This is a genomic window from Spirosoma sp., assembly GCF_048594605.1.
Classification (GTDB): Bacteria; Bacteroidota; Bacteroidia; order Cytophagales; family Spirosomataceae; genus Spirosoma.
Map to the genome: position 1 here is coordinate 1 of NZ_JBMDWV010000134.1, position 40,453 is coordinate 40,453.

Genomic DNA, 40,453 nt, shown 5'->3' on the forward strand with positions numbered 1-40,453 from the left:
CACCACAATCTCGGTCAGATTCGACGCATCTTCTTCCAGCGATAACTCGATGAACGACTTTGTGCCAACTGGGACTTCAGTCGATTTGAAACCGATGAACGAAACGATCAGTACGGCATTCGGAGGAGTGCTAATTGTAAACTCACCGTTAGCGTTTGTTGTGCTACCACGGTCAGTGCCTTTGATCAGAACGTTTGCTCCCGGCAGACCAGAACCATCCGACCGGGAGGTTACACGACCTTTTAGTGTTTTGTCTTGCGCAAAGCCGACCACGCTAAGCAGCAGAAGGGCGGCCAGACAGCATCGCGTAAAAATTTCTCTCATTGTTAATTAATGGTTAAGAAAACGAGTAGATGGAGACTTTCGAGAAGCCAGGACAACGTAGTAGCGATAGATTCTACTGTATTGTTGAGCGCTCTAACGCTAAATTAGAGGTTTATTAAATTGATTTGAAAGAATATTCTATATTTATATAAATTATCAAAATAAATGTTGGTAAAATATAGATAAATCAATATTTGATATAGTTGTTTTTTGTAGTAATAAGTATAAAATTTTGTAATCTTGTAGTTAATGTTGACTATAAGCGGATAGTAGACGAGCTTCAATGCGAAAACCCTCTTAGCAGAAATAATTAGTTGATAGCCTTATAGTTATTCGTAAAACATGGGCAATAAAAAAGCCGCAGGTACCTATCTACCTGCGGCTTTTCTTATAATAGTAAGCTGTTTATAATTCCCGAATCTGGATGTTTCGGTACCAGACGCGCTCTTTCGGACTGTGGTTTTGCAAGGCTATTTTACCTTTCGCGTGAGGAGTAGCATAAGGCCAGTTCGCGAATTTGCTTTTGGCAACCATCGCTTTCCACTCGTCGGAACCGTATTGATAATCAACGACTTTTTTGCCGTTCAGGAAGTGTTCTACGTGGCTTTTATTGACCACGATACGTCCCTTGTTCCACTCACCGGGAGCTTTCGCAATCGAAAAATCCGAAGGTGGTATCATATCATAATTAGCGCCGGTCATTTGCGTGTCTTTCAGTTTGTACGGATTGCCCTGCGCATCGAGGTATCCTTTGTCGTCGATTACCTGATATTCTGGACCCGACATATACGTTGATTTAAGGTCTGGGCTTTCGATGATTTTGTAAACAACACCGCTGTTGCTGCCTTTCGGAATTTTGAATTCAAATTCCAGCTCGAAGTTTTCGTAGTCTTTATCAGTCACCAGGTCGCCACCCGTACCGTCGGGTGTCAGAGCGCCATCTTCGACGTACCAGCCAACAACGCCATCCTTATGATAGCTGTGCCATCCTTTTATGGTTTTTCCATCGAACAGCGATGTCCATTTTGGGGGAAATGTGAATGCCAACGTACCGAACAACAGGCAGGGAATAATCAGTTTTTTCATGGAGTTCAGAATTTTAGGCTAAAAATAGAAAAAACGTAACGCGGTTGAAACAGAAAAGCTACTGTTTCAACCGCGTTACGTAATGTCGTTCTGTTATTCGTCCAGTTAACTTGCCATTTCGCGGGCCGCTTCGGGATCGTTGTATTTCCGGTCGAGGCCTTCGGTTGACTTCTGGTCCGAGCGGTCGGGACCTGAGATCATATCCTGTGCTTTAACGCTACTTTCGTCCAGCGATGCGCGGGGCTGCTGTTCCATTTCCTGCGCTTCTTCAGGACGTTCGCCGGGCTGATTTTCAGCGGTATCTTTGGCGTTTACGTCATACGGACGGGCCGAATCACCCGTGTTGGGCTGAGCTTCCATACCTTCCTCTGAACCCGGCTCCGCTTTCGCGGCCTCATCCAGATTTTCGTACCGCGTTGGGGCTACGTCGCCATCGGGCTTTGGGCCATTTGTAGGAATAATTCCTGGTCCGCCTGATGTGAACGTAACGGTTTGGTTCTGGATATCCGGCACGGCTGGCTTAGGCGTTTCGGGCATGTCTGGAATTTCAGGCGTTTCGGGTTTCGGCGTACTCGGCAAGTCTGGAATCTCGGGACCGGGATTAGGGGGCGTTGGTGGCGTTTCAGGTATGCCCGGAACACCCGGAATCGGTTGGTTTGGATCGGGCGTACCGGGCGTTGGCGGAATCATGTCCCGGACTGGATGGTCCCCGACTGGATGGTCGGACGATGGATAACCGCTGCCAATGATATTCCAGCCACTAAACGTATTGGTTGGAGTTTTATCGGTTTGCTCATCTGATTCATCCTCAGAAGGCAGCCCCGTATTTACGGTAGAACCCGCATCCGGATTACCAGTGATGTCGCCTACGGCAATCGGGTCATTGGGCATGGCTTCCGGAGCAAACTCGTTACCTGCCCGCAAAGCCGATTCAGAATTTTCGTATTTCTTTTTAGGGTCGCCATCCAGAGCCCGCTCTTCGTCGCTACCCACGCGGATGCGGGGCATATCATCAGAAACATCGGATTCGGTATTGCCAGTAGAAACTAATTTGCCATCCACCAACTTCACCATGTTGGTTTCGGCCTGGTCGGCACCGAACATCGTTTCGGCATGTTCGCTGGAGACGTTGTCGGCCTGTCTGGCTCCATCGGAAAGATTTGCGTTGTTTTCCATGATCGTTGTACTTGTTTAAGGTATAAGGAAAACCACCGACAGACGAAAAGGTTTTTCCGACAGGATTTGCGGGATAAACGGGATTGAAGCGTAACAACAAACCCTGTTTATCCCACAAATCCTGTCTGGAGGAAATTCAAACTAAAGCATCGAACAGAATCTCGGCGGGGTGTTGCGCTTTTCGGCCTGTTCCATCTTTGATCTGATGGCGGCAACTCGTTCCGGCGGCCGAAATAATGGCGTCTTCGGCGTTACGTACCGCCGGAAACAATACCAATTCCCCAATCTGCATCGAGAGGTCGTAATGCTCTTCTTCGTAGCCAAACGAACCTGCCATGCCGCAGCACCCCGACGGAATAAGCTGTACGGTATAATGCGTTGGCAACGATAGGATTTTCTTGACCGGAATCATTGACGAGAGCGCTTTCTGATGACAATGTCCGTGGACTTTTACCAATTGCGCTTCTGTCGTGAATAAACTCCGGTCGATACGCCCGGCATCGGCTTCGCGGGCGAGCCACTCTTCAAACAGAAATACGTTTTTGGCGATACGTAGCGCATCAGCTTTTAGCTCGGCCGGAACCAGATCCGGGTATTCGTCGCGGAACGTCAGAATGGCCGACGGCTCCAGACCAACCAGCGGTGTGTCGTCGGTGACGAGGTCTTTCAGCAACGTAACGTTACGTATCGCGAGCTTCTTTGCCTCATCGACCAGCCCTTTCGATAGATACGTCCGGCCGCTTTCGACGTGTTTCGGCATCGTCACTACGTAGCCGAGCCGGTCCAGTAACTGAACTGCTTTCTGACCCACTGCTACGTCGTTGTAATTCGTAAACTCATCGCAGAACAGGAGAACGGACGGCGTGGACGAAGACGAAACTTGTGAACGATACGTCTTAAACCACTGTCTCAACGTAGTACCTGCCAACTCCGGCATACTACGTTTGGGGTGAAAGCCTACCGTTCGGTTCGCTAGCTGACGTAGTGCCGAAGAGCCATAAATACCGTTGTACGCCCAGGGAGCAATACTTGCCAGCGACATTAATTTAGTAAAGTTGCCAACCAGTTTTGCCCGTAATGGAACACCTTTTTCGCGGTAGCGTTGCTGGGTAAACTCGGCTTTCATTTTGGCCATATCGACGCTCGATGGGCATTCAGCTTTGCAGGCTTTGCAGGATAGACACAAGTCCAGTACGTCCTTAACAGCCTCATAGTCATGTTCAGACGGTGCTGACTGATTGCTGTAGAAATGACGTAGTATGTTGGCCCGTGCGCGTGTCGTGTCGCGTTCGCGCCGGGTAGCCATGTAGCTCGGGCACATCGTTCCGCCCGAAATCTCGGTTTTTCGACAGTCGCCCGAGCCGGAGCATTTTTCGGCCAGTTCGAGCAAACCACCGTCTTTCGAGAAATCAAAAACGGTTTTGGGTTGCGGAATCGCTACGTCGGCCTCCGAACGTAGTGACTCGTTCATCGGTGGCGTATCAACGACTTTGCCGGGATTGAATGTGTTGTGCGGGTCCCAAAGCGCTTTGACGTCCTTGCAAAGCTGGTAATTTTCAGGCCCGAGCATAAACGCGATGCATTCGCCCCGTAGCCGCCCGTCGCCATGTTCACCGGATAGCGCACCGCCGTATTTTTTGACCAGTTGCGCCGTATCCATCAGCAGATTCCGGAATTTGCTACGCCCCTCCGACGATTTCAGGTTGATCAGCGGCAGTACGTGAATTTCGCCCGCTCCGGCATGGGCGGAATATTCCAGTTTGAGGCCGTGGTTATCCCAGGCCATTTTGTCCAGTTCATCGATATAATCGGGCAGATCGTGTACGTCGACAGCCGTATCTTCAATCACATTCGCCGGTTTTTCGTCGCCGGGAATATTGTACATGATGCTCAGGCCCGCCTTACGTAGCGCCCAAGGTTTTTTCGTGTCTTCGTCAAACAGAATCGGATACGCGTACCCTAAGCCTTTTCTCTTCAACTCCTCAACAAACCCCTCCGCCCTTCGCCCAACGCCCTCTGCCGTCTCATCGAAAAACTCAACCATCAGAATCGCTTTCGGATCGCCCTCAACGAATGTCCGGTTTTTTAGCTGCTCGATGTTGGTTTTGGTCAGTTGCAGAATGTAATCATCCACCAGCTCTGAGGCCGAACAGTTGTGCGCCAACGCCACCAGATTGGCTTCGAGCGATTGCCGGATGGTCGAAAAATGCGCGCAAACCAGCGCTGTTTCTTTCGGCGGCAATGGCAGCAGATTCAGTTTCGCTTCCGTAATGAAACAAAGCGTTCCTTCCGAACCCGCAATGAGGTGTGCGAAGTTGAATGGCATAGGGTTTCCATCCGGTTCATCCCTCTGCCCCATGCCCTCTGCCCCACGCCAGTCAAAAAATCCCGCCAACGCATCCAGCGCATAGCCTGTGTTACGTCGCTTAACGGTAGGTTTGGGATAACCTTCGCGGATATTTTGCTGAATTTCAGGATTGGAGAGCCACTCACGGAATTGAACGTAGAGACGTTGTTCCAGTGGACTCACTACGTTCTCACCCCGGCATTTGGCCTCGAATTGCTCTTGTGTGAGTGGTCCGAACGTCACTTCGGCACCATCGCTCAGAATGGTTTTTACTTCCAGAAGATGATCGCGGGTCGTACCCCAGACGATGGAATGCAGTCCGCAGGAATTATTGCCGATCATACCGCCAATCATCGCCCGACTGGCCGTTGAGGTTTCAGGACCGAACAGCAAACCGTGTGGTTTCAGAAACGCGTTCAGGTCGTCGCGGATGACGCCCGGCTGAACGCGTACCCAATGTTCCTCAACGTTGATGTCCAGAATCTGCCCGAAGTATTTCGAAATATCAACGACTATGCCGCTGCCAACCACCTGACCGGCCAGCGACGTACCGGCGGCTCGTGGAATCAACCCTAATCCGTGTTGCTGCGCGAAACGTAACAGCCGCTTGATGTCGGCAACGGATTTGGGCAGCGCTACGGCGATAGGCATTTCCTGATAGACCGATGCATCCGTAGCATAAAGTATGCGCTGGGCGGTGTGTTCAGGCGATTCATCGAAATACAGATCTCCCTCGAACGAAGGCAGTAGATTGGCAAACGGCGGTTTTTGAGTCAGGCGAAACATAACTCAAAGATACGAAGAAACCGACGTTACTGGCGTGGAACCAGCTGGTAAGAGCGTCTGACGAAAAAGCCGATGAGCAAAAACAGCAGCACAAGCATAACCGGTATTGACCAGCCAATCAGCCGATCCTGGTTATAGAATTTCGCCCAGATGGATTGCCCCTGAATAACGACAAAGAACAGCGTCAGAAAGGGACGTACCGTAGCACTCATCAGATGAGTATTTCTTAGCTGTCTGGCTACGTTACCGGGTGTTCGCGGACCGGGAAAGTTCATGAAATCGGGATGAGCTTTGTCGGTAGCCCAGATGATTCCGAGAAGGAAAAAAACAATAAACGGGAGAACCAGCAACGAAGCGGGACTTCCCCACCGATCAGGTTTTCCGCCCAGCTTGTAGTGAATCGCTACCGAATCAGGCAGCCAGATGGCTCCGGCTGCAGAGATAAGAAGTAAAACAACGTACAGAAAAATGGTTAGCCGGTTGGCGTTACGTATGTAGCTGTCCATGATACGTAGCGGAATGAGTTTACTACGTAAAGATAAGAAATACAATGTCTTGAACGTAGCGAACGGAAGGCTATCGCTGATTAGACTTGTCGCTTACAACCTATCAAAACCAATCTAATCATCATAGTGCCCTCGGAGCGCGTGAACAATAATATCCGTATCGGTTACTTCATATAGCAATCGGTGTTCGTCAGTAATCCGGCGTGACCATAGCCCTGCTTTGTTGGCCTTGAGTGGTTCCGGTTTACCAATGCCCTCAAAAGGTGTTCGGCAACATTCTTCAAGGATTCGGAAAATACGTTTCAGTGTTTTTGGCTCAAAAGCCGCCCATTCTGACAGATGTTCAAGCGCTTCAGGCTGGATGCGCGTTGTTCTCATTTAGTAGCCACAAATTTCTTGACTTCAGCCGTAACGTCAATCGGTTCATTGCGCTCTAGCGCATCGGCAATACGTGCAATGTCGTCGTAAGGAAGCGCATAGTCGTGGTCGGCGGCTTCATTGCGGGCAATCACATCGGCGGCCGTTTCCTCGGGTTTAACGATAACCTGAATCCGGCGATTGCCGAAATAGGCTTTTATACTCTCGACAAGGTTAGTGCCAGCTTTATCCGCATCAATATGAAAAACAAGAGAATCCATAAGTCGCTTTTTTACCAAATATAACAGAATTACTCTACTATGGGTTTCTGTGACCTGACTCACTCCGATCCAGAAGACGCTTTAAACCGCCACCTACAAAACTGCCCACAAAGGTTAAAATCATGGAACCGTAGAGGCTGAAATTCTCCAGCTCACCATCGACATTATTTGTTGGATGGTCGAGAAAAAACGTATAGACGATCCAGATCGTAGTGGCCTGTACTATGGCCAGAAACCAGCCTTTGCGTGGTTCCAGAAATCCCAGTGCTGTGGCTAGTATCGTGGCTACCAAAAAAGGTAAATGAGCGGCAATCGCCACTTTAATGCAATACAGGAGCAGCGAACAACCAATCAGCGTTAGAACGACGTTGATCAGAAGTCGGCGATTAAAAAATGAATTCTTCATAAATAGAGAGGCCCGCCAAGTGTTCAGGCGGGCCTCAAAATTACGCTATTATCAAGTAGTGAATGTATTCAGAATAAATACGATGCGATCAAGACCTGTTCGTTAACGCGAATAGGCTATTGATTCACATTTACGCTGCCGCTGCTGGCCGAGAGCGTAACAGGAATTCCACCGCCGTTCAACGTGCCTTTGATACGGTCCTTGTCGGTGCTACCGCTAAAATTGTTGAGCGGAATTTTGATGCGGTTGCCGCTCAGGTTCAGCGTCAGCCCTTTGTCGAGCGGCATTTTTACGTTGATGCTTCCGGCACTGGTGCTCAGCCGAACGTACTGCCCGAGTTGTGTCAGACTCAGGTCGATACCACCGGCGCTGGTGCTGGCATCAATGCTACCCGCTACGTTGGCCAGCCGAATTGAGCCGCCCGACGTACCGGCTTTAATGTCGCCGGCAATATCTTCGCCGTGAACGCTGCCACCACTGGTTTGTGCGTCGACATTGCCCTTCAAATCCGCCAACCGGATTGAGCCGCCCGACGTGTGCAGCCGCATTTTACCCGACGACGATTTGGCTTCAATCGAACCACCCGACGTTTGCAGGTCAAGCTCTCCGGAAGCTCCAGCCTGGCAACGGTCAAGATGAATGCTACCACCCGACGTCTGTCCATTGATATTACCCTGAATGTCGCTCACGTGCAGACTGCCGCCACTCGTACGGAATTTTTGTTCGCCTGTCAGCGACGCCAGATGAATACTACCGCCCGACGTACGCAGATCAGTGGTCACTTTGCGAGGGGTGTAGAATTTGAAGGCAATGCTTAGCGAGCGTTTCCAATTGTCGCGGTCGTTGTTCCGGCGTTTGGCCGTAGCCACGATAGTACTGCCTTCCTGGGCGATGGAAATGTCGTAATCTTTGAGACGTTCTTCGATTTCTTCTTTGTCGAGATTACCGTTTCCGTTGTTGCCCCGTACGTACATCTCCACTTTGGCGTTCATGTCGGTACCACCTTCAATGCTCAGGCTACCGCCCGATGTTTCGGCCCGCACGGCATTGATGTTTCCCGAGAAGGTTTTGACCAGATACGGTTTGTTGTCGTCGTTCGGCTTGTTGGCAAAAGCTGTCAGCGAAAAGGTGGCTACGCCCAATAAAGTCAGGAAGAATTGATTCCGTTTCATGTGGTTCATTTGGTTTATGTTCTAAAGATGCAACCCGGGTTAGGAAGGTTGCATGTGGGTTGTTGTTTTCCATGATGAACGGTTCAAGTATTATGCCAATGATTATAAAGGTTTGAAGGTTAAGGCTTTAAGTTGGGAAGCTGGTGGAATGATTTGTCCGGTAATGGACGTAGCGCGTTCAGGGATGGACAGAAAAGCTCGCGGGAGCAATTAGCGGATAGTTATCTCGACCCGACGGTTTTTGCTACGTTCGCCTTCGGTTTTGTTATTAGCAATTGGACGGTTACCACCAAAACCCTCCGTCGTAATACGTTCATCGAGTATCCCCTGTCTTTTCAGGAACGTAGCAACGACCCGCGCGCGGTGCTCCGATAAAGTCAGGTTCAGCCGGGGATCGCCGACGTTATCCGTGTGACCGGTAATATGAACGTACCACTGCGGATTTGCTTTCATCGCCTGAACCAGTTTAGTCAATTCTGTCGATGCTTCGGACAGCAATACGTAACTGCTTTGCTCGAACTGAACGTTGTGTAAAATGAACGTAGTGCCGGAAGAAAGCGCCGGTTCTGGTTCGGCGCTACGTTCATGGATGGGCGTGAAGGTTGCCGCTAACGTATCGGTAACCGGCATTTTTTTCGGGAGCGCTGGCTTAATGATTGGTTTCGTTTTGGCGAGTTTCGGTTTTTGGGGGAGGGCAGGTTTAGGAGTCGCTGGAACAGTAGCAACTACCGGCAGTTTAGTAACGGGTATTTTGACTGGTTTTAACGCTACGTTACTTGGCGGAGCTTTCTGAAAAAAAAACTCATCTGTAATTGGCTCGCCACTATCTGCGAACGGATTCCAGGCGGATTGCTTTTTCAGGGGCTGTTTCCAGAATAGGATAATTTCTCCCCACTCGATGGCATTAAAGTAATCGACACGTAAGTCGTAATAGTGTCCTTCTTTCAGTACGACGCTGCCGGTATAGTGCTTGTATGAATTCAGTTGCCAGGAATCCAGTACCCTTTTGTTGCCAACCCAGACCCGGATACCGTCATTCACTTTAGCGAAAAATGTGTACTCTCCCGTAGCGGGAGCCAGCAGCTTACCCGTCCAGCGTATCGAATAATAGGAGCGAGAAAGCCCTTCCCCCGGACTACGTCTGTCCCAGTTGAAATTAATCGCCGGGTCAATTCGGGAGAAGGCTTTCTGTTCAAAATTCGTTCCGACGTAGTAATCGCCCCTCAGCCCAGACTGAGCCCATGCCTGTTGCGCAAGCAGGCAAAGCAAAACGCACCCATGAATCAGGACAGTTTTCATAACGGAGTTTTCAACGTAACGAGCAGGGTATAGGAGAAGCTTTAGGTCAGGAAGTGTTCAGCAACTCACCATTATTCAGTTTTGAGCGCTTTAGCCGGATTCATCAGGGCGGCTTTCATGGATTCGTAGCCAACGGTCAGGAGGGTGATCGCTACGGTAGTCAGCAACGTAACGGCAAATACCCACCAGCCAAACGAAATGTGATAGACGTAGCCGCGCAGCCAGCCATTCATCAGAAACCAGCCAACGGGGGCAGCCAATAAAAAGCCAATAACCAGCAGCCGACTGAATTCCCGGCCAAACAACCACATAAGCTCGTTTACACTCGCGCCGAGGATTTTCCGAACACCAATTTCCTTGGTTTTCGCTTCGGCAATAAACGCGACCAGTCCGTAGAGCCCCAGGCAACCGATCAGAATGGCGATCAGTGAAAAAACTTCCGCCAGACCCAGTAAAATTCGTTCAGTCAGGTAGAATTGATTTAGCAGATCATCCACAAAGTCGGCTTTGAAGACGTGCTCTGGAAAGAGTGCGTTCCAATTCGTTTCAACTGATTTTACGGTTGCCGTCAGGTTCGCCGGGTTAAGTTTCAGCGCGGCCATGTGGTTCTCAGAATAATAATTCAGTATGGTGGTTGGGGGAATCGCTTCGCGCAATTCACTAATGTGAAAATCATTGACTACACCAACAATCGTTTTGGTACCACCCCAAATGTTGAGTTGTTTGCCCAGTACATCGGTCGGAGCGCGAAGCCCCAGTTGCTTCACCATCGTTACGTTGACGAGGGCTTCACTATTGGTAGTGTCGTTGTTGAGAAAATTCCGACCGGCTACCAGTTTTATACCGAATAGCGATACGTAATTTTTGTCGCCAACTTTTACCGCAGTCGGAAATTTCTCGGTTTCTGTATGCGTATCATACCTGAAAGGAACCGGAATACGCCGGTGCGAAGCGGGCGGTTCGGCACAAAGAGCAACCTGCTCGACGCCTGCTATTTGTTGTAATTGATTGCGTACTACGTCCTGTTTCAACGAATTATTCGCTGGCACAGGAATCATCAGAATCGCTTCTTTCTGAAAACCCAGGTTGGTTTTTTGCATGTGCCGTACCTGAGCCATCATCACAATAACCCCAATAATGAACAACTGGGTAATGAAAAACTGAATGACTACCAATCCACGACGTACTGATACGCTGCCTACCTGTTTAGCGGTTAATTGACCATAGCCCGCCCGCAGAGCCGCTACGGGATTGAAGCGTGCCATCACCAGCGATGGATAAAACCCGGCTAGTAAAACGACGCCCGCAATCAATCCGACGAACCACAGCAAGGCATTAGGCTTGAATACATTGAGGATGGATAGATCTGCATGGAGCACAGCCAGCGCCTGATTCAGCAAAGGCAACGCCAGCTGCGCCAATAGCAGTGACAGAAAAACCGCAGCAAACGTAACAAGTGCCGTTTCTGTCATAAACTGGCGAATCAACTGTCCGCGCGAACTCCCAACAACTTTTCTGACACCCACTTCTTTCGACCGTTTCAGGGCATATGCAGTCGCCAGATAGATGAAGTTTATACAGGCCGCCATAACCAGAAACAGACCCACCACAATCAAGGCGTACAGAATCGGCCGTGGCGCCCGACCACCGTATTGCGGATTGTGGTTCAGATTGTCGAGGGTAAGGGCGTGAAAAGTAAGTTTTCTGGCTTCCTGAGTCGTTAAATATTTCTGCCGAATTGTGTTGAGGGAACTGACCAGCCGATCAACGGATACGCCCTGACGCAGGGTGGCAAAGCATAACGTTGAAACGCCCTCCCAATTTTGCATGGCCTGCTTTCCCTGATTACCCAGCAGCGCGGGAATGGTTGCATAGGAGATAAAAACATCGTAACGCAGTTTGGTATTCGAGGGTAAATCTTTCACCAGTCCCGTTACGGTTAAATCCGTCTGGTTATCAAAGCGTAACGTTTTGCCGACGGGATTATCCGAGCCGAAATACTTCTCGGCGTACCGCTCCGAAAGAACGACGGTGTTTGGAGCGACCAGCGCCGTTTTCGGATTGCCACTGATCCATTCGGTGTCGAACACATCAAAGAATTGCGGTTCGGTAAAGCACAGATTACGCGATTCCTCAAACTTCTTTGCATAGCCTCCTTTGCCATCCGGTACGCTCATGACTCGTCCGAACATATTCTCAAGCCGAACGACATGTTCAACAAAAGGAAAATTGCGACGTAGTATATCGCCCAGTGGCCGGGGCGTGGCATCAGTAGGAATTACGTTGTCCTGTCGGATATCGGTAACGATCCAGTACGTCCGGTCGGCCTTCGTATGGTAGCGGTCAAAACTGAACAAGTAGGTTACTAACAGAAAAATGACAAGACCGCAGGCCAAACCAACAGACAACCCGATAATACTGATCGCGCTTACCTTACGATTACGCCAGAGATTGCGCAGGGATATTTTAATGTGATTCCGAAACATAGCCTATTGATTTATTACACGTTTCTAGTCAGGAAATAGATTTCTTATTATGAAAAGCAAATATATAATTTTCTTATATATAGCGTATAGAATTATTACGGACAGTGTGAAAGAATCGTAGCCGTTAAAACCTGTTGATTGTTTTTGGAAACCTGTCTAAACTTTTCTCTCGGGACAAAAATTTGGTCTGGTTTTGTCATTCCGACCGTAGGGAGGAATCTCAAGCTCGTCTATTGGAAAATTGAGATTCCTCCCTACGGTCGGAATGACAAATACCCATCTGTATGACGTCTATTTTAGGAAGTTTAAACAGGTTTAGGGAGAAGAGAAAAAAATAACCGCAAAGAATGGAGCATTCGCTACGTTCTTTGCGGTGAAAGAGAAAGGAACTACAAGAAATTGGAGGGAGCTATCGGCTCATTAGCAACGTTCGTTGTTTGGCAAGGTCTTCTTTCTTGACAAACGTAATGGGGACAAAATCATCGGTTGGCGAACCGATGTAATAAAGTGTCCAGTCCTGATCGTAACCGGCGAGCATCTGTCGGATGCATTCCACCCGATCGAACGTTGGTACATGGCAATCGCCCCAATAGAACAGCTCTACGCGGTAATGCAATGCCTGTTTCTGACCATTGATGGTTACGTCGATTTCGATGTCCTGTTTTCCGGGCATCGAGGAAATGGGGATGGCGATGTATGACATAGTGGTTAACGGTTATAATTTGCGGAGATGGAGCTGAGATAGCAGTTGAGTCGTGGAATCTATTATTCTGATCGCAGGCTATCGGTTGGGTTAGTTAAAGCCGTTCGGTACGTTCGCCAGCCTATGGTTAGCCCGCCCAGCAGCAGCATAGTGCCAAAACAAAGGCTCAACATGCCGATACCCACCGTAATGTGATACGCAAACGTCATCAGAAAGAAACTCGTAGCCAGATAACCCAGTGGCGAGGCAATAGCACCAGCAATGAGCAACAGTTTCAAAAAATCCCACGACAGGAGCCAGATTAGCTGATCAACACGGGCGCCCATCACCTTTCGGATACCGACTTCTTTGGTACGTAGCTGCGTGGTGTACGTAACCATTCCCAGTAGACCCAGACAGGCAATCGAGAGGGCGAGGCCGAGCAAAAGGCCCATAAACGAAATATCGTCGCTGGCGCTATGACGGTCGTGAAGAAAATCGTCGTACCAAACGCCAGCAAAAGGTTCGTAGGGATTAAACTTTTCCCAGACACCAGCCATAGCGGCTTTTACTGCTTCGGGGTTTGTCGAGGCCACTTTCACCGTCAGATACCGGAAATCGGCAGGCTGATAACGTAGCACAAGTGGCTGAATTTTCCAGGCCAGCGTAGCAAACCGAAAGTCTTTCACTACGCCCGCTATCTGCACGTCGGTGCTGTCGTTCAGCCACAGGGTCTGGCCAACAGCCACACCTGGTTCGCCCAGATGAAAGGCTCGTACAGCTTCTTCGTTGATGAGCACCAGCCGTGACGCCGAATCAGACACCGACGCCGGAATATTGTGGCCTGCCAGCAAGGTTAGACCAACCGTCGGTAGCAAATTCGCATCCGCTGCAAATACATTCGCAGTGGCCGAATCGCTGCCGGTTTTTTGCCGATAAACCATCCGTAAATCAGCACCACGATCGCCAAACAGCGCTGCGGTAGCGGCTACGTTCTCTACACCCGCCAGCCGATTGAAGTCGGCGGCCAACCGATGGGCAGGTAGGCCATTCAGCGGAATTGTCAGAATGTTTTCGCGCTGAAAACCGTAATCGGTTGTTCCCATGTAATGCTGCTGCCGCTCCAGGCCAAACAGCACAATCATGGCAAATAGAGAGAGCGAAAATTGAGCGACGATCAGCGACTTCCGCAGTGTGACACCCCGAAATACGCGAACTCCGGTCTGGCTCCGAAGTACTTGAGCGGGTTCAAATCCCGATAAAATTCGGGCAGGTAGCAAACCAGCCAGAATCCCGGTGACAATACTGAACGTAACGAATACGGCCCACACGCGTATATCCTGTTCCCATTCTATACCCCCAATAAGCCACTGTTGCACAAACGGCATGGGTTTTACCAGTTGAAGCATGCCATAGGCCAGACTGAGCCCCAGCAACGACAGGATCACGGATTCTGCCATGAACTGACCCATGAGTTGCCAGCGCAGGGCACCTGATACTTTGCGAATACCAACCTCGCGGGCGCGGCTCAGCGAACGTGCCAGCGTTAGGTTGATGTAGTTGAAGACCGCCAGCAGCAGTGTCAGGAGTCCAACACTCATTTCGCCGATCATTTTACCGATTGTAGGTTCAGGCGTACCCATTTGTAGTTCCTCGCGGGCAGGTGCGAGTTGCGCCAGCGACTGGCTACGTAACGTGTAGCCTTTTTCATGAGCGAACCGAACATCTTTGGTGGCCCGTTCCGCCAGTGCCGACAACGCATTCCCCAGCGTTTCGGCGGTTGTACCCGGCTTCAGCACTACGTAGGTGTAGCCCTGGCTATACTGCTTCCAGTTGATTTGAGAACTACCCGATGCGGTTGCCATCGCTACCAGCATATCGAAACGCAGATGCGTTTTGGCAGGTGGTTCGGCCAGAAGGCCAACTACGGTTAAAGCCCCCAGTTTCGACTCCTCAATACGTTTGCCAATCGGATTGGCTGTGCCGAAAAAGCGTTCGGCGGTCTTCTGGGTCAGTACTACCGTGTGCGGGGCAATGGCGGGTTGGCCTTTGGTCAGACGAAAGCCGAAAAGCCGAAAAAAATCGGGATCAACCGTGCTTGATACAACCGGCAACTGTTTCCCGTTTGCCTTGGCTTCGCCGTAGGTTCGTATCACCCGCGTTGCCTGTTCCACGAATGAATATTGCGTTTTCAACGCGTTGGCTAACGGTAATGGCGACGTTGCAAAACGTTGAACATCGTTATCACGAGCTATCACGTCGGTCAGGATACGATACGTGCGGTTGGGGTATGGATGAAATGAATCATACTCGAAAGTGCCTTTTATACCAATTATGACCAGTGAGCATACCAGCATACCCGACGCCAGACCAAATACGTTGATAAACGAAAACAGCTTGTGTTTCCAGAGATTTCGTATAGCGGTTTTGAGGTAGCTGTTGAGCATGGATTAAGGGGCGCTGTATGGCAATATATACTCGGTATAGCTAACCCGCTCAAATATTATACCATTGCTTATAAATTATTGATATACAATTGATTACAGGGGAGAAAAGAACGCGCTACGTCCGAAACCGGACGTAGCGCGTTCACTTGCGGACAGACGAATCCGCTGGTAAAAAGATAAGCTTAGTTGGGCAACGTAACGGCGCGCTCGTCGAGAGTTTTCGCGATCTGATTCGCCAGAGTTGCCACGCGGGAAGCGGTCGAACGGTCGCATTCATTGGACAGAATCACGATGCCCATGTTGAGTTCGGGATAGTTGACACAGAGGCTGCTGAAACCGGGAATATTACCGTCCTGCCAGATGGCTCGGTAGCCCGCTACGTTCAGCATCTGCCAGTTCAGCCCCGCCGAATATCGATTTGAGTCGCCCCAGGTTGATCGGTGAGCCAGTCTAGCGGCTTCGGCCTGTTCCGCTACGTTCCACTGGACGTATTTCAGCATATCCGTTACGGTTGATTTCAGAGCCGCAGCCCCCTGAAGCTGATCCGGAATCGGCGGCATCTGAATACCATTACAGTTATAGCCTGGTGCAAACCGCGCCTGCTCCGAAGTCGACAGGGTAATTTTTGTCTGATTCATGTCTAGCGCCTGCGTTAGTTTCTGTTGTACCAAATCCTCGAACGGCGTTTTGTACACACGTTCCAGAATGTAACCAAGTAACTGAGCCCCCGCATTCGAGTACCGGAACGTATAGCCTGGCGCGTTATCGAGCCTAACGTTACGTAAGTCGGCGTAAAAATCCTGCTGAGTGTAGTTTTGCAAAAGCTCCGTAGCAATAGCCGACGATGGTATCGATGTATCGGAAAAAGCATCCGGCCGATCGGGTAGCATAAACGGCAGACCCGACCGATGATTGATCAGGTGAAAAAGGCGAATGGGTTGCCCCTGATACGTCAGGTTTGGGAAATCGCCAGGTAGATACTGCCGGATATCATCGCCCAGCTTTACCTTTTTTTCTAAGACGGCCTGTGCCAGCAAAGCGCCCGTAAACGTCTTGCTGATGGAAGCGATTGGATAAATGGTCTGGCCGGTTGGGAGTTGCTGGCTGTCCTTTTCAACTGTACCGTAGTTATACACGTACGTTTGCCCATCTTTAAAAATTCCGATTGAAAGCCCTACGGTTTGGGGCGCTGCCATGAATTGCTGAGCGGCCTGTTCAACCACGAAGTCAACCGGTTTTTGCAACGGATTATCCGTCGAGGCCTTTTCCGGAGGAAATGTAGTGATGGCGGACGTAGTGCGCTTCGGGTAAACAAGTTCCGTCGAAAACAAAACGGCAATGGAGGTTGAAAGAACGGAGATAAGCCAGGCTTTCATGGCGATTGAGCTGGTTTAGAGGAATTTTAAGTCAGATAACTAGAAGATGCCGTTTGACGTAAACAGGTTGCTTTCTTACGAATGCGGCTCATTACGTATCCGGTCGCTGCGCCTTTTGTTGTCAATGGCCAGCTGTCTCACCAACCTTTTTCAGGAAATCAATGGCGTTACTGTTTTGTGGATTCAGGGCTAAGGATCGCTTGTAGTTTTCGATGGCGAGCTTCCGGTTTCCCATGTGCTCATAGTGCTCGCCGAGGCTATCGTACGCATTCCAGGCATTGGGATACAGACTAACGTTCAGTTTGAAAATTTCGAGCGCGTCCTGTAATTTGTTCTGCCCGACAAGCGTATAGCCCCAGGTGTTTACATAATTTTCGTCCAGATGAAGCTCGGGGTGTTTCGTCCGAACGTCTTTCACTACGTTGATTGCCTGCGCATAACCCCGTTTCTTTAGTTCGTTATGAAGCGCTGTTAAGGCGGCCGGTTCGCCATAATACACCTCCAGAATCTTTTTCGACAGTTCGCCAAGCTGTCCTTGCGTTGACGGGCCTACGCCATTTGCCAGCAGGATGAGGCCAACGTTCTGATCGGGATACAGATCGCAGTAACTCGCGAAGCCAAACGTACCGCCCGAGTGTTCCAATTGCCGTTTGCTGTCGATAGTTTTATGCAGAAACCAGTTGAGGCCCAACGCCAGACTGTTTACATCGCCCCAGGTAAGCTGATGACTCAATGCCACCGCCTTATCAGTTTCGTTTAGCTGATACGCTGCGTATTTCAGCAGATCGGCGGCACTGTAACGAAGACCACCGGCTGCCTGCATGGCTTTCGCGGTAAAAGCGGGCATCGGTACGCTACGTTCATTATTACCGATGGCGAACTGATCGGATGGGGTGGCCGGGGCAAATCCGTTACGCATCTGAAGCGGCTGCTCAATTCGGGTTCTAACCAACTCGTCAAAAGGCATCTGGTAAACGTTCTCCAGAATATACGACAGCAGTTGAGCTGCTACGTTGGAGTGGCGCAGATTCTGCCCCGGAGCCGCTTTCAGCGTAACGGCGTGCAGATCGTTGAAAAAATCCGCTTTCGTATAGCGGCTCAACTCCTTCACTATCTGAAAAGCAACAGAATCGGGAGGAATCTGCTTAAACCGATCCGGCTGATCGGGAAAATTATCCGGTAGTTCAGACGACCAGTTGGTCAGATTGACCAGCCGGATGGGTTTTCCGTCGTAAGCCAGATTCGGGTAATCGCCGTCGAGGTATTTTCGGATATCATCGTCCAGTCGAACCCGATTTTCCAGAACAGCCTTTGCCAATAGTAGACTCCCGAACGTTTTGGTAATCGAGCCAATTTCGTAGATTGTATTCTGCGTAGGCATTACGTTTTTTCCTTTCTCTACAGTACCAAAGCTATAGAAAGCTGTTTTCCCGTTGCGGACGATGCCAATCGACAACCCGGCGTGCGCTTTTTCCTGAAGAAAGTTCGTGCCGAGTTGCTGAATAGCTGCTTCCGGATCTGGCGCGGAGGACCTTGTCTGCCCGAACGTAACGGCGGAAATCAGGACGGTAAAACAAGTGACGATGATACGTAGCATTGCGAAGTGTGCGTGAATTGTTTAAATGGCGAGCCTGTTTAAAATTTTCTCAGGGTGAAAAATTGGTCTGGTTTTGTCATTCCGACCAGAGGGAGGAATCTCAACTTCCCAATAGATGAGCTTGAGATTCCTCCCTTTGGTCGGAATGACAAATACTCATCTCTATGATGAAGGTTTTGGAAAGTTTAAGCAGGTTCGGTCTCTACTTTGCCTTGCGAACGTAGATATTGCCGTTCATATTTTTCATCATGATCTCGCGGCCGCCCCCATTCACTTTGCCCTGAACCCAATCGTCGATACTGACCCGATACATACCGTTCTGATTACTCTTGTTGACCTTCGACGGGCTTTTATCAACGTCCATATCAAAATCAGTGAAAATATCGCCCCGATCCGATTTGACTTTTAAATTCATTTTGGCCGATGCCGGAAACGTTACGTCGACATTGCCGTTGAGGGTTGAAAAGGCCATTGGTGTATCGGCGCTTACACTTTTGAACGTAGCAATGACGCCCCCGTTCACCGTATTGGCAACCGCCGAACCCGCAACGTTGCTCAACTCAATCGACCCGTTTACGTTGTTTACTTCAAGCTCGCCTGATACGTTACTGACGGTGATCTGCCCATGATTGACCGTACCAATACGTAGCGAAAATTGCTGCGGTACTTTAATGGTCAGATTGACGGGCTGATTCATCGAATTCGATTCAATATTGACTGTATTGCTCTTTTCGCGGGCGGTAACGTCCATTGGCGTACCCGTGTTGATTCGTTTCATGCCGTTCGTGCTCTTGTCTTCGCCTTCTTTTCGCTGGCGTGGATTGGCCGTCGTAACGATGTCGATAATAACATCTTTGCCGCTGTAGCCCGTTACGTTAATAGAACCATTGATCAGATTGGCACGTAACGTACCGGGTCTTCCCGGATCGCTGAGCGGTACCACTAACTGCTCTTTTACTTCATTCTGCGCAAATAAAGAGCTGACTATGAGTAAGTTTATTAACAGAAATCCAATGGAGAATTTATTCGTTTTCATCAGGATTGTTTTTTAATGTAAATGTTTCCGTTGAAGGTTTCAAACTTGAATGTCTTGCCGCCTTTTCCGATTCGGATAGCCGTGTTTTTGTTGATTTTGTACGTCGTACCGCTGTCTGTTTTCTGTTCCGTTTTGGTAGCCTTCACCGGCAATGCTTCGGCGTTTGGAAAGTCCGTGTAAAAGCTCCCCTGAAACGTCTTGAACTGCATATCCGCCGACAGATTGTTTGGATACGTTACGTTGATGTTGCCGTTGAGGGTGTAGTACGACGAGTTTTCGGGCGGGTTCGCTACGTAATCGACATCAACATTTCCGTTGATGGTATGCGCGTCTGTCGTCCCTTTTACGTTGTTCAGCGCTATGGCTCCGTTGATGTTCCGTACTTTCAGATTTCCTGCTACGTTCGTCACCGTTACGTTACCGTGGTTAATCGTCGATACTGCCAGATTCATCTGATTCGGTACTTTCACAACATAGTCGAGGTTAAAATCATAGTTAATGCGCTCATTCCGTTCGCGGTTGCGGTTCCGGTTTGGCCGCGAATCAAACGGTTCGGCGATGTAAGCGAGAATACTGTCGCCTTTCTGTTCGAGTTGCATCTGGAATTCTTTCTTGCCCGTTTCGAGATCCTGGTTGTTTTTAGCGGTAATCAATTTGTCGATTTCTAGCACAACCTTGTCGCCCGCGTACCCTTCGACCTTAATAGAGCCGTTGATATTGTAAATGGCCAGCACGCTACGTTGGGCGTTTGATACGGTAAATTCTTTGCGAACATGCTCTTTAAATTCCTGAGCAGTTGCCGGCGTTTGGGCACAGGAAAGTACCAGCCCCGCCAGTACGGGGATTAGAATAGGGTTCATAAGATTGGTTTGATTTTTAGGGTTTATGTATTCACGGGCTTCAGGATAACTCGCGGATACTTTGTTCGATTTTGCCTTTGACCAGGTGGTTCAGGTTATCATCGCGCAGCAATTGCCGCAGGGGTTTGATGGAGCGTTTTTCCTGCAATTTCACCATCACGTCGGCCAGTGCCGACTGCACCAACGGCGATTCCTGCTGCGTAATCGACTGAACCAACCCTTCCCGGACATTCGGATTATCAGCCAGTTTTGCCAGCGCTTCCAGCGTAACAAGCCGGACATTTACGTTTGCATCGTTGTTGAGGGTTGTCAATAGGGCGTCAACCACCTTATCGTCGACCTGATTGATTTCGTCGGTATAACTCACCGCGCGAAGCCGTTCGGAAGCCGCCGGATTTTCCAGCAACGAGAGCATCATCATCTGGCGCATTTCCTGCATCTGCGTCGACAACGTATCAATTTGCTGCTGATACGCTACCGTAGGTGTACGGGACGGTTGAAACCAATAACCAGCCGCTACGCCAACAGCCAATAAGGCAAAACTGTAAGCTACTTGAAAAGCGTATTTAGGCGCCCAGAGCTGCCGAAGTTTTGCCAGTAGGGTATCGACTGCGCTTTCCTGCTCGGCGGTAACGGTATCTTTATACGTATCAAGCATAGCCTGAAATCGAACCCGCGCTGTGTCGTTCGGCTCAGGCACTGGTACATTTCCCATGAGCTGCCAAAGCTGCCGTGTCGAATTCGCTTCCGATTCGCAGGTCGGACACGTTTTCAGATGGGCTTCCAGCACGCTACGTTCGGCGTCGGGCAACTGGTTGCTGAGCCAGTCGGTTATCCGTTCGTTTGCCTGTTCACAGTTTATAGGTTGTGTTGCCATTCTCAATCGTCAAAAAAATCTTTTTCAACTCGTTCATTGCGCGGTGGACCCGTACTTTTATCGCTCCCTCAGTTGTGTTGAGCACCCGCGCAATTTCTTCATATTTCAATTCCTGAAAGCGGCTCAGTACCAGCACTTCACGATTGTCAGGGCTCAGTTTGCTCATCGCTTTGTGCAACGTATCCAGATCCTGTTCTTTCTGAAATCGTTCGTCGGCGGCTGGGCCTCCACCAATTTTTTCGGCTACGTCGGCCAGATCATACTGCTGCGCCGACCGCTTGTTCTGCTTACTGTAATCGACCACTACGTTCCGGGCCAGATGGTACATCCAGCTTCTGAACTCGCCGTCGCCGGTAAACGTGTGCCGATACTTCAGCATCCGATAGAACACCGTTTGCAGCATATCTTCGCTGGCCTCGCGCTGGTTGGTCATATGGAACAGGAAGCCAAACAGAGGCCGATGATACCGCTCGAAGAGCAATCCCATCGTATCCATGTTGCCTGCCTTTACCTGCAGCATGAGCGCGTTATCTGTTAGGGCGTTCAACCGTTGTTACGTCGGGTTTGGTGGATTTTGAACTGGAAACTTCGTAACCTCGTTCAGGTTACAGAAAAAATTGAAAATTTTTTTGCAGGGGGGTAAGGGCTTGGGGCATAGGGGCAAAACTGCTGATAACCCTATGCCCTTACCCCTCTGCAAAAAAATAAAAGCTGCCCTGGAGAGACAGCTTTTTTGTTGAGTAACTCAGAAAGGCTTTCTTGTGTGGACTGGTTAGAAACAAGGTAAGGTTTCGGAGATAGTCTTCGACTGGAAAATTAAGATTTTATAACGAATTATTGATTGCCGAGTTTGATGCCGAAGCTGCGTTCAGTTTCTTTGATAATAGCTTGTTTTTCGCGCTCCGATTTGCCCACTACGTTGGCGGTCCGTTCAATAATCAGTTGTTCGCCATCTTTCTCAAACGTGTATTGCATCCAGAGCCGACCGTTTTCCTTATCTTCCTTGACCAGCACCGACGAAGGAGGCACGTCGCTCGCCGATAAGGATGACGAAGCATTTGTTTGCATCGATTCGTCTATCGACTCATTTTTTGATGCGTAGGCAATTTGTTCTTCTTTATGTTTTCGCTTCGACCGATCGGTATACTTCCGATCGATGTTGATTTCGGTGGCCTGATTCAACACTACCTGATTTAGTGAATCGATGACGTGATTTTCCAGTTCTTTTACGTCGCTGTCGTCCATATCCGCTACGTCGAACGAGCGGTTGTAGTGGACAGACTGCCCGGTTTTTTCAATATCAACGCGAATCCGTAACTGCCGACCATCGGTCGTTACGAGCTTACTGTACGACCGTTGGGCTACTGCACCAAAACAGACGGAAAGCAGCAGCAGAGTAAAGAGCGTTTTCATAAATCGGCAGAGATTGCGTAGAAGCTTTATTAAGTAGAAATACTCCCGCTATCATCGTGCCATGTGTGTATTGTTTTGTAAGTCAATTTGTTAGCTATAAATAAAGTAAGAAAATGTCCGATAGCGGACATTTTCGGACAAATTTCGTACGACAGCGGACAAGATAGTCTTGATTGTTCTGGTCGGATGGTGCATTAACCGGCTGCCGCTGCTGGCAAGGGATAAAATCGCCTAGTGACGCCAACAAATCCAGAGAATTACATAGGTTAAATTTCCTTAATTTTAGCTGGTGAATATGTCTTCTGATCGCTAATTTATGAATCGCAACCTATTGTTTTTACTCTCCCTGGCAATTGTGGGTTGTAGCCCCGATAAGGTGTCTGAGCGTGATTTTGAAGGGAAATCGTTTAAGGCTTCGTTAAAAGTCGATCCGTCGCTGACAAACAACAATCCCCTGGCGGCCAACTTTATGGCAATGGCGAAGATGCAATACGATTTCAGAGCAGATCATGAGGGTGTATTTCGCACGCAAATAGGAGCAATGTCGGCCGAGCATCCATTCAAATGGCAATTGAAGGGCGATTCACTCACAATCGACAGGCGGGTGGAAAACAATGCTGACATTATCATAGAGAATGGACGGGATTTTTCGGAAACAACGCAGCATCTGGTTAAAAAGACGGAAAAAGGAATCGAGCTGATCGACAAAAACGCAAGAATCGAACTCCTTCCAAAAGACGGTCAATAAGCAATTGAAATAGCGTTACAGCAGAGGGCGGGGGGCATCGGGATGAGGGCACGGGGTAGCTCGGAAAACACCCCATGCCCTCATCCCGATGCTATTCACTACGTAGTGATTTCACCGGATTTGTTAACGCGGCTTTGATACTCTGAAAACTCACCGTCAGTATGGCAATGGCTATGGCCAGCAAGCCCGACAGCACAAACAGCCACCACGAAAGGTCTGCTTTGTATTCGAAATTTTGAAGCCATCTGTGCATAGCCCACCACGCGATTGGTGTGGCAATGAGAATGGCGATCAGAACCAGCTTTAGAAAATCTTTGGAGAGCAACGTAACGATGCTGGCGACGGATGCGCCCAGCACTTTTCGGACACCAATTTCTTTCGTCCGCTGCTCGGTGGTGAACGTAGCGAGCCCAAACAAACCCAGACAGGCAATAAAAATGGCGAGTCCTGAAGCAACGGTAAATACCTGACCGTACTGCTGTTCGCTCTGATACTGTTTGTTGTAATTTTCGTCGGCGAAATAAAATTCGAACGGATTGCCGGGGTAACTAGCTTTATAAATTCGTTCCAGCTCCGCAATCTTGTCCTGTAGCTGACCGCCTTGAACGGGGTCGGTTGTGAGTTGGACCGTCAGGTCGCTAACCGATCGGCGGGGCATGAAAATGACAGGGTCGATTGCCTGTTGCAAGCCCTGATGGTGGTAATCTTTCACAACGCCGACAATTTCGTACGGCTGGCCCCAATTGATGAATTGCCCGACCGCTTTTTCGGCGGAGGGAAAACCCAGCTGTCGTGCTCCTTTTTCATTGACCAGCAGCTTACCACTTTTCTCCCAGCCTTCTTCTGCTTCATTGACCGTAAAATTGCGTCCGGCAACCAACTCAATTCCGTAGGTTTTCAGGAACCGATCGTCGATGATACCCATCGAATAGTTTTTCTTGTCGTCGCCGGGTTTTGGGTTCTGTCTGGTAATGCCATCGGCTGAAAAATTGTAGAAGTTACCGGGCACGATGCCTGTCTGACAAAAGCTTTTTACGTAAGGCAGTTGATTGAGGTCATGCTCAAGGGCGGCTGTTCCGGGCTTAAACGAGCCGTTTTGCTCAACCTGCGGCCCTTTGATGACCAATCGCTGAGTCAGTTGTACCCCGAGATCTTTGTTCTGCATGTACTGCAATTGCCGATATAGCACCAACGTAGCAATAACCAGGGCTACCGACGCACTGAATTGCGCGACCACCAGCGTTTTCCGTAACCAGCCACCTTTGCTGCCGCCAGTTGACAGGCCGATTCCTTTCAACGTTTGTATAGGCCGGAAAGATGTCAGCGCGAACGCTACGTAGCCGCCTGAGGCTAATGCCCCCAATACCAGCATGCCCAGTCCCGCTAGCCAGAAATTATTAACGTTCAGTACGTTTATTGACAGCTCTCTTTTGACAAATTCATTGAACGACTGTTGCAGTACCATAACCAGCATCAGGGCTAATCCAAAACCCAGTACGTTAAGCAGCAATGACTCGCCCAGAAACTGCCCGATCAACTGGCCCTGTCCGGCGCCGATTACTTTCCGCACGCCCACTTCTTTAGCCCGTTTCAGCGCACCGGCTGTCGACAGGTTGATGTAGTTAAACCAGGCAATGAGCAGAATTAGCCCGGCAATGCCACTAAGCAAATACACAAATTCTAAACTGCCGCTGGTGCGGTACACATCACTCAGCGAAGCGGCCAGGTGCATGTTGGTGGCGGGTTGCAGCAGATACAGGTTGTCGTTTTGGGGGTTCGTTTTCCGGACATAGGCATTGAATTTTGCTTCGAGTGCTTTGGGGTCGAACGGTTGCTCAGGAAGTTTGAGGAAGGTCGTTACGTATGATCCGTTGAAACCATCCAGCCGTGCCCAATCGTTGCCATTCAGATTCGCCGGGTTTGCCAGCGTTTGCAGCGAAAAAATCGCGTCGAACGCCAGGTCCGAATTCTGGGGCATATCGGCATATACGGCCGTGACGGTGTAGAGTGTTTTGCCGAACTGGTTGTTGAGCGTCACTACGTTGCCCAGTGGTTTTTTATCGCCAAAATATTTGCGGGCCTGCGACTGCGACAATGCTACTGTATTCGGTTGGCTAAGCGCCGTAGCGGCTCTCCCCTGCACAAGCGGAAATGTAAAAAGTGTAAAGAAACTGGCGTCAGCATAGGCCAGTTTGTCTTCCCGAAACGATGGGGTGTTTGCTCCGTTACCGCCTGGAAAACTGACAATGCCGCCCGCTGAATGTTCGGCCACGCGGCAGAAATCCTTAATTTCCGGAAACTGTTGTTTCGCGAGCGGGCCGGCGGCTGGCGCCATATCCACCCAAATATCGCCGATACGGTTCTGGCTGAGCAGCCGGTAAAGCGTTGGCAGGTTTTTGTGAAATGTATTAACGCTACGTTCGTAGGCAATGTATTCTAGAATTAGTACAAAGGCGGCAATGCCCAGCGCCAGTCCCGCAATATTGATAACCGAAAACACCCGGTTTTTCTGGAGATTCCGGAAGGCGATTTTGAGGTAGTTTTTGAACATGACTAAGCATCGAATCGGTTAAGAGTAAGAGAATTGTTAGATGATAAGCTGAATAAGTAGCGTACGTTTACGGGCTCTCAGGTCAATCCGGTAAGGTGTACGTTCGCCCGTTGTCGTTCGCTTTGAGGGTAACAATAAGCGTTCCATTTACCCGTTCGCCAGCCATATTAAGCTTCTGTTGATTCGCGCTGAGCTGTTCGATTTTCGTTCCAACAGGGTAGGTTTCTCTGCGTTTGCCATAAGCTGACAGCGTCGTGTTGACGACGCTGTAGGTTGGGTTTCCTATTTCTGTAAACCGCAGGGTAACGGTGCGGGGCATCGGGCTGTTATTCTGCAAAATAATGGTTACCAATTCGTTATCGGACGTTGAGTACGGTTCTTTCCGAATAGTTGAGCGACCAACAGGTTCGGCCGTATTGTGAATGGTAGCATGCCCCATCCTCTGCGAACTGATCTGCTGGGCATTTACGTCAATAGTAGCATTTGCCTGCGCAATAATGTTGGCTTTCTGCACACGTAATTCCTTCGCCCGCACATCCCCATTGGCCGTACTGATTATATTGAGTTGGGTAATGACCCCACGCAACGTTACGTTGCCATTCGCCTGATTTGTCAGGTCAAACGATTCGCCAGCGAGGCCAGTAACGATAACATCGCCATTTGACTCATTGCGCAGTTGACGGAGTGAAGGCGTTTTAATCGTAACGTCAATAGTCCCCTTGCTCAGCCAGAATGGTTTGTTCGCCGGATCTTTAAAAGCGAGTGTTAGAAGGCCATTTACATTCTCGATTTGCAGGAAGGGTTTGAGATTGTCGTCAAGCTGAGCGTTCACTACCGATTGAGTTCCACCAACTTCAATCGTAACTTTTGACAGAAACTGCCCGAGGTTGATTGCCTGAAACGGTTCGAGCGTTCGATCGTACTGAACAAGTCGATCGCTGCCACGTAGTTCACGCTGGCTGCTGTATTTATCGGTTTGAGCATTAGCCGCAACGGAAAGGGTACAGGCAAAAAGAAGAAAAAAAGCGCTGTTTTTCATGTATGCGATTAGTCAGCAGGTTAATAATGAGTTGTCAAAGAACCTTGTTACGGACCAGAAGGTAATTTTTAGCTACTCGAACCTTTTTTCGACATTCTCAACAGTGATCAGGCCTGTTCCAGCCGGTCGGTTATAGTTTCCGCTTTACGCTACTCATTCACTACGTAGTGATTTCACCGGATTGACTAAAGCCGCCTTTATGCTTTGTGCACTTACGGTGAACAGCGCAATAACGATTGCCAGCAGCCCGGCCAGGGCGAAGATCCACCACGAAAGCTCAGTCTTGTAGGCAAACTCCTGTAACCATTGGTTCATAGCGTACCAGGCAATGGGCGTAGCCATGACGATGGCAATGAGCACCAGCTTCAGAAAATCTTTGGAAAGCAACGTAACAATGCTGCCAACAGAGGCCCCGAGCACTTTACGCACGCCAATTTCTTTGGTCCGTTGCTCAGCCGCAAAAGCGGCCAGCCCGAACAGACCCAGACAGGCGATCAGCACGGCCAGAATCGTGAACGTCAGCAAAACTTCGCCCTGTTTCTGTTCAGCCTGGTATTGTTTCGAAAAGTTTTCGTCCAGAAAATGAAAATCGAGCGGATTGGCTGAATCAAAAGTGCGGTACGTCGACTGAATGTACGCCAGTGCTTCCGTTACGTTGCCGGGCCGAATCCGAACGTAGAGGTTGTCTTTATCAGCTGCAGGGGGCATCTGCAACACCAGCGGCTCGATTTTGTGCTGAAGCGAATACGTGTGGAAATCCTTTACTACGCCAACGATCTGAGCTTCGGCAGTGTGGTTCTCCTGATCGATGAAGTATTTGACCCGCTTCCCAATGGGATGAGCGCCAAGTTGCTTCGCCAGCGTTTCGTTGACCAATACGGCATTCGATACGTCGCTTTTAAACGACTCGGAGAAGTTTCGTCCACTCAGTAGTTTGATTTCCAGCGTTTTGACGTAGTCAGGATCGACCATAAACTTCTGGACCATCTGCGCACTGGCGGGAAACGTACCATTTTGTTCAAAGAACATACCCGTTCCTCCGATGTTGTTGTTGCCAATCGGATTGCTGGCCGCAGCAGCACTTTCGATCAGCGGACTACGTAGCAGCGCTTCTTTAAGGGCATCGATACGGTGCCGAACCTCCTGACTGCTGATATGAAACGTGAGAACCTGCTCCTTGTTAAAGCCCAGATCTTTCTGCCTGACAAACTGCATCTGCCGATACACAATACCCGAACAGCCGATCAGCGCCACAGTCGCTACAAACTGAAATACCACCAGCGACTGCCGGAACACAATGCTATCGGACTGATTGCCGGTTTGCCCTCGCAGGGCTGACACTGGCCGGAATCCCGACATACGTAACGCCGGATAAAGTCCGCTCAGGACGCCAACGGTCAGCGAAAACAGGGCGACAATCAGCAACGTATCGGGCAGGCTTCCCATCGACAGCGATTTATCGGCCATCTGGTTGAAATACGGCAACGCTATTCGGGCCAATACGGCGCTGACTAAACCCGCCAGCAGTGTCATGAGCATCGACTCGGTCAGAAATTGTCCAATGAGCTGCTGCCGATGCGAACCGATGGCTTTTCGTACGCCCACTTCGCGCGTCCGTTTGAGGGCACGAACCGTGTATAAATTGACGTAATTAATACAGGCAATCAACAGAATCAGCGCTGCTACAGCCGCAAAAATGGAAACGGTGTTGGCATTGCCGTTCGTACTGATTTCGTAATCCAGATGTGAGTGAAGATGAATCGACGTAAGAGGTTGAAGTTCCATTCGGTAGTTCATCTGCTCACCCATTTCCTTTCTCAGGTATTTCTGGAAGAAACCGGGCAGTTTGGCCTCCAGCGTTTTGTAATCGCTGCCTTTTGCCAGAAGCAGATACGTATAGAGTTCGGCGTTTTGCCAGCCACTGGTGTAATTATCGGGAAGTGAACGTAACGCCCTGAATTGCAGATGAGAATGGCTCGGTACGTCTTCAATGACCCCCGTTACGGTATTGGGGAAATGGTTGCTGAATTCGACGACCTTCCCAACCGCTTTGCTGGCATTGCCGAACAAATTTTCGGCCACACTCTTGGTCAGAACAATGGTTTGCGGTTTGCTCAGCGCCGTTGCCGGATCACCGTAGAGAAACGGAAACGTAAATACGTCGAATACCGCCGGATCGGTAAAATAGATATTGGGGACATCAATTTTTTTATCACCGAACGTAATGAGCCCACCGCCTTCAGGATTGAACCGAACCGTTTTTTCAATGTCTGGGTAATCGCTTTTCAGCGCTGCCGCAAACGGTGCCGACGTAGGGGCAAGGTTAAGATTGCCGCCCTGCCATTGGGCGTGCTGAACGACCCGGACGACCCGGTCGGCGTTGGCGTGAAAACGGTCGTAACTCCATTCATCCACTACGTAAAGGACCATCAGCCAGACGGCCGCCATACCGATTCCCAAACCGACTACGTTGAGGCCACTGAACAACTTATTTTTCCAGAATGTCCGGAGCGTGATTTTTAAGTGATTACGTAGCATAGCCGACAGCGAATTAAGGTTAAGAAAAGAACCAGAGCCCATATTGAAGGTACGTAATGGTTCCTGCGAAATAACACCCAAATGCTATACCAAATAAATAAACTGCTGATTATCAGTAAATTTTGGGACTTTGGTTAAACGAACTGTCCGCAAACGGACGACATGATCGGCCATTTGCGGACAGTATCCGAACCTGAATTTAGCGGAAAGGATTTTTAGGTGTTACTTTAAACGCACGGCAACAACAAAACAGGTTTGCTCTTGAATACGCCAAATCCCGGCCTGAACCAGATTACTCGCTACGTAATGATTTGACGGGGTTCGATAAAGCCGCTTTTACGCTTTGGTAAATGACCGTCGCCCAGCAGATGAACAGCGTGAGCAGGCAGGCCGTTACAAAAACCCAAACACCGATGTCTGTTTTGTACGGAAAATTCTGCAGCCATTTGTACATGGAATACCAGGCAATCGGAATCGCGACGGGAAAAGAGAACAACACTAATTTTGTGAAGTCCTGCGCCAATAGCACCACCACGTTTGCTACCGATGCACCCAGCACTTTACGCACGCCAATTTCTTTGATCCGCTGCTCGGTCGTAAACGTAGCGAGCCCGAACAGGCCCAGACAGGCAATAAGAATCGTTAGAACCGAGAACGTGGTGAAAATTCGGCCCCGGCGTTCGTCTGTCTGATACGCCGACTCGAAGTCCTGATCTAAAAATTTGTATTCAAACAGCCGGTCAGGGTAGGTTTCGCGCCATTTCTGGCCAATGAATGCAATCGTTTTCTCTACGTCTTTGGGGTGTATTTTAATGTGAATTACCTGATTGAAAGGCCGATAGACCATGATCATCGGTTCAATGGGACTATAGAGTGACTGCTGATGGAAGTCTTTCACGATGCCCACAACCTTCGCCGTTGGCGGAGCGGGCTGGTTCCCCTGCGGCAGGCTGCCTAGAATGACCTTTTTGCCAAGCGGCTCTTTCCAGCCCATCCGTTCGACGACGGCCTGGTTGATAAGAACGCTGTTGTTGGTATCCGCCGGTATTTCGCTCGAAAAATCACGACCACTTCTTAGCTTCATACCCATTGTTTTCAGGTAGTCGTGATCGATGCCCATGGGTTTGAATCCCATTTCTTTCAGCCCGTCGTTGGCTTCAACGGTGAAGATGATACGTCCGCCAATGTTGCTGGTAGGCGAAGAGGCCGTAGCCACACTTCGGATGTTGGCATTGGATAGCAGCGCCGTTTTTAACGCATTATAGCGCGCCCTGGGCTGTCTGCCCTGATAGTTAATGGTCAGCACCTGATCCTGATCGTAGCCCAGGTCATGGTTTCGCATGAAATTAAGCTGCTTATAAACGATCCAGGTGCAGATGAGCATCGTCAGCGAAATCGCAAACTGCGACACAACCAAGGCTTTACGGAAAAAGCTGCCCCCCTTTGCATTGAACGACCCTTTGAGTACCGTAGCCGGTTCGAACGCCGACAGATACAAAGCCGGATAACTGCCACTGATGAACCCCGTAAACACAACAATACCGAGCGCGATCATCAGGAAGCCCGGACGCAGCAATTCCCGATACTGAATTTCTTTTCCCGAAACGGTATTAAAGAAAGGCAGCAGGGCCAGAACCAGCAGCAGGCTGGCGCCTAATGCCAGCACTGTCATGAGTACAGACTCGGTTAAAAACTGCGCCATCAACCTGCTTCGTACCGAACCCATTACTTTTCGAAGACCAACTTCCTTCGCGCGTTTGGCCGAGCGGGCGGTGGCCAGATTCATGTAGTTGATACTGGCCAGCAATAGCATAAAAAACGCTATGGCACTGAAGGTATAGACGTAGCCAATGTTGCCATTCGATTCCCCCTCCAGATTTGAGTATAAGTGGATACGGGTTAAGGGCTGTAATTCGTAATTTATTTTGATGCCCATCCGTTTGAAGATCGGCTCTGTGTACTTGGCGTTAATCTGAGGAAACTTACTCTCCAGAATTTTGGTGTCGAAGTTTTCGGGCAGTACCAGGTAACTGTAAATATAAAAACCACCCCAACCGGTCGCCTGTCGTTCGTTCTGACCTATGGAAAGTAGGGCATTGAAGGTAAGATGGGAATTCTTCGGTACGTCCTCCAGAACGCCCGTTACTTTATAAAATGTTGTGTCGTTGGTTTGCAGCGACTGCCCCAGCGCAGTGCCCGAACCAAAGAATTTCTGAGCGGCCTTCTGCGTCAATACAACACTGCCAGGTTGATCCAGCGCCGTTCGGGGATCGCCTTCGATGAATTTATAACTGAACACATCGAAAACGGTAGAATCGGCAGCATAGACATCTTCTTCGTAAAATCGCTTCTCGCCCTGCCGAAACATCATTCGACCGTAGGGAAAAAACCGCACGTAATTTTTTACGAAGGGATAATCCTGCTTTAGTTGCTTGACTAGCGGAGGTTGAGTACTGCTCCAGCGATTCACTTTGTCGGGTTCGGTGATGTGCGAAACGATCCGGTAAATCTGGGAGGCATTGGCATGGTAACGGTCATAGCTGAGTTCATCCGTTACGTACAGCAACAGTAGCATACCACACGTAACACCGATGGTCAGCCCCAGAATGTTAATCAGGCTGTAAAATTTGTCTTTGCGAAGATTCCGCCAGGCGATTTTGAGGTAATTTGTGAGCATGGGGGTAGGGTATAGGGTTTGGGGCAGAGGGGTAAGGGCAAGAGTTGGGGGGCTGGTTTTGCACCCCAACCCCCATATCCTCTGCTATTCACTCCGTAAAGACGTAACAGGATTCATGAACGCTGCTTTTACGGACTGAAAACTTACAGTTAGTAGAGCAATGACTACCGCCAGTAAACCCGCCAGTGCGAAGACCCACCAGGATACATCAATCTTGTAAGCGAAACTCTGTAACCACTGGTTCATGGCGTACCAGGCAATGGGCGTAGCCATGACGATGGCAATAAGCACCAGTTTCAGAAAATCTTTGGAAAGCAACGTAACAATGCTGGCAACACTGGCGCCCAGCACTTTGCGTACGCCAATCTCTTTCGTCCGCTGTTCGGCGGTGAACGTAGCGAGCCCGAACAAACCCAGGCAGGCAATGAAGATAGCCAGACCAGAAAAAGCCAGAAACAGGTCGCCTTTCCGCTCGTCGGATCGATACTGCTCCGCAAATGTCTGGTCCAGGAAAGTGTACTCAAAGGGTTGGTTCGGATTGACCTGCTTATAAACTTTGCCGACGTAAGCCAGCGCATCTGGTACACGATTGGCCGCTACCCGGACGAAAAGTTTGTCGCCACGATCTTCGTGTGTAACCAGAATTAGCGGTTCAATTTTGTTACGTAGCGACCGTAGGTGAAAGTCGCGGATGACACCCGTAATGGGTATTCGTTTTGCGTCAAGCTCGACCAGGCCTTCTTTCGCGTTTTTCCAGCCCAGCCTTTTGAGCATGGCTTCGTTAATAAGAACCGCCCCCGTCGAATCGCTGGCGAAGTCGGCCGAAAAGTTTCGTCCTTCTTTCAGGTCAATCTGTAAGACGTTAAGAAAATCGTGATCGACCGAAAAGTATTCAGTACTAACGGGTTGTTCTTTGCCGCCCGCATAGAAATCAAACGTAGTTTTGTCATTCATTTCGCCACCAATTGAGCCATTGGTAAGGCTGGCTCCTTTGATGATGGGACTTTGTATGAGCTTATCTTTCAGTAGTTTAACCGATTGCTGGGCTGCCGGAGCTTTCAGCGAAAGGACAAGTACCTGCTCCTGATTGAATCCTAGTTGCGTATGCCGCATGAACTGCAGCTGCCGGTAAACGACCACCGTTCCCACAATCATCACAATTGAAATAGTAAACTGCAGAACTACCAGCGATTGACGTAGTAAAGTGCCTTTGTGGCTGGTGGAAAATTTGCCTTTCAGAACCGCAACCGGCCTGAATCCCGAAAGTACGAACGCTGGATAGAGTCCACCCGTCAGGCCGACCAGCAAACTAAAGGCGGTGAGCAAACCAAGCGTCTGCGGCTTCCAAACGTCGATGGTCAGGGTTTTGGCGGCTACGTAGTTGAAAAGGGGCAGTAGAGTCGGCAACAGAATCAGGCTAACGATAAGCGCCAGCAATGACAGAAGAATGGATTCGGATAAGAATTGCCCGACCAACTGGATACGTAGCGAACCAACCGCTTTTCGAACGCCTATTTCGCGGGCCCGCCCAGCCGAACGGGCTGTTGCCAGGTTAATGTAATTAACAATGGCAATCAGCAGAATAAATAAACCGATGGCCGAAAACGTGTAAACGTAAGTCATATTACCTCCGTTTTCCTCGCCCATCAGATGGTTCGAGAAGAGGTGCATAGCCGTCAATGGCTGTAAGGCAATATCGAACGTAACCCCTTTTCCCGTGTCATCGCCAATAGCGCGGGCAATGTATTTTCGGTAGAAATGGGGCATTTTACGAGCCAGCTTTTGCGAGTCGCTGGCGGGGTGAAGCATCAGGTAAACAGTCGAGCCGAAGTTGTCCCATTTGTCTAGATGAATGCCGTTGAGCTGCGTGTTGCTGTAGGGCAGAATAGCGTCGAACCTAAGATGATGATTGGCGGGTGCATCGCGAATAACCCCTGCTACCGTTATCGGTTGTTTGTCTTTTACGTTGATGATTTTACCCACCAGCCCATCCGTTCGACCGAACAGCGATAGCGCAAGTTTCTGAGTCAGCACAACGCTATTCGGTTTTAACAACGACGGGTGGGGCCTGCCATCGATGAACGAATAGTCGAAGAACGAAAACAGAGTTGAATCGGCATAGATGACATCCTTGACGTAATACTCCTTCTCGCCGATTCGGAAGAGCACTTCGTGGCCAGGCTTGACACGTAGTACATTGTTGATTTCCGAATATTCGTGCTGGAGCGCCGGGCCCATTGGAGCCGAGCCAACGGCCATATTCAGTTCATTGTCGCCCCATTTGATATGCAGATTCAGTCGATGAATATCGGCCGCCCGCACATGGTATCGGTCAAACGTCAGTTCGTCGTAAACATAAAGTCCCAGCAGGATAGCTCCGACCATTCCGCTGATCAGACCCAATAGCGTAAGAGCGCTATAGACCTTATTCCGAACCAGATTTCGCCAGGCGATTTTAAGGTAATTTGTGAGCATAGAAATAGGGGCATGGGGCGGAGGGGTTGGGGAAGTACCGTAGGCTATTTCTTGTAACCTCGTGCTCCACGCCCCATGCCCTTTGCTGTTTATTCGGAACGTAGTGATTTCACCGGGTTTACCAATGCCGCTTTGATGCTCTGAAAACTTACCGTTATCAACGCAACGCCCGTGGCCAGTAAACCCGCCAGCGCGAACATCCACCACGTAATATCCACCTTGTAAGCGAACTTGTCGAGCCAGCCGCTCATAACGTACCACGCAATGGGCGAGGCAATGAGTAGCGCAACGAGTACCAGCTTAACGAAATCCAGCGAAAACAGCCCGAAGATGCTGCCAACCGAAGCGCCCAATACTTTTCGGATGCCGATTTCCTTCGTGCGCGCTTCGGCCATGTACGCAACTACGCCAAACAAGCCCAGGCAACCAATGGCAATGGCGATGCCTGCCAGTAGTTGGAATAGCTTAAACAGGCGTTCTTCGCTGGCGTAAAATTTGGCAATGGTCTCGTCAATGAACGTGTATTTAAACAGATGGTCGGGGAAGGTAGTCGTCCAGTCACGCTCGACTTTGCTCATCAATTGACGAATGTTCGACAATGTAGCCGCTTGTTTCGTAAGTTTGATACTGGCCAGTTGGTAAGCGTCGCTGTGACTGGACAGAATACAGGGAGCTGTTTTGCGGTGCAATGAGTACGTATTGAAATCTTTTACGACACCCACAATTGGTAGACGGGTTTGACTGCCTCCCAGCGTAACCAGCTTGCCAATAATCTGTTGTGGATTCTGGAAATTGAGCCGTTGCATGAGCGCTTCATTCACCACCACTTCCCGCATGGTATCGGCTGGATAATACATCCGTCCGGCCAGTAATTTCAGGCCGTAAGTACGTACATAAGCTGTATCGGCGGGGCGCATCACGACGCTGAAATCCGCGTCTTTATCGGCATTGCCAAACCGAAAACTCGTACTCCAGTTGCCATTGGACGAGGGCGATGACATGCTGTAGCTAATAGATTCGATTTCGGGATAATCGCTCAGTTTGGCTTTCAGATTTTCGAGCTGACCGGGCTTTTTCTCAGGAACGGGTAGGGTGAAAATAGCCTCTTTGGCAAAACCGAGGTCGGTCGAACGGAAACGCTCCATTTGATTATAGGCGATAATCGTCCCGATAATCAGTACCTGAGAAATTGCAAACTGCAGCACGATCAGTCCCTGACGTAACGAAAACTGGCGGGTTTTGCCAAAACGTAATTTGCCTTTCAGCGCCAGTGCGGGCTGATAACCAGAGAGAATCAGTGCCGGATAAAAACCGGCGAGCAACGTAGTGAGCAGCGCCAGCGCTACCAGAAAACCCAGCACCGTCGGATCGCCAAGATACAGCGTTTGCAACTTGACGTTCAGTAAATCCGCTACGTAGGGGAGCGATACCTGTGCCAGCAACAAAGCCAGCGCCACGGAAACAACCGTCAGTAAAGCCGTTTCGCCCAAAAACTGACGTACCAATTGCCATCGCGAACTTCCCAGAACCTTCCGCACGCCCACTTCTTTGGCCCGGCGAATGGCCTGTGCCGTTGCCAGATTGACAAAATTCACGCAGGCCGTTATGAGCAGAAAAAGACCAATGAGCGACATGGCCCAAATCATCTCTTTGCCAACCGTCCGGCGGCTGTAGTTCATCATGCGAGCGGCAAAGTGAACATTGTCAAGAGGTTGTAATTCGTAGGTTTCATGACTGGCGTCTTCCGCCGATTTGTATTTTCGTGTGAAGGCTACGAGTTGTTTGGTAAGGCCATCCGCCGTTTGGGTTTGTGGAAGACGCATGTACAACTGCGTGCCGCTATACGTTGAATGCCAATCGTCCCAGCCCGTGTTGGGGCCATATTCTTTAAGCGACGCAAACGAAATAAATTGCCCGAATGGAAAGTCAGTGGTGAGCGGTGGGTCAGCTACCAGTCCTGTTACGACGCAATTCATCCGGTTGTCGAAACGTAGCGTTTTGCCCATCGGGCTAGCCGAACCGAAATACTTCTGCGCCATGCTCTCGGTCAGTACAACCGAATTCGGGTTTTGCAACGACGTAGCCGGGCTACCTTTAAGCCATTGATAGCTAAATACATTGAAATACGTGGGGTCCACAAAAGCAACGGCTCCGTCATCTTCCTGAAACTTTCGGATCTCGCCCTTCAGCGTAGTAACTACCACGTGGCCAATGTCCTGAATAAGCGTCGCGTTATTTTTCAGCTCGGGAAAATCGGTACGTAGCGCTCCAATAACGGGCATCGGCATACCTGTATCGTACCCATCGATTTCAGCCGTTTTTACGTGATTTATCATCCGAAACAAACGGTCCGGGTCGCGGTGGTGCCGATCAAAGCTCAGTTCGTAGCGAACAGCCAGAAAGAGCAGCAGGCAGCAGGCCAGGCTTAACGTTAAGCCTATGATGTTGAGTGAGGAATAACTCCAGTTACGTCGGAGGTTGCGGAGAGCGGTTTTGAAAAGGTTCGTTAGCATTGTTCAGAGGAGTTCTTTAGCCATTGCTACCAGGTACAACTACTATGCCACGCCCGAAAAATGCCTTTTTTATGGAACCTAGACGGATTTAGTCCGAAATGAGTGTCCGAAACCGTACAGGAAATGTCCGCTTGCGGGTAGTAGCAGGAGGTATAGGGATTAGGGCCTACAATGGTTCGCGTGGCAGGGATTGTTTCAGCACGATTCCTCGCAACCCCGCCATCCGAGATACCCCACGCCCTAATCTCTACGCCCCTTGCTATTCACTACGTAGTGATTTAACCGGGTTCATCAGCGCGGCTTTGATACTCTGGAAACTCACTGTTAATAAAGCAATGCTCATCGCCAGGAAACCGGCCAGGGCAAACATCCACCACTCAATATCGATTTTGTAGGCGAATTTCTGAAGCCACTGGTTCATGACGTACCACGCAACGGGCGAACTAAGGACCAGCGCAACGAGCACCAGCTTAACAAAATCCATCGAAAACAGACCGAAAATGTGAGCTGTTGATGCGCCGAGGACTTTCCGGACGCCCACTTCTTTGGTTCGGGTTTCGGCCATGAACGCCACTACGCCGTATAACCCCAAACAGCCAATAAACAAGGCGATAGCGGCCAGCAGACGGAAAAGAGCGTAGCTCCGCTCTTCGCTTTTGTAGAAATTGGCCAGCGTTTCGTCCATAAACTCATATCCAAAAACAAATTCTGGAAATGTTTCTGTCCAGGTGTTTTCAACCTGTTTAATAAGCTGACCAATCTGCTTCGTACCTCCCTGTTGTGTGGACAACTTAAGTCCCATCATGTGGTAATTAGAACGAATGGTCGTCAGAACACTCGGCTCAACATGGTCGCGCAGAGAGAATTGATTGAAATCCTTAACGACGCCAACGATTGACTTTTCGTCGTCGGAGCCTGCAATTTTCATCATTTTGCCAATAATTTTCTCTGGTTTCTGAAAGCCCAGCCGTTTCATAAACGTTTCGTTGATGACCAGCTCGCGCATGGTATCGGCTGGCTGATACATCCGCCCGGCCAGCAGTTTTAAGCCATACGTGCGTGCGTAGGACGTATCAGCCGGGCGCATCAACACGCCAAAGTCGTAGGCTTTCTCGTCACTCCCGAACCGAAAGCCGGTTGTCCAGTTGAGGGTCGACGAAGGCGTCGACATGGAAAAACTGATAGCCTGAATACCCGGTACGTCGCGAAGTTTTGCGCGTAAATTTTCGAGCTGACCCGGTTCATTTCCGGGCAGTTTGACGGTTAAAATCGCGTCGCGGTTAAATCCCAGATCGACCGACCGGAAATGCTCCATCTGGTTGTAAGCGATGATTGTTCCAATAATCAGCAACTGCGAAATGGCAAATTGCCCAACAATCAGTCCTCTACGTAGCGTCAGGTAACGGCCCGTCTGACTGGCCTGGATTTTCGCTTTCAGCGCCACAATAGGTTGGTAGCCAGATAGTACCAGTGCCGGATAAAAACCGGCTAATAAAGTTGTGAGTAAACCGAGTAAAAACAGGAAACCCAGCGTAACCGGACTGAAAAGCGTTACAGAGTCTGGTATGATGTTTAGCAAATCGCCGACATAAGGAAGCGAGCTCTGGGCAACCAGCACTGCCAGCGCAACCGCGAGAGCCGTCAAAAAACCCGTTTCACCCAGAAACTGACGTAGCAACTGGCTCCGTGTGCTGCCCAATACTTTCCGGACGCCCACTTCTCTGGCCCGACGAATGGCCTGTGCTGTGGACAGATTAATAAAATTGATGCAGGCTGTTCCGAGAATAAACAACCCGATAAGCACCATCGCCCAGATCATTTCAATGCTGATGCTACGTTGCGCGAAATTCGACGTATTGGTCGCGAAGTGAATATCGGTCAGCGGTTGCAGAACGTAACGTAGCGTTTTGGCGGTTTCTGGCGTATGGTATTTTTTGACGAAATCGTCCAGTCGACGTTCCATCTGAGCTGCCGGTTTTTCAGAGCCCGACGTAGCAGGAGGGAGCATCATATAAATCTGAGCCCCGCCATAGCTGGAGCCCCAATCATCCACAGGCGACGTATTGCCAAAAGCAACCACCGAAGCGTGCGTCAGGAAAACGCCAAACGGCAGACTGCTTGTAGCCGGGGGCGCCTGTACGACGCCCGTTACCACAAAATCCATTTGATTATCAACCCGAATGGATTTGCCCATTGGGTTCGCGTCGCCAAAATATTTACGGGCCATTCGGTCGGTGAGCACCACCGTATTAGGGTTCACCAGCGCCGTTTGCGGACTTCCTTTTTGCCAGACATAATCGAACAGATTAAAATACTCAGGCTCGGCAAACGTAATAACGCCATCTGGCTCCTGAAATCGTTTCTTTTCTGTAGTACCTTTTCCCCCTGTAGCTACAACCGCTGAACGAACCCGACTGACCAGGGTAAGCTGGCGTTTCAACTCAGGAAAATCGTTCCGAAGCGCGGCCAATGCCGGGAACGTAATACCTGTACTTGGTTTGCTATCCGGGCTGGTTTTGTCTACCCCCAGCATTCGATAAATACGCTCGGCGTTGGCATTGTGCCGGTCGAAGCTCAGCTCATACCGAATGGCAACGAACAGGAGCAGGCAACAGGCCAAACCAAGGGTTAGCCCCAATACGTTAATGATGGAATAACTCCAGTTGCGCTTCAGCGCGCGGATGGCGGTATTGATGTAGTTTGTGAGCATAGCGATAGGGGCATTGGGCAGAGGGGTAAGGGCATAGGGGTAGGAGTTTGGGTTTGAGGCTTGGGCTATTTTTCCCTCTGCCCCGTCCCCTACCCCCATGCTATTCAGAACGTAATGATTTAACGGGATTCATTAAGGCAGTGGCAATTGTTTTACTTCCAATTGATAGCAACACCAGCAACAGAACCAGCAGGGCAGGCATAGCGAAAAGCCACCAGTTCAATTCGATACGCGTTGCATAATTGGCCAGCCAGTTTTTGACAACAACGTAGGTAATGGGCAGGCCGATCAGTATGGCTATCAGCACCGTTCGGATAAAATCCTTTGAGAGTAAAATCATCAGATTTGTGGTGCTGGCGCCGATCACTTTCCGAATCGCGATTTCCTTTGTTCGTTTGGAAACGGTAAACGTAGCCAGTCCGAACAGGCCCAGACAGGAGATCAGAATGGCGAAGCCGGTTAGGGTACCAAAGACCTGCTGAAACCGGTCATCGGCTTTATATTGTTTGTCATACTCGCTGTCCATAAAAAAGTAGCTGAACGGCGAATGAGGGAAACTGGCTTCATAAACCTTCTTTAACGTAGCAAGCTGCTCCCCGGTATTCCCTCCGGCGAATTTTACGCTCGCGAATGAATTGAAATGGGGGGAGTACATATGGATAATGGGGATAAAGGCTGCTTTTGGCGA

At 49.7% G+C, this 40,453-nt stretch carries 29 protein-coding genes; 1 reads left to right on the forward strand and 28 read right to left on the reverse strand.

Translation table 11 applies throughout. From position 1 onward, the window contains the following. The 20 genes from ACOJS8_RS08690 to ACOJS8_RS08785 all read right to left on the reverse strand — a co-directional run. On the reverse strand, positions 1-324 hold a 324-nt coding region (locus tag ACOJS8_RS08690), incomplete at its 3' end, for a carboxypeptidase-like regulatory domain-containing protein (protein WP_420148147.1). 405 nt (positions 325-729) lie between these two features. Further along, positions 730-1,410 (reverse strand): 3-keto-disaccharide hydrolase, encoded by a 681-nt coding sequence (locus tag ACOJS8_RS08695; RefSeq protein ID WP_420148148.1) that lies wholly within the window; start codon positions 1,408-1,410, stop codon positions 730-732. 105 nt (positions 1,411-1,515) lie between these two features. After that, positions 1,516-2,586, reverse strand: a complete 1,071-nt coding sequence (locus ACOJS8_RS08700; RefSeq protein ID WP_420148149.1) for a hypothetical protein — start codon at positions 2,584-2,586, stop codon at positions 1,516-1,518. A gap of 136 nt (positions 2,587-2,722) precedes the next feature. Continuing rightward, entirely contained in the window at positions 2,723-5,719 is a 2,997-nt protein-coding gene (locus tag ACOJS8_RS08705; RefSeq protein WP_420148150.1) for an FAD-binding and (Fe-S)-binding domain-containing protein, read from the reverse strand. A gap of 26 nt (positions 5,720-5,745) precedes the next feature. Next, positions 5,746-6,270 (reverse strand): DUF1648 domain-containing protein, encoded by a 525-nt coding sequence (locus tag ACOJS8_RS08710; RefSeq protein ID WP_420148151.1) that lies wholly within the window; start codon positions 6,268-6,270, stop codon positions 5,746-5,748. Positions 6,271-6,339: 69 nt separating this feature from the next. Continuing rightward, a complete protein-coding gene (locus tag ACOJS8_RS08715) occupies positions 6,340-6,603 on the reverse strand; it encodes a Txe/YoeB family addiction module toxin (RefSeq protein ID WP_420148152.1) in 264 nt (87 codons plus the stop codon). Further along, complete coding sequence (locus tag ACOJS8_RS08720; protein ID WP_420148153.1) at positions 6,600-6,863, reverse strand: hypothetical protein; 264 nt, start codon at positions 6,861-6,863, stop codon at positions 6,600-6,602. The genes ACOJS8_RS08715 and ACOJS8_RS08720 overlap by 4 nt, the downstream gene beginning before the upstream one ends. Positions 6,864-6,900: 37 nt before the next feature. Next, on the reverse strand, positions 6,901-7,269 hold the full coding sequence (locus ACOJS8_RS08725) for a hypothetical protein (RefSeq protein ID WP_420148154.1): 369 nt from the start codon (positions 7,267-7,269) through the stop codon (positions 6,901-6,903). 116 nt (positions 7,270-7,385) lie between these two features. After that, entirely contained in the window at positions 7,386-8,441 is a 1,056-nt protein-coding gene (locus ACOJS8_RS08730) for a DUF4097 family beta strand repeat-containing protein (protein ID WP_420148155.1), read from the reverse strand. A 210-nt stretch (positions 8,442-8,651) separates the two neighbouring features. Then, on the reverse strand, positions 8,652-9,740 hold the full coding sequence (locus ACOJS8_RS08735) for a PA14 domain-containing protein (RefSeq protein ID WP_420148156.1): 1,089 nt from the start codon (positions 9,738-9,740) through the stop codon (positions 8,652-8,654). A 71-nt stretch (positions 9,741-9,811) separates the two neighbouring features. Then, positions 9,812-12,226: an ABC transporter permease gene (locus tag ACOJS8_RS08740; protein ID WP_420148157.1), complete on the reverse strand. Its 2,415-nt coding sequence runs from the start codon at positions 12,224-12,226 to the stop codon at positions 9,812-9,814. A gap of 409 nt (positions 12,227-12,635) precedes the next feature. Then, positions 12,636-12,929 (reverse strand): hypothetical protein, encoded by a 294-nt coding sequence (locus ACOJS8_RS08745; protein WP_420148158.1) that lies wholly within the window; start codon positions 12,927-12,929, stop codon positions 12,636-12,638. A 62-nt stretch (positions 12,930-12,991) separates the two neighbouring features. Continuing rightward, complete coding sequence (locus ACOJS8_RS08750; RefSeq protein ID WP_420148159.1) at positions 12,992-15,355, reverse strand: ABC transporter permease; 2,364 nt, start codon at positions 15,353-15,355, stop codon at positions 12,992-12,994. A gap of 182 nt (positions 15,356-15,537) precedes the next feature. After that, a complete protein-coding gene (locus tag ACOJS8_RS08755) occupies positions 15,538-16,731 on the reverse strand; it encodes a serine hydrolase domain-containing protein (protein WP_420148160.1) in 1,194 nt (397 codons plus the stop codon). A 121-nt stretch (positions 16,732-16,852) separates the two neighbouring features. After that, a complete protein-coding gene (locus ACOJS8_RS08760; RefSeq protein ID WP_420148161.1) occupies positions 16,853-18,328 on the reverse strand; it encodes a serine hydrolase in 1,476 nt (491 codons plus the stop codon). 202 nt (positions 18,329-18,530) lie between these two features. Then, a complete protein-coding gene (locus ACOJS8_RS08765) occupies positions 18,531-19,364 on the reverse strand; it encodes a DUF4097 family beta strand repeat-containing protein (RefSeq protein WP_420148162.1) in 834 nt (277 codons plus the stop codon). Then, positions 19,364-20,224 (reverse strand): DUF4097 family beta strand repeat-containing protein, encoded by an 861-nt coding sequence (locus ACOJS8_RS08770; protein ID WP_420148163.1) that lies wholly within the window; start codon positions 20,222-20,224, stop codon positions 19,364-19,366. Before ACOJS8_RS08770 ends, ACOJS8_RS08765 begins: the two co-directional genes overlap by 1 nt. A 40-nt stretch (positions 20,225-20,264) precedes the next feature. Further along, the gene (locus ACOJS8_RS08775; protein WP_420148164.1) at positions 20,265-21,101 is read right to left on the reverse strand and encodes a HEAT repeat domain-containing protein; all 837 of its coding nucleotides are present in this window, start codon (positions 21,099-21,101) and stop codon (positions 20,265-20,267) included. After that, positions 21,076-21,621, reverse strand: a complete 546-nt coding sequence (locus tag ACOJS8_RS08780; RefSeq protein ID WP_420148173.1) for an RNA polymerase sigma factor — start codon at positions 21,619-21,621, stop codon at positions 21,076-21,078. The genes ACOJS8_RS08775 and ACOJS8_RS08780 overlap by 26 nt, the downstream gene beginning before the upstream one ends. Before the next feature lie 314 nt (positions 21,622-21,935). Continuing rightward, entirely contained in the window at positions 21,936-22,514 is a 579-nt protein-coding gene (locus ACOJS8_RS08785; RefSeq protein WP_420148165.1) for a hypothetical protein, read from the reverse strand. 316 nt (positions 22,515-22,830) lie between these two features. On the opposite strand from ACOJS8_RS08785, the gene ACOJS8_RS08790 reads away from it, so the two are divergent. Further along, the gene (locus ACOJS8_RS08790) at positions 22,831-23,262 is read left to right on the forward strand and encodes a hypothetical protein (RefSeq protein ID WP_420148166.1); all 432 of its coding nucleotides are present in this window, start codon (positions 22,831-22,833) and stop codon (positions 23,260-23,262) included. Between the two features lie 91 nt (positions 23,263-23,353). Here ACOJS8_RS08790 and ACOJS8_RS08795 read toward each other — a convergent pair whose 3' ends face one another. From ACOJS8_RS08795 to ACOJS8_RS08830, 8 genes are all read right to left on the reverse strand, one after another. After that, a complete protein-coding gene (locus ACOJS8_RS08795; protein ID WP_420148167.1) occupies positions 23,354-25,813 on the reverse strand; it encodes an ABC transporter permease in 2,460 nt (819 codons plus the stop codon). Positions 25,814-25,895: 82 nt separating this feature from the next. Then, positions 25,896-26,852: a GIN domain-containing protein gene (locus tag ACOJS8_RS08800; protein ID WP_420148168.1), complete on the reverse strand. Its 957-nt coding sequence runs from the start codon at positions 26,850-26,852 to the stop codon at positions 25,896-25,898. A gap of 153 nt (positions 26,853-27,005) precedes the next feature. Beyond that, on the reverse strand, positions 27,006-29,390 hold the full coding sequence (locus tag ACOJS8_RS08805; protein WP_420148174.1) for an ABC transporter permease: 2,385 nt from the start codon (positions 29,388-29,390) through the stop codon (positions 27,006-27,008). Between the two features lie 292 nt (positions 29,391-29,682). Then, positions 29,683-32,067: an ABC transporter permease gene (locus ACOJS8_RS08810; RefSeq protein WP_420148169.1), complete on the reverse strand. Its 2,385-nt coding sequence runs from the start codon at positions 32,065-32,067 to the stop codon at positions 29,683-29,685. Between the two features lie 84 nt (positions 32,068-32,151). After that, positions 32,152-34,542: an ABC transporter permease gene (locus tag ACOJS8_RS08815; protein ID WP_420148170.1), complete on the reverse strand. Its 2,391-nt coding sequence runs from the start codon at positions 34,540-34,542 to the stop codon at positions 32,152-32,154. A gap of 89 nt (positions 34,543-34,631) precedes the next feature. Continuing rightward, a complete protein-coding gene (locus tag ACOJS8_RS08820; protein WP_420148171.1) occupies positions 34,632-37,055 on the reverse strand; it encodes an ABC transporter permease in 2,424 nt (807 codons plus the stop codon). A gap of 259 nt (positions 37,056-37,314) precedes the next feature. Next, positions 37,315-39,765 carry an ABC transporter permease gene (locus ACOJS8_RS08825; protein WP_420148175.1) on the reverse strand — a complete coding sequence of 817 codons (2,451 nt, stop codon included), beginning with the start codon at positions 39,763-39,765 and terminating at the stop codon, positions 37,315-37,317. Between the two features lie 100 nt (positions 39,766-39,865). After that, positions 39,866-40,453, reverse strand: a 588-nt coding sequence (locus ACOJS8_RS08830) for an ABC transporter permease (RefSeq protein WP_420148172.1), incomplete at its 5' end; no start/stop codon positions are given.

Bases quoted from the DNA above. Each gene is read 5' to 3' on its own strand.
- ACOJS8_RS08775 (WP_420148164.1), bottom strand. From the start codon at position 21,101: ATGGCAACACAACCTATAAACTGTGAACAGGCAAACGAACGGATAACC.
- ACOJS8_RS08785 (WP_420148165.1), bottom strand. From the start codon at position 22,514: ATGAAAACGCTCTTTACTCTGCTGCTGCTTTCCGTCTGTTTTGGTGCA.
- ACOJS8_RS08745 (WP_420148158.1), bottom strand. From the start codon at position 12,929: ATGTCATACATCGCCATCCCCATTTCCTCGATGCCCGGAAAACAGGAC.
- ACOJS8_RS08725 (WP_420148154.1), bottom strand. From the start codon at position 7,269: ATGAAGAATTCATTTTTTAATCGCCGACTTCTGATCAACGTCGTTCTA.
- ACOJS8_RS08815 (WP_420148170.1), bottom strand. From the start codon at position 34,542: ATGCTCACAAATTACCTTAAAATCGCCTGGCGAAATCTGGTTCGGAAT.
- ACOJS8_RS08790 (WP_420148166.1), top strand. From the start codon at position 22,831: ATGAATCGCAACCTATTGTTTTTACTCTCCCTGGCAATTGTGGGTTGT.
- ACOJS8_RS08780 (WP_420148173.1), bottom strand. From the start codon at position 21,621: ATGCTGCAGGTAAAGGCAGGCAACATGGATACGATGGGATTGCTCTTC.
- ACOJS8_RS08765 (WP_420148162.1), bottom strand. From the start codon at position 19,364: ATGAAAACGAATAAATTCTCCATTGGATTTCTGTTAATAAACTTACTC.
- ACOJS8_RS08760 (WP_420148161.1), bottom strand. From the start codon at position 18,328: ATGCTACGTATCATCGTCACTTGTTTTACCGTCCTGATTTCCGCCGTT.
- ACOJS8_RS08720 (WP_420148153.1), bottom strand. From the start codon at position 6,863: ATGGATTCTCTTGTTTTTCATATTGATGCGGATAAAGCTGGCACTAAC.
- ACOJS8_RS08795 (WP_420148167.1), bottom strand. From the start codon at position 25,813: ATGTTCAAAAACTACCTCAAAATCGCCTTCCGGAATCTCCAGAAAAAC.
- ACOJS8_RS08770 (WP_420148163.1), bottom strand. From the start codon at position 20,224: ATGAACCCTATTCTAATCCCCGTACTGGCGGGGCTGGTACTTTCCTGT.
- ACOJS8_RS08820 (WP_420148171.1), bottom strand. From the start codon at position 37,055: ATGCTAACGAACCTTTTCAAAACCGCTCTCCGCAACCTCCGACGTAAC.
- ACOJS8_RS08715 (WP_420148152.1), bottom strand. From the start codon at position 6,603: ATGAGAACAACGCGCATCCAGCCTGAAGCGCTTGAACATCTGTCAGAA.
- ACOJS8_RS08735 (WP_420148156.1), bottom strand. From the start codon at position 9,740: ATGAAAACTGTCCTGATTCATGGGTGCGTTTTGCTTTGCCTGCTTGCG.
- ACOJS8_RS08740 (WP_420148157.1), bottom strand. From the start codon at position 12,226: ATGTTTCGGAATCACATTAAAATATCCCTGCGCAATCTCTGGCGTAAT.
- ACOJS8_RS08825 (WP_420148175.1), bottom strand. From the start codon at position 39,765: ATGCTCACAAACTACATCAATACCGCCATCCGCGCGCTGAAGCGCAAC.
- ACOJS8_RS08730 (WP_420148155.1), bottom strand. From the start codon at position 8,441: ATGAAACGGAATCAATTCTTCCTGACTTTATTGGGCGTAGCCACCTTT.
- ACOJS8_RS08805 (WP_420148174.1), bottom strand. From the start codon at position 29,390: ATGCTACGTAATCACTTAAAAATCACGCTCCGGACATTCTGGAAAAAT.
- ACOJS8_RS08700 (WP_420148149.1), bottom strand. From the start codon at position 2,586: ATGGAAAACAACGCAAATCTTTCCGATGGAGCCAGACAGGCCGACAAC.
- ACOJS8_RS08755 (WP_420148160.1), bottom strand. From the start codon at position 16,731: ATGAAAGCCTGGCTTATCTCCGTTCTTTCAACCTCCATTGCCGTTTTG.
- ACOJS8_RS08705 (WP_420148150.1), bottom strand. From the start codon at position 5,719: ATGTTTCGCCTGACTCAAAAACCGCCGTTTGCCAATCTACTGCCTTCG.
- ACOJS8_RS08800 (WP_420148168.1), bottom strand. From the start codon at position 26,852: ATGAAAAACAGCGCTTTTTTTCTTCTTTTTGCCTGTACCCTTTCCGTT.
- ACOJS8_RS08695 (WP_420148148.1), bottom strand. From the start codon at position 1,410: ATGAAAAAACTGATTATTCCCTGCCTGTTGTTCGGTACGTTGGCATTC.
- ACOJS8_RS08810 (WP_420148169.1), bottom strand. From the start codon at position 32,067: ATGCTCACAAATTACCTCAAAATCGCCTGGCGGAATCTTCGCAAAGAC.
- ACOJS8_RS08750 (WP_420148159.1), bottom strand. From the start codon at position 15,355: ATGCTCAACAGCTACCTCAAAACCGCTATACGAAATCTCTGGAAACAC.